General features: G+C 59.5%; 48 protein-coding genes and 1 pseudogene (1 of these 49 running past the window's edge). 33 read left to right on the top strand and 16 right to left on the bottom strand.

Going from position 1 to position 57,671, the window contains the following annotated elements; all coding sequences use genetic code 11:
- The 14 genes from Q8K08_RS09945 to Q8K08_RS09880 all read left to right on the top strand — a co-directional run.
- A protein-coding gene (locus Q8K08_RS09945; protein WP_305249966.1) for a xanthine dehydrogenase family protein subunit M crosses the window boundary here: on the top strand, positions 1–371 show its end. Its footprint begins 457 nt before the window's first position; the window shows 371 of its 828 coding nt (coding positions 458–828); its start codon lies off the left edge, out of view; the stop codon is at positions 369–371.
- Positions 368–3,031, top strand: coding sequence for a molybdopterin cofactor-binding domain-containing protein (locus tag Q8K08_RS09940; protein ID WP_305249965.1), 2,664 nt, complete (start codon positions 368–370; stop codon positions 3,029–3,031). The genes Q8K08_RS09945 and Q8K08_RS09940 overlap by 4 nt, the downstream gene beginning before the upstream one ends.
- The gene (locus Q8K08_RS09935; protein WP_305249964.1) at positions 3,028–3,165 is read left to right on the top strand and encodes a hypothetical protein; all 138 of its coding nucleotides are present in this window, start codon (positions 3,028–3,030) and stop codon (positions 3,163–3,165) included. Before Q8K08_RS09940 ends, Q8K08_RS09935 begins: the two co-directional genes overlap by 4 nt.
- Positions 3,162–4,616, top strand: a complete 1,455-nt coding sequence (locus Q8K08_RS09930) for a 6-hydroxynicotinate reductase (RefSeq protein ID WP_304801353.1) — start codon at positions 3,162–3,164, stop codon at positions 4,614–4,616. The genes Q8K08_RS09935 and Q8K08_RS09930 overlap by 4 nt, the downstream gene beginning before the upstream one ends.
- A complete protein-coding gene (locus Q8K08_RS09925; protein WP_304801351.1) occupies positions 4,613–5,449 on the top strand; it encodes a UPF0280 family protein in 837 nt (278 codons plus the stop codon). Before Q8K08_RS09930 ends, Q8K08_RS09925 begins: the two co-directional genes overlap by 4 nt.
- Positions 5,442–6,023 carry an amino acid synthesis family protein gene (locus Q8K08_RS09920; RefSeq protein WP_304801349.1) on the top strand — a complete coding sequence of 194 codons (582 nt, stop codon included), beginning with the start codon at positions 5,442–5,444 and terminating at the stop codon, positions 6,021–6,023. Before Q8K08_RS09925 ends, Q8K08_RS09920 begins: the two co-directional genes overlap by 8 nt.
- Positions 6,020–7,366, top strand: coding sequence for a hypothetical protein (locus tag Q8K08_RS09915; protein ID WP_305249963.1), 1,347 nt, complete (start codon positions 6,020–6,022; stop codon positions 7,364–7,366). Before Q8K08_RS09920 ends, Q8K08_RS09915 begins: the two co-directional genes overlap by 4 nt.
- A gap of 87 nt (positions 7,367–7,453) precedes the next feature.
- Positions 7,454–8,734 (top strand): ABC transporter substrate-binding protein, encoded by a 1,281-nt coding sequence (locus Q8K08_RS09910; protein WP_305249962.1) that lies wholly within the window; start codon positions 7,454–7,456, stop codon positions 8,732–8,734.
- Positions 8,735–8,777: 43 nt separating this feature from the next.
- Positions 8,778–9,656: a branched-chain amino acid ABC transporter permease gene (locus tag Q8K08_RS09905; protein WP_304801342.1), complete on the top strand. Its 879-nt coding sequence runs from the start codon at positions 8,778–8,780 to the stop codon at positions 9,654–9,656.
- Positions 9,653–10,597 carry a branched-chain amino acid ABC transporter permease gene (locus Q8K08_RS09900; RefSeq protein ID WP_305249961.1) on the top strand — a complete coding sequence of 315 codons (945 nt, stop codon included), beginning with the start codon at positions 9,653–9,655 and terminating at the stop codon, positions 10,595–10,597. Before Q8K08_RS09905 ends, Q8K08_RS09900 begins: the two co-directional genes overlap by 4 nt.
- On the top strand, positions 10,585–11,304 hold the full coding sequence (locus Q8K08_RS09895; protein WP_304800419.1) for an ABC transporter ATP-binding protein: 720 nt from the start codon (positions 10,585–10,587) through the stop codon (positions 11,302–11,304). The genes Q8K08_RS09900 and Q8K08_RS09895 overlap by 13 nt, the downstream gene beginning before the upstream one ends.
- Entirely contained in the window at positions 11,291–11,986 is a 696-nt protein-coding gene (locus Q8K08_RS09890) for an ABC transporter ATP-binding protein (RefSeq protein WP_304800421.1), read from the top strand. The genes Q8K08_RS09895 and Q8K08_RS09890 overlap by 14 nt, the downstream gene beginning before the upstream one ends.
- Positions 11,986–14,007: a hydantoinase/oxoprolinase family protein gene (locus tag Q8K08_RS09885; RefSeq protein ID WP_305249960.1), complete on the top strand. Its 2,022-nt coding sequence runs from the start codon at positions 11,986–11,988 to the stop codon at positions 14,005–14,007. Before Q8K08_RS09890 ends, Q8K08_RS09885 begins: the two co-directional genes overlap by 1 nt.
- Entirely contained in the window at positions 14,000–15,682 is a 1,683-nt protein-coding gene (locus tag Q8K08_RS09880) for a hydantoinase B/oxoprolinase family protein (protein ID WP_304802038.1), read from the top strand. The genes Q8K08_RS09885 and Q8K08_RS09880 overlap by 8 nt, the downstream gene beginning before the upstream one ends.
- Here Q8K08_RS09880 and nagA read toward each other — a convergent pair.
- Genes nagA through Q8K08_RS09860 form a run of 4 tightly spaced genes read right to left on the bottom strand, consistent with a single transcriptional unit; the run spans position 15,679 to position 19,449 of the window.
- The gene (nagA, locus tag Q8K08_RS09875) at positions 15,679–16,803 is read right to left on the bottom strand and encodes an N-acetylglucosamine-6-phosphate deacetylase (protein ID WP_304802036.1); all 1,125 of its coding nucleotides are present in this window, start codon (positions 16,801–16,803) and stop codon (positions 15,679–15,681) included. The genes Q8K08_RS09880 and nagA overlap by 4 nt on opposite strands.
- Positions 16,803–17,828 (bottom strand): SIS domain-containing protein, encoded by a 1,026-nt coding sequence (locus tag Q8K08_RS09870; protein WP_305249959.1) that lies wholly within the window; start codon positions 17,826–17,828, stop codon positions 16,803–16,805. Before Q8K08_RS09870 ends, nagA begins: the two co-directional genes overlap by 1 nt.
- Entirely contained in the window at positions 17,825–18,604 is a 780-nt protein-coding gene (locus Q8K08_RS09865) for a GntR family transcriptional regulator (protein WP_305250035.1), read from the bottom strand. Before Q8K08_RS09865 ends, Q8K08_RS09870 begins: the two co-directional genes overlap by 4 nt.
- Positions 18,604–19,449: a BadF/BadG/BcrA/BcrD ATPase family protein gene (locus tag Q8K08_RS09860; RefSeq protein WP_305249958.1), complete on the bottom strand. Its 846-nt coding sequence runs from the start codon at positions 19,447–19,449 to the stop codon at positions 18,604–18,606. The genes Q8K08_RS09865 and Q8K08_RS09860 overlap by 1 nt, the downstream gene beginning before the upstream one ends.
- A gap of 162 nt (positions 19,450–19,611) precedes the next feature.
- Here Q8K08_RS09860 and Q8K08_RS09855 point away from each other — a divergent pair, with 162 nt between their 5' ends.
- The 10 genes from Q8K08_RS09855 to Q8K08_RS09810 all read left to right on the top strand — a co-directional run bounded on the left by Q8K08_RS09855 (position 19,612) and on the right by Q8K08_RS09810 (position 34,261).
- A complete protein-coding gene (locus Q8K08_RS09855; protein WP_305249956.1) occupies positions 19,612–20,493 on the top strand; it encodes an N-acetylmuramic acid 6-phosphate etherase in 882 nt (293 codons plus the stop codon).
- 41 nt (positions 20,494–20,534) lie between these two features.
- Positions 20,535–21,782: an ABC transporter substrate-binding protein gene (locus Q8K08_RS09850; protein ID WP_304802028.1), complete on the top strand. Its 1,248-nt coding sequence runs from the start codon at positions 20,535–20,537 to the stop codon at positions 21,780–21,782.
- Between the two features lie 81 nt (positions 21,783–21,863).
- The gene (locus Q8K08_RS09845; RefSeq protein WP_305249955.1) at positions 21,864–22,781 is read left to right on the top strand and encodes a carbohydrate ABC transporter permease; all 918 of its coding nucleotides are present in this window, start codon (positions 21,864–21,866) and stop codon (positions 22,779–22,781) included.
- Positions 22,781–23,620 (top strand): carbohydrate ABC transporter permease, encoded by an 840-nt coding sequence (locus Q8K08_RS09840; RefSeq protein WP_304800740.1) that lies wholly within the window; start codon positions 22,781–22,783, stop codon positions 23,618–23,620. Before Q8K08_RS09845 ends, Q8K08_RS09840 begins: the two co-directional genes overlap by 1 nt.
- Positions 23,617–24,639 (top strand): Gfo/Idh/MocA family protein, encoded by a 1,023-nt coding sequence (locus Q8K08_RS09835; protein ID WP_305249954.1) that lies wholly within the window; start codon positions 23,617–23,619, stop codon positions 24,637–24,639. The genes Q8K08_RS09840 and Q8K08_RS09835 overlap by 4 nt, the downstream gene beginning before the upstream one ends.
- A gap of 7 nt (positions 24,640–24,646) precedes the next feature.
- On the top strand, positions 24,647–25,642 hold the full coding sequence (locus Q8K08_RS09830) for an ABC transporter ATP-binding protein (protein ID WP_304800744.1): 996 nt from the start codon (positions 24,647–24,649) through the stop codon (positions 25,640–25,642).
- 213 nt (positions 25,643–25,855) lie between these two features.
- Positions 25,856–29,500, top strand: coding sequence for an Ig-like domain-containing protein (locus Q8K08_RS09825; protein WP_305249953.1), 3,645 nt, complete (start codon positions 25,856–25,858; stop codon positions 29,498–29,500).
- 14 nt (positions 29,501–29,514) lie between these two features.
- Complete coding sequence (locus tag Q8K08_RS09820) at positions 29,515–30,852, top strand: TolC family protein (protein WP_305249952.1); 1,338 nt, start codon at positions 29,515–29,517, stop codon at positions 30,850–30,852.
- 119 nt (positions 30,853–30,971) lie between these two features.
- Entirely contained in the window at positions 30,972–33,089 is a 2,118-nt protein-coding gene (locus Q8K08_RS09815) for an ATP-binding cassette domain-containing protein (RefSeq protein ID WP_322573530.1), read from the top strand.
- Positions 33,086–34,261 (top strand): HlyD family efflux transporter periplasmic adaptor subunit, encoded by a 1,176-nt coding sequence (locus Q8K08_RS09810; RefSeq protein WP_304797510.1) that lies wholly within the window; start codon positions 33,086–33,088, stop codon positions 34,259–34,261. The genes Q8K08_RS09815 and Q8K08_RS09810 overlap by 4 nt, the downstream gene beginning before the upstream one ends.
- Before the next feature lie 468 nt (positions 34,262–34,729).
- On the opposite strand, the pseudogene Q8K08_RS21985 reads toward Q8K08_RS09810, so the two are convergent.
- From Q8K08_RS21985 to denD, 3 genes and pseudogenes are all read right to left on the bottom strand, one after another.
- A pseudogene (locus Q8K08_RS21985) lies at positions 34,730–34,914 on the bottom strand (IS5/IS1182 family transposase); the annotation flags it as partial.
- A gap of 48 nt (positions 34,915–34,962) precedes the next feature.
- Complete coding sequence (locus tag Q8K08_RS09805; protein WP_305249951.1) at positions 34,963–36,741, bottom strand: IlvD/Edd family dehydratase; 1,779 nt, start codon at positions 36,739–36,741, stop codon at positions 34,963–34,965.
- 105 nt (positions 36,742–36,846) lie between these two features.
- The gene (denD, locus tag Q8K08_RS09800) at positions 36,847–37,827 is read right to left on the bottom strand and encodes a D-erythronate dehydrogenase (RefSeq protein ID WP_304802303.1); all 981 of its coding nucleotides are present in this window, start codon (positions 37,825–37,827) and stop codon (positions 36,847–36,849) included.
- A gap of 153 nt (positions 37,828–37,980) precedes the next feature.
- On the opposite strand from denD, the gene Q8K08_RS09795 reads away from it, so the two are divergent.
- The 7 genes from Q8K08_RS09795 to Q8K08_RS09765 all read left to right on the top strand — a co-directional run bounded on the left by Q8K08_RS09795 (position 37,981) and on the right by Q8K08_RS09765 (position 45,127).
- The gene (locus tag Q8K08_RS09795) at positions 37,981–38,697 is read left to right on the top strand and encodes a FadR/GntR family transcriptional regulator (protein ID WP_304802305.1); all 717 of its coding nucleotides are present in this window, start codon (positions 37,981–37,983) and stop codon (positions 38,695–38,697) included.
- 136 nt (positions 38,698–38,833) lie between these two features.
- The gene (locus Q8K08_RS09790; protein WP_370870539.1) at positions 38,834–40,000 is read left to right on the top strand and encodes a fumarylacetoacetate hydrolase family protein; all 1,167 of its coding nucleotides are present in this window, start codon (positions 38,834–38,836) and stop codon (positions 39,998–40,000) included.
- A gap of 1 nt (position 40,001) precedes the next feature.
- Positions 40,002–40,556, top strand: coding sequence for a TRAP transporter small permease (locus Q8K08_RS09785; protein WP_305249950.1), 555 nt, complete (start codon positions 40,002–40,004; stop codon positions 40,554–40,556).
- Positions 40,553–41,830: a TRAP transporter large permease gene (locus Q8K08_RS09780; protein WP_304802310.1), complete on the top strand. Its 1,278-nt coding sequence runs from the start codon at positions 40,553–40,555 to the stop codon at positions 41,828–41,830. Before Q8K08_RS09785 ends, Q8K08_RS09780 begins: the two co-directional genes overlap by 4 nt.
- Positions 41,831–41,853: 23 nt before the next feature.
- A complete protein-coding gene (locus Q8K08_RS09775; protein WP_305249949.1) occupies positions 41,854–42,867 on the top strand; it encodes a TRAP transporter substrate-binding protein in 1,014 nt (337 codons plus the stop codon).
- A gap of 87 nt (positions 42,868–42,954) precedes the next feature.
- Positions 42,955–43,812 (top strand): DMT family transporter, encoded by an 858-nt coding sequence (locus Q8K08_RS09770; RefSeq protein ID WP_304802314.1) that lies wholly within the window; start codon positions 42,955–42,957, stop codon positions 43,810–43,812.
- A gap of 343 nt (positions 43,813–44,155) precedes the next feature.
- Positions 44,156–45,127 carry a PleD family two-component system response regulator gene (locus Q8K08_RS09765; protein WP_305249948.1) on the top strand — a complete coding sequence of 324 codons (972 nt, stop codon included), beginning with the start codon at positions 44,156–44,158 and terminating at the stop codon, positions 45,125–45,127.
- 39 nt (positions 45,128–45,166) lie between these two features.
- Here the strand turns inward: Q8K08_RS09765 and Q8K08_RS09760 are convergent, their stop codons facing one another.
- Both Q8K08_RS09760 and Q8K08_RS09755 read right to left on the bottom strand, forming a co-directional pair.
- Complete coding sequence (locus Q8K08_RS09760) at positions 45,167–47,014, bottom strand: PAS domain S-box protein (protein ID WP_305249947.1); 1,848 nt, start codon at positions 47,012–47,014, stop codon at positions 45,167–45,169.
- Between the two features lie 540 nt (positions 47,015–47,554).
- Positions 47,555–48,838: a two-component system response regulator gene (locus Q8K08_RS09755; RefSeq protein WP_304802320.1), complete on the bottom strand. Its 1,284-nt coding sequence runs from the start codon at positions 48,836–48,838 to the stop codon at positions 47,555–47,557.
- A 266-nt stretch (positions 48,839–49,104) separates the two neighbouring features.
- Between Q8K08_RS09755 and Q8K08_RS09750 the strand changes: the two genes are divergently transcribed.
- A complete protein-coding gene (locus Q8K08_RS09750; RefSeq protein ID WP_305249946.1) occupies positions 49,105–49,311 on the top strand; it encodes a hypothetical protein in 207 nt (68 codons plus the stop codon).
- Positions 49,312–49,426: 115 nt separating this feature from the next.
- Here the strand turns inward: Q8K08_RS09750 and Q8K08_RS09745 are convergent, their stop codons facing one another.
- The 5 genes from Q8K08_RS09745 to dctP all read right to left on the bottom strand — a co-directional run bounded on the left by Q8K08_RS09745 (position 49,427) and on the right by dctP (position 53,868).
- Positions 49,427–50,194 (bottom strand): ATP-binding cassette domain-containing protein, encoded by a 768-nt coding sequence (locus tag Q8K08_RS09745; protein ID WP_305249945.1) that lies wholly within the window; start codon positions 50,192–50,194, stop codon positions 49,427–49,429.
- Between the two features lie 354 nt (positions 50,195–50,548).
- On the bottom strand, positions 50,549–50,995 hold the full coding sequence (locus tag Q8K08_RS09740) for a type II 3-dehydroquinate dehydratase (RefSeq protein ID WP_305249944.1): 447 nt from the start codon (positions 50,993–50,995) through the stop codon (positions 50,549–50,551).
- Between the two features lie 19 nt (positions 50,996–51,014).
- Positions 51,015–52,307, bottom strand: a complete 1,293-nt coding sequence (locus tag Q8K08_RS09735) for a TRAP transporter large permease (protein ID WP_370870538.1) — start codon at positions 52,305–52,307, stop codon at positions 51,015–51,017.
- 1 nt (position 52,308) lies between these two features.
- Positions 52,309–52,818: a TRAP transporter small permease gene (locus tag Q8K08_RS09730; protein ID WP_304802329.1), complete on the bottom strand. Its 510-nt coding sequence runs from the start codon at positions 52,816–52,818 to the stop codon at positions 52,309–52,311.
- Between the two features lie 54 nt (positions 52,819–52,872).
- The gene (dctP, locus tag Q8K08_RS09725) at positions 52,873–53,868 is read right to left on the bottom strand and encodes a TRAP transporter substrate-binding protein DctP (RefSeq protein ID WP_305249942.1); all 996 of its coding nucleotides are present in this window, start codon (positions 53,866–53,868) and stop codon (positions 52,873–52,875) included.
- A 181-nt stretch (positions 53,869–54,049) separates the two neighbouring features.
- On the opposite strand from dctP, the gene Q8K08_RS21980 reads away from it, so the two are divergent.
- Complete coding sequence (locus Q8K08_RS21980; protein ID WP_322573435.1) at positions 54,050–55,423, top strand: FCD domain-containing protein; 1,374 nt, start codon at positions 54,050–54,052, stop codon at positions 55,421–55,423.
- On the opposite strand, the gene Q8K08_RS09710 is transcribed toward Q8K08_RS21980, so the two are convergent.
- Together Q8K08_RS09710 and Q8K08_RS09705 are read right to left on the bottom strand one after the other, a co-directional pair.
- The gene (locus Q8K08_RS09710; protein WP_305249941.1) at positions 55,424–56,752 is read right to left on the bottom strand and encodes a lyase family protein; all 1,329 of its coding nucleotides are present in this window, start codon (positions 56,750–56,752) and stop codon (positions 55,424–55,426) included.
- Between the two features lie 77 nt (positions 56,753–56,829).
- Positions 56,830–57,669, bottom strand: a complete 840-nt coding sequence (locus Q8K08_RS09705; RefSeq protein WP_304802336.1) for a 3-keto-5-aminohexanoate cleavage protein — start codon at positions 57,667–57,669, stop codon at positions 56,830–56,832.
- Positions 57,670–57,671: the final 2 nt, after the last annotated feature.

Below are 57,671 nucleotides of genomic sequence, written 5' to 3'. Positions count from 1 at the left end.
CAGATGAAATCCTGACCGCCGTGATCCTGCCCGCATCAGCACTGACCGGGCGATCAGCTTTCGTCAAACTGGGCGCACGGGCCTATCTGGTGATCTCGATTGCGATGGCAGCAGCGCGGATTCAGGTTGAAAATGGCCGGATCACCGGCGCTGCACTTGCTGTAGGGGCGTGCTCTGGCGTGGCGCAACGTCTGCCCGTCGCAGAGGCCGCGCTGATCGGGGCCAAACCGGTTGATGCGCCGCAGCTTGTGACACCACATGATCTTGCCGGGGCCTTGTCGCCTATCGACGATATCCGGGCCACAGCACTCTATCGCCGGACAGCCGCCGCAGAGTTGCTGCGCCGCGCCATTGCTGAGGCTGTGGCATGATCCGCTTTACGCTGAATGGCCAGCCCGTCACCTGCGACGCCGACCCGACCGCGCGCCTGACCACCGTTTTGCGCGATCACCTTGGGCTGATGGGCACAAAGGTTGGCTGCGACGCGGGCGATTGCGGGGCCTGCACGGTGCTTTTGAACGGCGCACAGGTCTGCGCCTGCATGGTGCCTGCCGCGCGGACGGCGGGTGGAGAGGTTGAAACCATAGAATCGCAAGCCCTGGATCTGGACCGGCTGCGGCAGGCCTTTTTGCGCCACGGTGCGGCGCAATGCGGCATCTGCACCCCCGGCATGCTGATGGCCGGGATGGATCTTTTGCGTCGCGTGCCGGCACCATCAGAAAGTCAGGTGCAGGATGCGCTAGGCGGTGTGCTGTGCCGCTGCACTGGATATCGCAAGATCATCGCGGCGATCTGCGACACGGGGCTGCCTGAACCGATCTTTACGGGGGGTATTGGCACCCCTGTGCAACGACTGGACGGTGAGGCCAAGGTGCGCGGCGACAATTTCGGCGCTGACCATATACCGGATGGTGCGCTGACGGTGGTGGCGGTCCGCTCTCCGCACGCCCATGCATCGTTTCGGTTTGGCGATCTGGCAGACTATGCCCAGCGCCCCGGCGTGGCAGGCGTGTTCACCGCTGCCGACATTCCGGGCCGAAACGCCTTTGGTGTCATTCCCGCCTTTGCCGACCAGCCCGCAATTGCCGAAACCCCAGCCCGGTTTCGCGGCGAATGTGTGGCATTGGTGGCGTTTAAGGCCGGAACAGAGCCTGATCTGACCGATTTCCCAATTGACTGGCAACCCTTGGCGGCCCTTTCCACCCCGGCCGAGGCCGAGTCACTCGGGGCTGCGCAAATTCATCCTGACCGGCCCGACAACCGCCTGATCGAGGGCCGTGTCGTCAAGGGCGATGCCGCGCAGGCGCTTGCAAACTCGGCCCATGTTGTCAGCGGTGCGATTCAGACCGGCTATGTCGAACACGCCTATATCGAACCCGAGGCAGGCACCGCTTGGATGGACGCGGATACGCTGACCATCCGCGCCTGCACCCAAGCCCCGGTCATGGACCGCGACGACACCGCCCTGATCCTTGGCTTGCCGCCGGAACGGGTCAGGATCATTCCGTCGGCTGTGGGGGGTGGGTTCGGGTCAAAACTCGATGTCAGTCTGCAACCGCTGATTGGTCTTGTTGCGCTGAAAACTGGCCTCCCCTGCCGGATGGTCTATTCCCGCACCGAGAGCATGACATCGACCACGAAACGTCATCCAGCCGAAATGCAGGGCCAGATCGGCTGCGATGCAGACGGTCGGATCACGGCCCTTGCATTTGAAGGGCGGTTCAACACCGGCGCCTATGCCAGTTGGGGTCCAACGGTCGCAAATCGGGTGCCGGTGCACGTGACCGGTCCCTACCTGACCCCGAATGTCACCGCCCGCGCCCGTGCCATTCACACCCACGGCCCGGTTTCGGGCGCGTTTCGCGGCTTTGGCGTGCCACAAGCGGCGCTATGGCAGGAAACACTGTTTGATCAGTTGGCAGACAAAGCCGGACTGGACCGGCTGGAGTTCCGCATTCTGAACGCAATTTGCGATGGCGATGCAACGGCCACCGGGCAGGTGTTGCAGGCGACGGGTATAAAACCATGCCTCACCGCCCTGCGCCCTCATTGGAAAAGGGCCTTGTCAGAGAAGGTTCCGGGCCGTGGTGTCGGCATTGCGTCTTGTTGGTATGGCTGTGGCAACACGTCCTTGCCTAACCCGTCCACCATCCGTATCGGCCTGTCGCAGAAGGGTCGCGTGGTGCTGCATCAAGGCGCGACGGATATCGGCCAAGGGTCGAATACCGTCATCGCCCAAATCGCAGCACAGGCCCTTGGCCTTCCGCTTGACCAGATAACCCTGATCGGCCCTGACACCATGCTGACGCCTGATGCGGGCAAAACATCGGCCAGCCGACAGACCTTCGTATCAGGGCGCGCAGCCAAAGCGGCGGCAGAGGCGCTGCGCAGTCAAATCTTGCGCCTGACGAATGCTGGCACCAGCGCATCCCTATCGCTTGAAGGCGCGGTTCTGACGATCACTGAAGCCGGCGCACGCCGCCAGATCCCATTGGCCAGCCTGCCCCCGGACACCCACGGATATGCGCTTAGTGCAGACGCAACCTACGACCCGCCCACCTCGGCACTCGATGCGAACGGGCAGGGCACGCCCTATGCGCTGTATGGCTACGGGGCGCAAATGGTGGAACTAGAGGTGGACCGGGCGCTTGGCACCGTGCGCTTGCTGAAAATCACCGCCGCGCATGATGTGGGTTGCGCCATCAATCCTCAGCTTGCCACCGGCCAGATCGAGGGTGGCATCGCACAAGGCATTGGTCTTGCGCTGATGGAGGAGTACCTGCCCGGCCGAACCGAAAACCTGCACGACTATCTGATCCCCACCATCGGCGATGTGCCCAGAATCGACAGCCTTTTGATCGAGGTGCCAGATCCCGAGGGCCCCTTCGGCGCCAAAGGTCTGGGAGAACATGTGCTGATCCCCACCGCACCCGCGATCCTGAACGCAATCCGCCATGCCACAGGCGCAACCCTTACGTGCGTACCCGCCCTTCCCCACCGCATTCTTGCCGCACTTGAGGCCAATCGATGACCTTTCCCGCCCATGCGTTTCATCTTGGCCCGAAATACTCCGCGGGCAGCCATTGGTCCGAGAAACCACTGGCTGGGCGGGGTAAAACCTTTGGTGCTCCACTGGCCACCAAGCCCCTCGCAGGCCAGCAATGACCGGGCAGCCCACCAGCAGCACGGAAAAAATCCGCTGCGACGCTTGTCCGGTGATGTGCTACATCGCCCCCGGCCAGACCGGGGCCTGCGACCGCTATGCCAATCAAGATGGGCGCATCCTGCGCACCGATCCGGTGGTGATGCTGACACGCAGCCTTGATACCGGTGGCCGCATTGTGCCCTTTGCCACCCGCGACTGGGATGGTGACGCCTTCCCCGCAGATACGGTCGTGACCGGAATCGGCTCTGGCACCACCTATCCCGATTACAAGCCCGCTCCTTTCATCGTCGCTTCCGATGTTGATGGGGCCGATATGGTCACGGTTGTTACAGAGGCGATCTTTTCCTATTGCGGCGTCAAGGTGAAGATCGACACCGACCGTCATCTGGGAGCCGAAGGCGCGATCATCCGGGCGGAGGGTGAGCCTGTGGGCCATGTCACAACCGCCGAATACGGCAGCCAGATGCTGTCCTTGGGCGGCGTGCATCACCTGACCGGCGGCAGCAAACCCGAGGGGCGTATCACCTGCGCCACGCTTCTGGCTCTTTGTAATGGCGCGGCTGTCACCCTGAGTATCGACGGCGGGTCCAGCGTCACCGTGCAGGCAGGTCACCCCCCCATTGTGGACGGCACTCCGGAGCGCCGGATGCGGGTCGGCTGCGGCTCAGCCACCATCGGCATGTTCGCCAGCCAATGGGTCGGGCTGGTGGATGAGGTGGTGGTGGTTGACGACCACATCACCGGCGTTGTCAGCGAACATCAGGCCGGCAAAGTGCTGGGCTGGCAACCCACCGGCATCCGGGTAAAAGGCCACCGCTCCACCCCCGGACGCTATTTCCGGGTGTCAGAGCCGGGGCTTGGCTGGGGCGGCACACGTCTGACCGACCCGCTGGAAATTCTTGGCCCGTGGGAAGCGCGGCGCGGTGCGCGGGCGGGATTACGGCTTTTGATGGTTTCCACCACGGGCGAGGAGTTCGGCTATTATGAGCTGGATGAGTCTCTGACACCGCAAAAAAAGGATCTTCCGCCAGCTTTGCGCGCCACCGTCGGGATGATAGACGAAAACTGCGAGCCGTCTCTGTGCACGGTGCTGTTCATGGGCGGCGCGGGCGGGTCATTGCGCGCGGGCGTCACGCAAAACCCGGTGCGGCTGACCCGGTCGGTGCAGGCGGGGCAAACCCGGCTGACCAGCGGCGGCGCGCCCTGCTATATCTGGCCGGGCGGTGGGATCACCTTTATGGTCGATGTTACCCGCCTGCCCGAAGGCGCGTTCGGCTATGTGCCGACCCCGGCCCTTGTGGCACCGCTGGAATTCACCCTGCCGCGCGCCGATTATCTGGCCATGGGCGGGCACGACACGGCCATCCGCACGCTGGGTGAGGTACGCGCAGAGGGTGGCGAGTATCAGACCCACGCCCACCTGACCGCACCGCCAGAGGTGCCATCGTGACCAGTGCCACCTGTGCGCGTCTGCCAGATGGGCGGTTGCACCTGCACCACGGCCCCATCGACATCATCGCACAAGCATGGGGCAGCCCCGCCTCCGTCGCTTCCGGCGAGGCGCGGATGGTGGCACGATTCGGCTCTGTGTTGGCGGAATTAGCCTCTGAACTGCCCGAACTTCGGCGCGAGAGCGGGCAACCCACCGGCCCGATTGCGCAGCTGATGGTGCGCGCAACGACCGTCTTTACCCCCGCCTTCATCACACCGATGGCCGCGGTGGCCGGGGCCGTGGCAGATGTGCTTCTGGCCGAACTCGCCGTGCCCGGCGTGCGGCGTGCCTACGTGAACAACGGTGGCGACATAGCGCTGCACCTGGACCCCGGCGAGAGCCTGAGCTGCGCCATCGCCGCGCGACCCGGCATGCCCGACCGGGTAACGCTTCGCGCCGAAGACACCGTGCGCGGCATTGCTACAAGCGGCTGGCGCGGGCGCAGCTGGTCGTGTGGTATTGCCGATTCCGTCTCTGTGCTGGCGAAAACGTCCGCAATGGCCGATGCGGCAGCAACGATGATCGCCAACGCGGTCAACCTGCCCGACCACCCCGGCATCACCCGGCGCCCGGCGCACCAGATGCAGACTGACAGCGACCTTGGCGCGCGCTTGGTCACCGTGGCGGTGTCGGGCCTAACCGAAGCCGACCGCTTCCGCGCCTTGAACGCGGGTGAAGCAGCAGCGGAGGCGTTCCGGTCGCAGGGACTTATTGAAGCCGCAGCTCTTTTCCTGCACCCTGAGGTGCGGACACTTGGCCCGCTTGCCCTAAAGGAACTTACCTGTGTCTGACTTTGCCATCCGCAAGATCACCATCCAGATCGAAGATATCCTGCATGAAGGCGGCCCCGTGACGGCCACGCCCGTTATCCGGGGCGCGATCTTTGCCGTTTGCGCCAACCCCTTTGCCGGACGCTATGTTGAAAATCTGGCCCCGGCGATGGATGCGCTCAAGCCCCTTGCGCTTTTGCTGACCGACCGTCTGGTCGCGGCGATGGGCGGGCGCGACGGGATTGACGCCTATGGCAAAGGCGCCATCGTGGGCGAAGCAGGCGAGGCCGAGCATGGCGCGATCTGGCATGTGGCAGGCGGCTACGGCATGCGCGAACGCTTGGGCGAATGTCGCGCCATCGTGCCCTCAACAATGAAGGTGGGCGGCATGGGTGCCACGCTGGATATTCCGCTGGGCCACCTGAATGCCGCTTATGTGCGGTCGCGGTTCGATGTGATCACGGTCGCCTGCGAGGATGGACCGCGGTCGGGCGAGGTGTTGTTTGCACTTGCCATGGCGCGCGGGGGGCGGGTTCACAGCCGGATGGGCGGGCTTGAGGTTGATCAGGTCAAGGGTGAGGATGGCTTGCGATGAGGGCGCTTGCAGGGGCACTCACGCTCCTGCCCGGCGCGGCGTTTGCCTGCGCCTTGCCGCCTTCGGTAATCCTGACGCTGCCAACAGGCCATTACATTGCAGGCGCAGCAGCGACCGTCGCCGTGACTGCCGCGATGGGGGCGATGGCGCGGTCCTTGCCGCAGTTGCAGGCGGTGCCGGTGCTGACCCGGCGGGTCTGGGTGCCGGTGTCGGTGTCGTCATACCTGTCGTTCCTGTGCTTTCTAGGGCTGGTCTTGGTGGGCCTGTTCGGGGCGCGCGACCCGATGCACAATCTGATGACGCTGGTGTTCTGGACCGGCATCTGGATCGCGGTGCCGCTTGGGTCGATGCTCTTGGGGAATCTGTGGCGGCCTATAAACCCATGGACCGCGCCGGTGCGGATCACGCGCACACTGCTTGGGAGGACCGGGTCTGTCGGGCTGTCACGGCTGGGCCATTGGCCGGCGGTGGCGGGCTACGCGGGGTTTACATGGTTTCAGCTTGTGTCGATGGCGCCCGATGACCCGACGGTGCTGGCATGGGTCGCACTGACCTATTGGCTGGTGATCTTTGCGCTGGCCGTGGCCGAGGGCGAGGAGTGGTTGGCGCAGGGCGAGTTCCTGACTGTTCTGATGGGCTATCTGGCCAAGGTGGCACCGTTCTGGCTTGACTTGGACGACGGTCGCGCGACGCTTATGCGCGGCTGGCCGGGGGCGCAAGTGATGCGGATGCCGGGGCTTTCGTTCTCGGCCATGGGCTTCATAACGCTGGCGCTGTCTGCGCTGACCTTCGACGGGCTGATGGAAACATTCTGGTGGCACAGCGTAATCGGGGAAAACCCACTGGAGCCGACCGGGCGGTCAGCGGTGATGGGGGTCAATACTATTGGGCTGCTGGCGGTCTGGGGGCTGACCAGTCTGGCGCTTTGGGGCGTGATCCGGCTGGGGAAAGCCCTGTCCGGTGCGCGTTTTGCGACGGGGCCAGTGATGTTGTCGTTTCTGGCCATCGCGGCGGGGTACCATGCCGCGCATTATCTGGTGGTCCTGTTGACCGCCGGGCAATACACGCTCGCAGCGCTGAACGACCCGCTTTTTCGCGGTGATGCCTTGCTGGGCCTGCCGCCGTTTTATGTGTCATTCGGCTTTCTTACCGACCGGACCGTCATGCCGATAATCTACGCAGTGCAGTTTGCCGCAATCCTTGGCGCGCATCTGCTGGCCGTGCTGTTGACCCTGCGGCTGGCGGGTCCGACGCGGGCGGTGGCACATCTGCCGATGACCGCGCTCATGGTGGGATATACCGTTCTGGGGCTGTGGCTGCTTTCTACCGCACGGACCGGGTGAAAAAACCATGGACAAACCAATCGTTCCAGCAAAGTGTTAAACTAGAGGCCCCATCAGAGGTGTGCCGCAACAGTGGAGATTTTGGAAATGACACAGAAACTCATTGGCCTTGCGCCATCGCGGCGCGCCGTTCTGAAGGGTGCGGGCGCCGGGCTGTTGGCGGCAGGCTTTGCGGCACCCGTCTGGTCACAGGCGGCGCCCGTAAAGCTGGGGTTCCAGTTGCACCGCACCGGGATCGGCGCCGCCTATGGGCGCTGGTATGAGCGCACGGCGCAAGCAGCCCTGAAGGAGGTGAACGATGCAGGTGGCATCAACGGCCGCCCGGTCGAGATTGTGTTTGAAGATGACGGCACAGACCCGAAACGCGGGTCCGAGGTCGTGGAAAAGCTGGTCAGCCAGCACAACTGCGACATGATTTTCGGACCGCTTTTCAGCCATGTGGTCATCGGATCGGCCTCGCGTGCAGGTGAGTTGAAGGTGCCTTACCTTGTTTGCTCTGAAGGATTCCATGTGGCCAGCGGCATGCTGAACCGCTGGACCATGCAGCCCGGCATTACCGATGTCCGCGCACAGGTCAGCTCGATGGCGCCTTGGGTTCTGGAAAACCTTGGCAAGAAGGTAACCATGGTGTTCCCCGATTATGCCTTTGGTCACGATCACCGCGATTACTTTACTGCCGCGGTCGAGGCGGGCGGCGGGCAGGTCATCGCCCAGATTGCAGTGCCACCGACCGAAACCAGCTTCACCCGGTATCTGCCGCAGATCCCCAATGATACCGAAGTTCTGTATCATGTGATGGTTGGCCCGGCAGTTCTGACCTTCGTCAAGGAATTGGGCGAGTTCTACGGCACCGGGGCCAAGCCGCAGATCTTTGGCTTTATCGACTCGCTTGAAGCGGTCGATACCGCCTCTCCCGGATTGGAGTTCCTTGAAGGCACCCATTTCTGGGAAGGTCATTGCCGGGTCAAGCAGCCTGACGCGTCGGAACACGAGGTCGCCTATCGCGCCGCTGTTGGCGTCGATGACAATGGCGCGTCAGTGTCCGATGCCAAGGACGTGTCCACCTATGCCCACATGTTTTCTGTGTGGGAAACGTTGCACATCATCAAGGCGGGGATGGAGGCCTCTGGCTATCAAAGCCCGGCGGATCGGCAAAAGTTTGTCGAAGCGGTCGAGGCCATGAGTGACATGCCAGAAAGTCTTGCGCATGTGCAGGGAAACAAGGTTTTCAATGGCAAGACGCATCAGGTGTTTGGCCATCAGTTCATCAGCAGGGTCGAAGGTGGCAAGCTGATGAAGGTGCATACGACCAGCATCGAAGACGGCATGTATCCCGATGCAGTGGATTACACGACGCAATCGTTCTGACGAAACGGGCCGGGGAAACCGGCCCAAATAACAGGCGGGCGCTGTGGCCTTCGGACCTTTTCTTCTTCTTGCGCTACTGGAAGGCACTGTCATGGCTGCGGTGCTGGCACTGACAGCCGTAGGGCTGTCGCTGGTGTTCGGCGTGATGCGCGTGGTGAACGTGGCGCATGGCGAGTTTTACATGATCGGCGCGGTGGTCGCATGGTTTGTGACCTATTATCTGCCGTTTCCGCCTGCGCTTGCCTGGCTGGCAGCACTGATCATTGCGCCTTTGGCCGTTGCGCTGATTGCAGCGCTTGCCGATACGCTGGTTCTGAAGCGCCTGAACTATGACCCCGAAGCCACGATCGTGGCCACCATCGGTCTGCTTTACATGCTGCAACAGGCAGCGCTGACGTTTTACGGATCAGACGCGCGCCCGGTTGTCGCCCCGTTTCAGTGGCGTATCCAACTGCCATGGTTCGGGTATTCAGGGTACAAGCTGTTTGTCGTGCTGGCGGCGGCGATCATTCTGGTGGCGGTCTGGGTGTTCATGACGCGCACCAAGGCGGGCCTTGTGATGCGGGCAACGCAGGTGGACCGTGAAACGGCGCAGGCCTTTGGTATCAACGTAGATCGGGTCTATGCGGGCACTTTCGCCCTTGGTGGGGCGCTTGCGGCAGCAGCGGCGGTGCTGATCGTGCCGATACAGCAGGCGCATTACCTGATGGGGCATGACCCGCTTTTGCTGTCCTTTATCGTGGTCATTATCGGAGGACTTGGGTCGATCCGGGGCACACTGGTAGCGGCGCTGGTGATCGGGCTTTCAGATGGGGTGATCAGCATGTTCTTTTCCCCCACGCTGGCAAAAATCATCGCAACGCTGCTGGTTGCAATGGTGCTTGTGTTCCGCCCGCAGGGCCTGTTCGGAGCCCGCGCATGACCCAGGGGGCGAAGATCTGGGGCCTGCACCTCCTGATCCTGGTGGTGGTGTTTGCGGCGCAATTCGTGCTGCCGTCCTATCACATGACCAATCTGGCGCGGATCATGGTGCTGGCAGTGTTCGCGATGGGCTATAACATTGCCTTTGGCTACACCGGCCTTTTGTCGCTGGGGCATGCGCTGTTCTTTGCGGCGGGGTTCTATGCAATGGGCCTGCCGATCTGGCATCTGGGCTGGCTGCCCCTGCCCGCGCTGATTGCGGGACTGATGGTTGGGGGCTTGCTTGCCGGCGCGGTCGGGCTTTTGGCGCTGCGCACGGCGGGGGTCAGTTTTATGATTGTCACGCTGATGTTTGCCCAAGCGGGTTATCTGACGCTTTTGTATCTAAACACATGGACCGGCGGCGACGAAGGCTTTGTCGTTGCGCGCACAGCGCGTGTTCTGGGCGGACTGGATCTGGCCACCGACACGCCGCGCTTTATGGCCGCGTTTGCGCTGTTTGCCTGCGCTATGCTGGTGTGTTTGTGGCTGGTCCGGTCGCCGCTTGGCCGGGTGATGGTAGCAATGCGCGAGAATGAGGAACGCAGTCGGATGCTGGGATACGACCCGTTCCGGATCAAACTCATCGCGCTGATTGTGTCGGGCGTATATGCTGGGGCGGCGGGGGCGGCTTATGGGATGCTGTTTGGCTATGTCGGGGCGACCTTTGCAACGATCCAATATTCGATCCTGCCAATGCTTTATGTGCTGCTTGGCGGGGCGGGCACGGTGTTGGGACCGTTTCTTGGGGCGCTTTTGATGTTCTATCTGATCGACATCACCAGCGGCTATACCGACGCCTATTTGTTCGTTGTGGGTGCGGCCCTTGTGGGCTTGGTGCTGTTCGCGCCCAAGGGCATACTGGGCACGTTGCGCGAAAGGATCGCCCCATGGCTGCCGTGATCGAAGCGCGCGGGCTGACCCGGTATTTCGGTGGGTTGCGGGCCGTGGACGGTGTGGATTTTAGGCTCCAACAAGGCGAGATTCATGGTTTAATCGGGCCGAATGGCGCGGGCAAAACTACTTTTGTCAGCCTGTTGTCTGGCCGGGTGCCGGTGCAATCGGGCTCCATCATGCTGAACGGGACCGACATCACCCACATGCCTGCCCATCTTCGTGTGCGGGCGGGCGTGGCCTATACGTTCCAGATCACCTCGGTTTATCCACGGCTAAGCGTCTTCGACAATGTTGCGCTGGCCGCACAAAGCCGGGGCGCTGGCGATGTTGTGGCCGAGGTGGCGGACGCGTTGAACCGTGTCGGCATGGCTGGTCTGGAACAGGCCTTGGCAGGCACGCTGTCTTATGGCCATCAGCGCTTGCTTGAGGTGGCGATGGGCCTTGCCCTGCAACCTTCGGTTCTGATCCTGGATGAGCCGACGCAGGGTCTTGCTTCGGGCGAAATCGCGGGCTTCAAGGCGTTGATCCGGTCCCTTGTGCCGCAGACCACAATACTGCTGATCGAGCACAATATGGATGTGGTGATGGACCTTGCCGACCGGATCACCGTTTTGAACTTCGGGCAGGTTCTGGCGGTGGGCACACCTGAAGAAATCCGTATGAACAGGGTCGTTCAGGACGCCTACCTGGGGGTTGATCATGCTGCGGGTTGACGGGATCACGGCGGGCTATGGCCCGGTCACCATCCTGCGCGATCTGTCATTTCAGGCTGCGCCGGGGCAGGTCACCTGTATCATGGGTCGCAACGGGGCGGGCAAATCCACGCTGATGAAAGCTATTATGGGGCTGGTCCCGGTGCAGTCGGGCCAGATCAGCCTCTCGGGCGTACCCGTCCACAGCTTGCCCGCGCATAAAGTGCCGCTGCAAGGCATCGCCTATGTGCCACAGGGACGGCGGTTGTTTGGCCCGCTGACCGTGGCCGAGAACATCGAGATTGGACTTTTCACGCGGAAAAAGGGTCTGCAAACGCGGAATTTTGTGCTGGATCTGTTCCCGCGGCTTGCCGAACGACTGGATCAGGTGGCCAGCACACTGTCGGGGGGCGAGCAGCAGATGCTGGCGATCGCCCGCGCGCTGTGTCTTGAACCGTCGGTCCTGCTGCTGGACGAACCGACAGAGGGCTTGCAGCCATCAATGATCGCGCTGATCCGCGATACCGTGCTGCGCCTGCGGGAAACCGGACTGGCCACGGTTCTGGTAGAACAGCGCATGGATACGGTAATGCGCATGGCTGACCGCGTTGCCTTCATGGCGCATGGCCGGGTAGAGGCGGACGTGGCTCGAGACCAGCTTACGCCAGATTCGAGCCTGTTTCAGCAGTTTGTGGGGGTTTGATGGCGGGACTTGTGGCCGGAGTTGATGTCGGTGGAACGTTCACCGATCTGGTGATCGTCGATCCTGCGACCGGGGCGGTAAAGCTGGCAAAGGTATCAACCACCCTGCCCAATCAGGCACCCGGCGTGCTGAATGCTCTGGCAGAGGCCGGTGCGGACTTGTCGCAGATTGACCTGATCGTTCACGGAACGACCACGACCACCAATGCAGTGCTGGAACGGACGCTTGCGAAGACCGGGCTGATAACAACCATGGGCTTTCGTGACATTCTGGAACTGGGGCGGCGTACCCGGCCAAATGCCTATGGCATGCACGGACGCTTCACGCCGATCATCCCGCGCGATCTGCGCCTTGAAGTGCCGGAACGGATGGATGCGCGCGGGTCCGTTCTGGTTCCGCTTGATGCGGATGCCATGCGCAAAGCGGCTCTGACACTGCGGGAAATGGGGTGCGAAAGTCTTGTGATCCACTTTTTGCACGCCTATGCGAACCCGGCTCATGAGCGGCGTGCAGCAGAGATTGCCGCCGAAGTCTGGCCCAACAGCTATATCACCATGGGCCATTCCCTGCTGTCAGAAAGCCGTGAATACGAACGTGGAGTCACTGCGGCGGTGAATGCCAGCGTGCAACCTTTGCTGGAGCGCTATGTCTCGCGCCTTGCGGATCAATTGACAGCCAAAGGTTACCGGCACGATTTACTGGTGATGAATGGCAATGGCGGGATGGTTTCGGCAAAATTAGTGTCGAAAGAGGCTGTAAAGACCGTAATGTCCGGCCCTGCCTCTGGCGTGATGGCAGCCGTGGCGACGGGGCGGCGGGCGGGGATAAACAACCTGTTGACCTATGACATGGGTGGCACCTCGACCGATGTGGCGATGATCCGCGACGGGCGGGCGCCGGTGTCAAACGAGATCGAGGTGGAATATGCCATGCCGATCCATGTGCCGATGGTTGATGTGCGAACCGTGGGCGCAGGGGGCGGGTCCATCGCACGTATTGATGCGGGCGGAATGCTGCGGGTGGGACCGGACAGTGCGGGATCGACCCCCGGCCCGGTCTGCTACGGGCGCGGCGGGACAAAGGTGACGATCTCTGACGCCAATCTGCTGCTCGGGCGTTTGCCTGCCAGTCGGTTCGGGCAGGCGGCCGATGCGGCACGGCAGGCGATGGCAGACCAGATTGCGGCGCCGCTGGGTCTTTCGGTGGAGCAAGCAGCCGAAGCCGTTGTGCAGATCGCCAATGTTCACATGGCCGGGGCAATCCGCATGGTGTCCATCAGCATGGGGGCCGATCCCCGCGATTTCGCGCTGTTTGCTTTTGGTGGCGCCGGACCGCTGCACGCCGTCGCTTTGGCGCGCGAACTGGCAGTGCCAAAAGTGCTGATCCCGGCGCGGCCAGGTATCACCAATGCGTTGGGTTGTGTGGTCGCCGATCTGCGGCAAGATTTTGTGCGCACTTTAAACCAGCCACTTGATCACATTGAAATCGACACTGTGCATGGCGTATTGGCTGATCAGGAGGCCGAAGGCCGGCGTTTGATCGGGGCTGAAAACATTCGATTGACCAACGTGCGCGCCGAGTATTCTGCCGATATGCAGTTTGTCGGCCAAACCCACCTGCTGCGCGTGGCCTTGCCAAACGGCTCGCCTTCTCGCGCTGAATTGCAGCGCTTGTTTGAAGCCGCTTATCACCTGCGGTTCAGGGTGGAACTGCCGACGATCAAGGCCAATCTGGTCAACCTGAACGTCTCGGTCATTGGCGAGCGCCCGGAAATGGACCTGTCGGCTTTGATTGACCGGGCTGGGCGGCGAAACGAGGCAGTGCCGGCATCTGTTCGTGCTGTCTGGTTCAACGGCTGGGTTGAGGCGCCGGTGTATTGGCGCGACCATCTGCCGTTGCAACTGTCACTTCAAGGCCCTGCAATTATAGAGCAAATGGATACAACGATCGTGATTGAACCGGGGTGTCTGGTAACTTCGGACAGTGATGGAAACCTGATTGTGCAGGTGAGCCATGCTTGATCCTGTCACGCTTGCCGTCATTCAGGCCAACTTGCAGCAGGTCTGCGACGAGATGGACTTGACCTTCAGCCGCGCCGCTTTCTCGCCCGTGATCGCCGAGGCGGATGACAGGTCAGACGGGATTTACAGCGCCGAAGACGGCAGCCTTATCGCCCAAGGGTCAAAGGGCCTGCCAGTGTTTGTTGGCGTGATGCAGTTTTCGACCCGTACAATCATAGAACGGATCCGCGACGGCCTGACCGCAGCGCCGGAACCGGGTGACATCTATATGGTGAACGACCCCTATCTGGGCGGCACACACCTTATGGATGTGCGTTTTGCCATGCCCGTCTGGCGTGAGGGCGTGATTTACTGCTGGCTGTCTAACACAGGGCATTGGCCTGATACCGGGGGTGCAGTTCCGGGTGGATTCAGTGCCAGCGCCATCAGCGCCGAGCAGGAGGGGTTGCGGATTCCCCCGGTAAAACTGTTCAAAAAAGGCATGTTAGACCCTGAAATCTGGCAAATTATCTGTTCGAACATTCGCGTGTCAGAGCAGCGGATCGGGGATGTACAGGCACAAGCCAGTGCGCTGTTGATCGGGGCGGAACGGTTGGTGCGCCTGCTTGACCGCTATGGCGATGCGACCGTAAGTCAGGCAATTGCGGAAATGCGAACCCGCGCAGCGCAACAAATGCGCGCGATGATTGGACTGATCGCAGACGGCAACTATCAAGCTACTGCGGTTGTCGATTCTGATGGCGTGGTCAATGAACCGCTGAAAATCGCTGTTACAGTGTCGAAAGCCGCGGGTGAGTTGACCTTTGATTTCGCACAAAGCTCGCCACCCTGCACGGGGCCGATGAACTCGGTTCGGGCCACAACGCTGTCTTCGGTTTATCTGGCGATGCGCCATATTTTCCCCGATGTGCCGATCAGCGCCGGGGCGTTTGAACCGCTGCACGTCACCGGGATTGAGGGCACCTTTCTGGATGCCCACTATCCGCGTCCAGTGTCAGGCTGTGCGGCAGAGGTCAGCCAGCGCATTGCCGAGGCGGTATTTGCGGCCTTGGTGCAGGCCATTCCTGATCGGGTGACGGCGGCTCCGGCAGGCACCAGTGGCAATTTCGGCTTGGGTGGTTTCGACCCAAATACCGGGCAAAGCTTTGTCATGTATCAGATTTCCGGTGGTGGCTATGGTGGAAACGCCGATCATGACGGTCTGTCGAACGGATGTTCCACGATTGGAATCTCAAAGGCGCCGCCGGTTGAAATCATGGAGCAAAAGTTCCCGGTGCTGTATCGGCGCTATGCTTTGCACGAAGGCAGCGGCGGGGCGGGCATGCATCGGGGCGGGTTTGGCCTTGATTACGAGATAGAGTTGTTGCGCGGCGAGGCGCGGGCCAGTTTCGTAATGGACCACGGCCTGACCGGGCCATTGGGGGCACAAGGAGGACAAGACGGAGAGGTGAACCGGGTCGAGGTAATCCGGGACGGGGCGGTTTTTGTCCCGCCCCACTTATCAAAGGCACAGGATATCGTTTTGTCGCCCGGCGACAGTGTACGCGTGCGCACGCCTGGTGGGGGTGGGTTTGGCGACCCGTCACAGCGCGATCCGGCCTTGGTCGCTGAAGATGTACGGTTGGGCCGCTATACCGCCAACCAAGCGCGCGCTTTGTGGAACTGGCAAGGTTAGAGCCGTTTTTGACCACTCTGCCAGACGGATTGCACCTGAAACTCATCGCTCAGATGCACCAGATCGGCGCATGAGCCTGCGTTCAGATGGCCCAGATCGTCGCGCCCAATCACTTGCGCAGGTGCGCGGGTTGCCATGGCAAGTGCGCGTTCAGGCGGCAGGCCGATGGTATGTACCATGATCGCAATGGCCTGTGGCAAAGTCAGATCAGCACCCGCAAGCGTGCCATCTTCCAGTGTTAGACGCCCGTTGCGACGCAAGATCTTGCGGCCGCCAAGGTTGAATTCGGTTTGATCGGTGCCAGCAGCGGCCATGCAATCTGATACAAGAAACAGCCCCTCAGGCCGGGCGGCCAACGCAATACGCAAAGTTGCGGGTGCCACATGAATTGTGTCTGCAATGATCCCGGCGGCAATGTCATGGGCCAGCACGGCCCCTACAAGGCCGGGTTCGCGATTGCCAAGCTGGCTCATCGCGTTGAACAGATGGGTCGCACAGCGCGCACCAGCTGCAAAGGCGGCTTCGGCCTCGGCAAATGTGCATTCGGTGTGGCCAAGGCTGACGATCGCACCAGCCTGCGTAAGGGCCATGATCTGATCAAGACGTACAGCAGAGGGCGCGACCGTAATCATCACGGCAGGGAGGCGACGCGCGGCACTGATCAGCACGTCAAGATCCTGGTCTCCCATCGGCCGGATCAGGCGCGGATCATGCGCACCCTTGCGACGCGGGTCCAGATGCGGCCCTTCCAGATGCAGGCCAAGAAAGCCCGGCGCGCCGATGCAGTCGATCGCCGTCTCGATCAGATGCGCCGTGGCGGCGGCGGTATCGGTGATCAGGGTCGGCAAAATCCCCGTTGTTCCCATTTGCGCATGCGTTGCACAGATCGCGCGAAGGGTCTCGGCGCTGCACTGGCCATCGACCATCAGCCCGCCACCGCCATTCACCTGAAGGTCGATCAGACCGGGCGACAGAATACCGCCCCCCAGTGCGATCACATCGGCATCCGCCGGCACTGATGACGCAAGGCCGATAACCCGCGCGCCATCGGCAAGCAGAACAGCATCGTCGTGCAGCGTCAGACCATCAAAGACCCGTGCACCAGTGAATGCGGTTGTCATCAGACGGTCTCCGTGACCTTGCGCAGATGGGGCGGTGTATCGGGGTCAAACCCACGGCGGCGGGCAAGTTCTTCGACAAAGCTGTAAAACGCGGTTCCCAAAACCAAGGGTGCGACAAGCGGGTGCAGATTCGGAACCGATGGCAGTAAAGTAGCACCCTTTGCCGGGGCCCCTGTCAGGAACACATCGGCACCTTGGGCAGCCAGACGCTCTGCCGTCGAAACAACATGCGACAGGGCGGCGTCTTCGACGCCCAGCGCAAACACCGGAAACTGCGCCTGCACTATGGCCGCAGGGCCGTGAAGCACCTCTGCGGCGGAATAGGCTTCCGCATGCAGACCGCAGGTTTCCTTAAGCTTCAGCGCCGATTCATTTGCAATGGCAAAGGCAGGGCCGCGCCCCAGAACATAGGCCGAATTTGCCCGAGAAAGGCGCGCCGCCAGCGGTGACCAGTCCAGATGCAGGGCCTTTCCAAGCGCGTCGGGCAGGTCTGCTATCGCTCGGCGCAAGTCATCATCCTGTTGCCATTCCGCCAAAAGCGAAAGACCCGCCAGTACCGACACAACAAAGGTTTTAGTGGCCGCAACGCTGTGTTCCACCCCGGCCTGCAAGGCAAGGCAATGGTTGGAAGCAGCCCCCATCGGGCTGTCGGCAAAGTTGGTGATCGCTACCGAAAGCGCGCCGCCACTCCGGCCAGCGCGCATCATCTCTACGATGTCCGGGCTTTGACCAGATTGCGAGATGCCAATACATACCGCGCCCGCCAGACGAAGGGGGCGGCCATATATCGACGCCACCGATGGCCCGACCGAGGCCACGGGCACGCCTGCCAGCAACTCGACCGCATACTTCAGATAGGTTGCCGCATGATCGGACGATCCGCGTGCAACCGTCACGATCAGGCTTGGGTCCAGTTTGCGCATTACCGCGGCGGCCTCTGTCACCTCAGGACGGGTTTGCGCCAAGAACCGTTCAGCTGCGGCGGGGATCTCTGCCACTTCGCGCGCCATATGCGTTTGGGTCATGTCGGTGTCCTTTCCAAAGCGCCAGTCTGAGGCGGCAACGTCAATTCCACAGCGAAATCATACGCATCGCCGCGATAGAGAGAGCGGGTAAATTCCACGACCCGGCCAGATGGCAAATAGCCGATCCGCTCGATCCGAAGGCCAGCGGCACCGATGGGCACGCCCAGCAGTTCGGCATCCCGCGCACCAAGATTTGCGGCCGAAATCCGTTGCACTGCCCGCACGGGTCGCAATCCGCGGGATTCAAGCACTGCATACAGGCTGGTTTGCACAAGTCCCGGGTCTGGCAGCGTTGCGGTGGAAAGCGAGGCGCGCTCAATCGCCAAGGGCACATCATCGGACCTGCGCACGCGTTCCAGCCGGGCCACGCGATCCCCGATGCCAAGTCCCAAAGCCATCACCTCCTCAGGTGAGGGGGACGTGATCTGACGCGATATCCAGACCGATTCCACCGATTTGCCGCGCCGCGCCATATCTTCGGTAAACGATGTCAGCAGCGACAGTGCCTGCTCCAGCCGTTCGACCTTTGGTGCGACAAAAGTGCCTGAGCCCCGGCGCTGAACCAACTGACCGTTGGCAACCAGCGCCTGCACTGCCTTGCGCACGGTAACACGCGAAAGCCCGGTCATGGTGGCCATGTCGCGCTCTGCAGGCAGGCTGTCGCCAGCGGCAAGTCGGCCAGCGCTGATCGCTTCGACCAGACGCTTTTGCAGCTGAAGATACAACGGGCCAGACCCCGCGTCGTCAAAACCAATGGGAGAGAAAATCATGTCCATCATCCCACCTCACGCGCAAGAAGCATGGCTCCATCCAAGGTGGTGCCCTTTGCCTTAACCTGCGGAATCTGGCGCAGTGCTTCGGCATAGAACGGCCCCAGACCGCCAATAAACGTCACGGGCAAATCAGTGCCTTTGCGCAGGTCGGCAATGACGGCTGAGACACCGTCGGTGCAAGCAGACCAAAGGGATTGTGCCGCCGGATCGGCGCTTTGAACAACGCGCGGGGCCAGTTGTGCAAAATCAGCAGCACGCGCGGATTGAGCAAAGCTTACCACCGAAGCGGCACCGCCGTGTTCATCGAGCAGGCCTTGAAGAAAGGGTGTCATCGTCGCGAATCCATCCACTGCGCGCAGGGCAAGCGATAGAGCGGCGCGGCCAAGGTAAGCACCGCCGCCTTCATCCCCCAGCACCAGCCCCCATCCGCCAAAAGTCCGGATTGAGCCCTGATACTGAACGGCAAAGACAGACCCGGTGCCCAATGCAGCGACAATGCCATCGGCGTCGGCCAAGGCACCCTTTGCCGCTGCGATCGCATCGGTTTCAATCCGGGTGCGCGCAAATGGCAAGGCAAGGCGCAAGCGGCCCGCAACACCCGCCGCGTTGGCCCCCGCCAGGCCAAGACCAGCGACAAGCTGCGGCAGCGCCTGGCGTACCTCGGTCGGACCCAAGGCGGCTGCGAGCGCCATTTCAGTAGCCGCAAGAATATTACTGCGGGCTGCCTCATGGTCAGATGCGATGTTGGCAGGCCCCCCATGGCCATGGCCAAGCACACAGCCAGAATCGTCCGCTACCGCTGCCCGGCATCCGGTGCCACCGCCATCAATTGCCAGAAAAAACGTCATTCGATTCCCCCAAGCACCAAGATACCAAAACAATACCATTTAGAAAGTGGTATCTTTTTACTAGCAAGATACAGCCAAAATACAAGGAAAAATGCGAATGTGAAACTTAATTCTTTACAATTGGTATTATTTTGGCATTGTCATCAAGACAGGGGGAATCACATGGCAGAGCGCAGCACAGAACGCAGACACACGTTGTCCAATGGTCTTCATGCCGTTGCCGCCGAAGAGGTTCTTTCGCGCATTCTGGTGGGACAGACCCATGCGCTTGCCGCGCTTCCCGCCGCTTTCGATGCTATTACCCTGGCCGCCAGCGCTGGTGCGCAGGCTTTGCGGCATGGTGGAAAAATGGCCTATGCGGGGGCCGGGTCTTCGGGGTTGATGGCGCTTGCCGATTGTCTTGAATTGCCGGGCACTTTTGGCATTGCGCCGGATCGCGTGCCGATGCTGTTTGCCGGGGGTGTCGAGGCGCTGCTGCATATGCAGGGTGCGCCCGAAGATGACCCGAACCTTGCGCAGGCCGATCTGGACCGCGCGCAGTTGTCCAAGGGGGATGTGGTGCTGTGTCTGGCCGCTTCTGGCGCGACGCCCTACACACTGACAGTCGCCAAACTGGCGCAGGCGCGCGGGGTAACGGTTGTTGGCTTTTCCAACGTGGCATCCTCTCCGCTTTTGCAACTGGCTGATATGCCTGTGCTTCTGGATACCGGGCCCGAGATTGTCTCTGGGTCTACCCGCATGGGAGCGGGAACGGTGCAGAAAGTTGCGCTGAACATGCTGTCGGTTCTGGTCGCGATTGATCTGGGTCATGTGCATGATGGCTATATGGTCAACGTGACGGCAGATAACGCAAAGCTGGTTGATCGCGCTTCACGGATCGTGGCTGACGTATCAGGCACCGGGATTGACGGCGCGCGCGCGGCCCTGATCCTGACCGATGGTGCCGTGAAGTCCGCCATTCTGGTCGCCCGCGGCCTGACACCCCAACAGGCACAGGACGCATTGGCCGAAAGCGGCGGCCACTTGGCACCTTTGCTGACCTAAATAATCAACCGGGCAAAAAGCCCACCAACCGGGAGACGACGATGAAAAAGACCTATCTGACAGCCCTGCTGACCAGCACATTGCTGGCCGGGCCTGCCCTTGCGCAGACGACCCTGACAATCGAAAGCTGGCGCAACGACGATCTGGTGATCTGGCAAGACAGCATCATCCCGGCATTCAATGCGCAACACCCTGATATCACCGTAGTTTTTTCGCCTTCGGCACCCGCTGAATACAACGCTGTGCTGAACTCCAAACTGTCTGCGGGCAGCGCGGGGGATCTGATCACCTGCCGCCCGTTTGATGCATCGCTGGAGCTGTTCAATCAGGGCCATCTTGCGGATCTGACCGATCTGGCAGGCATGTCCAACTTCTCGGACGTGGCGAAGTCGGCTTGGCAGACAGATGATGGAGCGGCCAGTTTCTGCGTGCCGATGGCATCGGTGATCCATGGCTTCATCTACAACGCCGATGCGTTTGAAGCGCTGGGAATTGACGTTCCGGCCACCGAGGCTGAATTCTATGCCGCGCTGGACAAGATCAAGGCAGACGGCACCTATATTCCGCTGGCAATGGGCACCAACGACCAGTGGGAAGCTGCGACGATGGGCTATAACAACATTGGCCCGACCTATTGGAAGGGCGAAGAAGGCCGCCGTGCGCTGATCGCGGGCGAGCAAAAGCTGACCGATCCGCAATGGGTTGCCCCGTTTGAGCAACTGGCCAAGTGGAAAGACTATCTGGGCGACGGCTTTGAAGCGCAGACCTACCCGGACAGCCAGAACCTGTTCACGCTCGGCCGGGCCGCCGTTTATCCGGCTGGATCTTGGGAAATCAGCGGCTTCAACACCCAGGCTGATTTCAAGATGGGCGCTTTTGCACCGCCTGTCGCCGCAGCGGGGGACACCTGCTATATCAGCGACCATACTGACATCGCCATCGGCCTGAACGCGGCTTCGCCCAATGCCGAAGCGGCACGGGTGTTTCTGGATTGGGTTGGCAGCCCAGCGTTTGCCACGCTTTATGCCAACGCCCTGCCCGGTTTCTTCAGCCTGAATTCGACCCCGGTCGAAATGGAAGACCCGCTGGCGCAGGAGTTCGTATCATGGCGCGGCAAGTGCGAGCCGACAATCCGGTCCACCTATCAGATCCTGTCGCGGGGCACGCCGAACCTGGAGAACGAGACCTGGAACGCGAGCGCCAATGTGATCCGCGGATCAGAAACGCCGGCAGATGCTGCCAAGCGTCTGCAGGATGGGCTGGCAAGCTGGTACGACCCTCAGAAGTAAGCGCAAGCTGAAGCACCGGGGGGCTGTCTGCCCCCCGGACCCCCCGAGGATATTTTTCAACAGAAAATGGCAGGAGGCGACATGGCGGCCCGGAGACCCTTCCGATGGCATATTCTGGTATTTCTAGCGCCTGCTGTGCTGGTCTATACCGCTATTATGATCATTCCGCTGTTTGGCACACTGAACCTGTCTTTGTTCAACAAAGGGCCGGGGGGTGTTGAGTTTGTCGGACTGTCGAATTTTGCCACGCTGTTTGGCGATCCGCGCTGGTCGGCATCGTTCTGGAACGCACTTGGCAACAACGCGTGGTTCTTCCTGATCCACATGCTGGTGCAAAACCCGATTGGTATTGCATTGGCGGCCATCCTGTCCACGCCGCGTTTACGGATGGCGGCATTTTACCGCACCGCAATTTTCATACCGACGATCCTGAGTTTCGTGATTGTTGGCTTTGTCTGGAAGCTGATCCTGTCACCAATCTGGGGAATTGCACCGGGCTTGCTGGACATGGTGGGCCTGAAAAGCCTGTTTGCGCCATGGCTGGGGCGCGAGGAATATGCGTTGACCACGCTGGCGCTGATCTCTGTCTGGCAGTTCGTAGGCATTCCGATGATGCTGATTTATGCAGCCATGCTGTCTATTCCTGACGAGATTCTGGAAGCCGCTGAGATGGATGGCATCACCGGCACAAGCCAGTTCTGGAAGATCAAGTTGCCGCTGATCCTGCCCAGCATCGGGATCATCTCGATCCTTACCTTTGTTGGAAACTTCAACGCGTTTGATTTGATCTATGTGGCACAAGGGGCGCTGGCGGGGCCGGATTTCAGCACGGACATTCTGGGGACGTTCCTGTACCGCACCTTCTTTGGTTTTCAGTTGCAGCTTGGCGATCCCTATATGGGATCGGCGATTGCGGGGGCGATGTTTGGCATCATCCTGCTGGGGGTTTGTATATATCTGTTCGGCATTCAGACCCGTTTGCGGAGGTATCAGTTCTGATGGCACGCGCTCGTACCTCGCTTGGCCGCACCTTTGCTGCCCATGCCATTCTGATAACATGGACCGTGATCGCCTTGTTTCCGGTGTTTGTGACCGTGATCAACAGTTTCAAATCACGCCGGGCGATCTTTGCCGATCCGCTGGCCCTGCCATGGCCCGAGCATTTTGATCTTGTGGGCTATACCACGGTTCTGAAACAGGGCGATTTCTTTGGCTACTTTCAGAACTCGATGATCGTCACAGTATTCAGTCTGTTCTTTGTGCTGTTGTTCGGGGCGATGGCGGCTTTTGCGCTGTCGGAATACCGGTTCAAAGGCAACTTGCTGTGGGGTCTGTATCTGGCGCTGGGGATCATGATTCCGATCCGGTTGGGAACGGTAGCGATTTTGCAAATCATGGTTGCGGGGGGGCTGGTCAACACGCTGACGGCGTTGATCCTTGTGTATACGGCGCAGGGCCTGCCCTTGGCGGTATTCATCCTGTCAGAGTTCATGAAGACCGTATCGGATGATCTCAAGAATGCCGGAAGAATCGACGGACTGTCAGAATATGCGATTTTTTTCACGCTGGTTCTGCCCTTGGTTCGACCTGCCATGGCCACTGTCGCAGTGTTCACCATGATCCCGATCTGGAATGACCTGTGGTTCCCGCTGATCCTTGCCCCGGCAGAGGGGGTGAAGACCATCACTTTGGGATCACAGATCTTTATCGGGCAATTCGTGACCAACTGGAATGCAGTTCTGGCAGCCCTGTCGCTCGCGATCCTTCCGGTTCTGGTTCTGTATCTTATCTTTTCGCGGCAACTGATCCGCGGCATTACGGCGGGGGCTGTGAAATGATCCGGACACTTGTAGCTGGGCTTGGCACGATGGGTCGCAGTCATGCGCTGGCCTATCATCGCAACCAATACTTTGATCTGGTAGGGCTGGTAAACCGGTCCACCCCGCGGCTGGATGCCGCGTTGGAGGGTTACGCAGTGACCCCCGATTTCCATGAGGCATTGGCGAGGCTGAAGCCAGATCTGGTCAACATCTCGACCTATTCCGACAGCCACGCCGAATATGCGTGCGCGGCGATGGAAGCCGGGGCGCATGTCTTTGTTGAAAAGCCGCTGGCCAGCACAGTGGCCGATGCGCAGCGGGTGGTGGATTGCGCGATTGCCAACGGGCGCAAGCTGGTAGTGGGGTATATCTTGCGCCATCATCCAAGCTGGCAACGACTGATTGCCGAGGCGCGCGCGCTTGGCGGACCCTATGTGTTTAGGCTTAATCTGAACCAGCAAAGCAATGGCCCGACATGGGAGGTGCACAAGACTCTGATGCAAAGCACCAGTCCGTTGGTCGATTGCGGTGTGCATTATGTTGATGTGATGTGCCAGATCACCGATGCAAAGCCGGTCGAGGTGCGGGGCATGGGTCTGCGCCTCTCCGACGAAATTGCGCCCGATATGTATAACTACGGCCATTTTCAGGTGCTGTTCGATGATGGCAGCCTTGGCTGGTATGAGGCAGGTTGGGGCCCGATGATGTCGGATACCGCGTTTTTTGTGAAAGATGTGGTCAGCCCGAACGGGGCCGTGTCGATCCGCATGCCGGAAAATGCGCGGTCAGACGACCATGACACGCATACTAAAACATCCGTGATCCGGGTGCATCGGAATGGCCAGCCGAATGAAGATCTGAGCATGGCAGACGAGCCGGGGCATCAGGATTTGTGCGAACGTGAACAAGCGTTCATGGCCCGTGCCATTGCCGAAAATCTGGACCTGTCGCGCCATATGCAAGACGCGGTTCAGTCACTTGCGATCTGCCTTGCCGCCGACCAGTCGGTGCGCTCTGGCCAACCTGTCAAATTGTGAGGCCGCTATGGGTGCGCTGGAACTGAAATCTGTCACCAAATCCTTTGGCTCTACCGATGTGATCAAAGGCGTCAATCTCGAGGTTGCCGAGGGTGAGTTTTGTGTTTTTGTCGGCCCGTCCGGCTGTGGCAAATCTACTCTGCTTCGGATTATTGCCGGGCTGGAGGATGCGTCAGGCGGCGATATCTTGCTGGATGGCAAGCGGGTCAATGACGTGGCCCCGGCCAAGCGCGAACTGGCGATGGTTTTCCAGTCTTACGCGCTTTATCCGCATCTGACAGTGCGCGACAATATGGGGCTGGCCCTGAAGCAGGCAGGCGTGGTGAAGGCTGATATCATCAAGGCCACGGATAAAGCGGCTGGCATGCTGTCGCTGGAAAAGTTGCTGGACCGCCGCCCGGCGGAACTATCAGGCGGACAGCGACAGCGGGTGGCTATCGGGCGTGCCATCGTGCGGACACCAAAGCTGTTCTTGTTTGATGAGCCGCTTTCTAATCTGGATGCGGCACTACGGGTCGCGACCCGGATCGAAATTGCGCGCCTGCATCGCGAGTTGGGTGCGACCATGATCTATGTCACCCATGATCAGGTCGAAGCGATGACGCTGGCCGACAAGATCGTGGTCCTGCGTGACGGGCGCGTGGAACAGGTTGGCAGTCCGATGCACCTTTATAATGATCCGGATAACACGTTTGTTGCCGGGTTTATCGGCAGCCCGCAGATGAATTTCCTTAAATCAGCAGCGCTTGGTTTATCGGGTGAAACCACTGGCATTCGCCCCGAGCATCTGCAGATCACCGCTGAGGGGCCGATAAAAGGCACAGTTAGTCATGTGGAAAAGCTGGGAGGGGAGACGCTTGTTTATGTCCGGGCAGAGCCGCATGGACTCTTGACGGTGCGACTTTTTGGCGAACATGACTATAACGTCGACAGTGACGTGCGCTTGTGTGTCGAGCCTGCACGCGCGTTTCATTTTGACACCACCGGTAAAAGATTACGCTGATCATCTGCACAACCTGCGGTTTTCAAAATATGGTAGCAATTGTCTTGCGGGACACACCAATTGGAAAAACGTCCCCAATCTATGGTGTAGCAAGACATAGGCTCTAGAAATGGTATGCGAATACCTGTATGGATCAGGCAATTGCACCTCGAAACTGAGGGCAAATAATCACATCGGGTCACTAAAGATCCGGGCTTGAGGCGGAGTGGTAGAATGGTAAATGCGATTAGTTTCGCTGTCCGCAGTTCTGTGGGCGGTCGTCAGCACGGAACTGTAGCTGGCGAAGGGCAAGGAAACTTCATTCAGGTCGGGGTCGGGGACAGCATTTCGCTGAACATTTCCCCATCAAGCGTGGTCGCCTATGAGCAACAGGGCCGCGATCTGGTTATCAAACTCGCCGATGGACGTGTCATCGTCCTGTCAGGCTATTTTGATGCCGCAGGCGGTGCAAACCATCTTTATCTAAGCTCAGATGATCAAATCACCGAAGTTGTCTTGTCGGGCGATGGAAGTGGCGTGTTGATGGCCAGCTACGGCCCCGCGCAACCCATGGAAAAATGGAGCCCGCTAGACGACCTGCGCTTCTCGGCTGCGGACGGTGTGGTCGACGGATCTCCGATCACGGATGAACCCGCCGGAATGGGCCTGTTCGCTCCGGCTATGCTAGGCGGCCTTGGGGGCATTGGCGCCGCAGGTGCGGGCCTGATTGGCCTTGGCTTGTTGGGCGGCGGCGGCACGCCCGGTGGCGGCGGCACGGACACCACGCCCGGTGGTGGCGGCACGGACACCACGCCCGGTGGCGGCGGTACGGACACTACACCCGGCGACGGCGGTACGGACACCACGCCCGGTGGCGGCGGCACGGACACTGCACCCGGCGACGGCGGTACGGATCGTATTTCACCTGCTGTCGATGATCCGAACGCAGAGGATGTTCTTACAACGAACACAACCAACCCGATTATCGTGATTACTGGCACAGGTGAACCCGGCGATACCGTTGTGGTCACCGTGGGCGACCGGACCCAAGAGACTGTGATCGGATCTGATAGCACTTGGGGTGTTGATTTTGAGGGCGACGAGTTGCCTGCCGATGGCAGCTATTCTTCGGTCGTGGTTGTGACGGAACCGGGCGGCACCCAGCATGTGCTGGACGGACCGGACTATATCATCGACATGACGCCCCCGGCTGTTGCGATCAATGAAGGCACGGACAGCGTCGGCCACATCGAAAACCTCGCCGACTATGCCGATGGCATTACAATCGCAGGTGAAGGCGAAGTGGGCGCTTCAATCCGTATTGAGGTTGGCGGCCTGACGCGCGAGACCGTTGTTGACGGTCAGGGCAACTGGGCATTCACCTTCACACAGGATGAGATTGCAGGCGGTGAGCGCACGCTTGATGTAACGGTCACGGCGACCGATCCGCTGGGCAACACGACAGTTATCACTGACCGGCTGGTGATTGACACCATCCCGCATCCGGTTTCGATTGACCCGGTGACAGACAACAATCTGGTTAATGAAGCCGAATTCAATGCCGGCTTTACCATGACCGGCAGCACCAGCCCGAATACCGCAGTTACACTGGTGGTCGAAGGCGGCGGGCGTGTCGTCACGCGCACCATCACGTCGGATGCCTCCGGCAACTGGCAGCAGTCTTTCCCGGAAGGCACCCTGCCCTCTGGCACCTATGATGCCACGGCAACACTGACGACAGTCGATGGCGCAGGCAACCCGTCTTCGACGACGCGCACCTTTGCGGTCGATACCGAGGTTGATGTGGCCTTTGCCCCATCGGCCATCGCAGGCGACAACATTGTTAACGCTGTTGAGGCTGCGGGCGCGATCACCATGACCGGAACGACGGCTCCGGGATCCGCAATTTCGGTTGAATGGTCAGGTTCAAGACGCCCCGGCACGGTTGATGCCGACGGCAACTGGACTGTCACCTTCCCGGCGGGCTCGGTTGCGGGCGGCACTTACGCGACCACGGCAGTTGTGACGGCCACCGACAGTGCTGGCAACACCTCGACAGATCGCCGGGATATTCTGGTTGATACCGAAATCGCCGTAAGCCTTGATGAGACCCAGGTTGGCGACAACCGGGTTTCTGGCTCGGAACGGGATACTGGGTTCAGCCTGAATGGCACCGGTGAAGCCGGGGCCGTCTTGACGGTAAGTGTCACCACGCCAGGCGGAACTGTCACCCATCCGGCCACTGTGGGCGCAAACGGCCAATGGTCCATCGCTTACGGACCCGGCGAACTTCCCGCTGGCACCTATCAGGCCACGGTATCGGTGTCGGCACGCGATGCGGCGGGCAACGTTGCCACCGACACGCAGACAATCGCGGTTGATACTGAAACCAGCGTAAGCATCGGCGCACAGCAAGCGGGCGACAACATCATCTCGGGTGCTGAACGTCTGGCAGGAATCACTCTGACCGGAACCGCCGAACCCGGCGCAATGCTGAGCGTGACCTTCAACAACGTCACCTATGAAAATGTGCGCGCAAATGGTGCCGGCAGCTGGTCTTTGCCTGTCAGCACATCGGGCATTCCGTCAGGAACCAGCACGGCCACAGTGTCGGTGCGGGCCACCGACAGCTTTGGCAACACCGCCACCGCCAGCCATGTCGTCAACATCGACACCGAAGTTGTGCCCCTGACCCGTGGCACGATGTCGACGGGCAGCGACAACATTCTGAACGATGCCGAAGCAAGCCGCGGCCTGACCGTGACCGGAACCGTCGAGGCAGGCTCGACCGTTATGGTCAGCTTTGACGGACATGCAGCGCGCCCCGCCACTGTTTCTGGCGGAACATGGTCGATCACCATTCCAGCGTCCCTGATCCCTGGCGGCACAACCTCGGGCGAATTGGTCGTCACCGCAACTGACCGCGTTGGCAACGTCGGAGTGCATCGCGAGATGGTTGCGATCGACCGTGAGGTCACACCGCTACGGCCCGGACAGGCTGTTCTGGCTGGCGATGGTTATCTGAATGCACAAGAGGCGTCAGAAGGACTGACCGTTGTCGGAACATCTGAACCAAACTCGACCGTGACTGTTCAGATCATGGTCGGTGATCAGGTTCTAGGCACCCCCATCCGCATCGTGACTGACGCGACAGGGAACTGGTCAGCAACGTTCAGCGGCAGCAATCTTCCGCGAGGAGAGCTGGAGACGCAAGTTGTTGTGACGGCACGCGATTTGGCGGGCAACGTCGACAGCTACAGTCAGCCGCTGATCATCGATACGGTCGCTCCCGGTGCGCCAAATGTGGTGAAGTTTGAACGCGTCAGCGCCGGGTTGACCCGGATTGTCACCCAGGATTCTGATGGCAGCTATGAATTCACCCGCATCGACGCCAATGGCAACGCATCTCAGATCAACGCGGTTCGCTCTGTTGATGAAGTGACGGGTGACGAAAACATCACCTTTGGCTCGCGTACATCTACCGGGTTTAGTCCGACCCCAGTTCCGGACGGCAGTTATCTGGTGGTGGATACGACCGATGTGGCGGGCAACCAAAGCTCGACCCTGCTGATCGTGAACAACACCAATGCTCCGAATGTTGATTTGTCGAGACCGGGACTGACCGAGTTTGATTTCTCTGCGATCGATCTGACCTTTGCTCCGGATGCTGATCTGACGATCACCGAAGCCCAGATCCTGAGCATCACGGGCGCAGACAAGACCGTCGTGATCAAGGGCGGCGATGATGACCGTGTCGAGATCATCGGTGGCGTCAATACCGGCCAGACGCGGGACATCGACGGCGAAACCTACCACATCTACACCGTCGGTTCCTCTGGCGCGACAATTCTGCTCGACGAAGACATCCAAACGGTCTGACGGGGGGCCCTGTCATGCCGAGAATGGATACGGCACGGATCAGGTTTGGGGTCAAGCGCCCCGCCCTGATGCTTGCCGCGCTTTGTCTGCTGTCGGCCTGTGTCACCGATGGCTTGTCAAACGTATCAAAAATGGGTTTTGGCGCGGGCAAGGCCCCCGCCGATCCTGCCGCGCCCGCCCTGACCTCTCAGGGCGAGGTGCGGTCTGCATTGATCACCGACCTTCAATCGAGACGGTCGGTTTTACCGCCCGATGGCCCATTTGCTGCGGTATCTTTGGCAGTGACAGAAGCCGGAGCAGGTGTTGCCGCAGCCGAGATGCGCGTGGCCCGATTGCGCGCCGAGGCAAAGGCAAAGAACTGGCTGCCTCGTATCGGCCCTACGGCGAACCTGACGTCACTCGGGGCACTGGTGGCGTCTATACTGGTAGAGCAGACACTGTTCGACAACGGAAAGCGCAAAGCAGAGCGTGCCTATGCGGCGGCAGATGTCGAAGTTGCTGCGGTTACGTTGGCCAGCGAAGGCAATAAAAGGGTCTATGATGGCCTGAAACACTATCTTCAGGCAGAGCGCGCCCGCGATCAGGCAGCCGTGGCCGAACGCGCCGTAGAGCGCCTGACCGAATTTGAGCGGATCATGTCGCTGCGGGTTGATGGCGGGTTGTCTGACCGATCCGAACAGCGGGTCTTGTCGCAGAAACTGGCCGAAATGCACGCCAATCTTGCGGCGGACAGGCAGGCAGAGGTCACGGCCATGGCCGAGCTTGGCGCAATGACAACCCGTGACCTGACCCGCCTACGCGGACTGCAAAGCCTGCCGCCAGACCAACCCACACCAGAACCGCTTGCAGTAACGCGCGTCCGTGGCGAAGGGGCCCGCACTCTGGCCGAGGCAGATATGGCAAAGGCTGACATGTTGCCCGGACTGACCGCCAGCGCAGCGATCGGTAAAGGCGGAGTTGACGGTGGTATCGGGCTGGGCGGCGGTGCGTTTGGCGTTGGCACTGGCGCCACGCGTGAGGCGCTGGATGCCACAGGCGATCTGGTGGATCGGCGCACAGCGCAGGCGGCCGAAGATGCCAACCGCCGCATCGTGACGTTGCAGCGCGAAATGCAAAGCGTGCAGAGCCGCGAGTCAGAGGGCGCAGAGGTTCTGCGCCAGACTGGTGGAAACCTGACCATGTTCACTGAACAGTATAAGGTCGGACGCCGCTCGCTTCTTGAACTGGTGCAGCAATACGAAAGCTTTGCCCGCATCGAGCGGGATCAGGTTGCCCTAAAATACATTGCCACGGATTTGCGGTTGCAGATTGCGCTTGAGCGCGGCGTGCTGGTGGATGGGGCGCGCATGTGACAACAGACCGGGTCGTTTCCTTTGACATGAATGCCGGCAAGGGCGCTTCGGCGACCCTTGCTTCGGCACGTCCGGCCCCAAGTGCCCGGAAGTCACGGCCCCGCCACACCAATCGCGCGATGCACCGCGCCCAACTTGCAAGTGTCTATGCAGCCATTCTGGGCGCAGAAGTTGCCGCAGCTGATTTGCTGGAGCACATCCAGATTGCGGCGGGCGCCGGTAAACTTGGGCTGGGTGAAATCTGCACCGCATTGCGCGGCTGCGGCCTGATAGCAAAGGTTGAGCGGACCCTCAAGCCTGGTCCAAGCCACTGGCCCGCCCTGGCCGAGATGTCATCGGGGCAGATTGTTCTGGTGCTGGCCGAGAGTGACGATGGCATCGAGATCTATGATCCCAGCGTTCCCGATGGCAGGGCCGAGGTTTCAAAGGCTGATTTTTCAAGTGTATATGCGGGATCTATCCTGCGCGCGCAGACCACGATGGCAGAGCTTGAGGCCCGGCACACACCCAAAAGCGGTGTGCATTGGTTTTGGGGCGAGTTCAGAAAGTACAAACGCCAATTGCTGGAGGTCGCGGCCGGTTCGTTGTTCGCCAACCTTCTGGCCGTGTCGGTCGCGCTGTTCTCGTTGCAGGTCTACGACCGTGTTATTCCCCACCAGTCAGAGCCGACCCTGTGGGTTCTTGCACTTGGTGCAATGCTGGCAATTGTGCTGGAAGGCATGCTCAAGGGCGCGCGCTCTGGTCTGATGGACATGACCGGGCGGCGCATCGAGCTTGTGGTGCAAGATCGCCTGATGGCGCGGCTGTTGGGCATGAAAACCAATCCGCACGAACGCCGCCCAAGCCAGACCTTTAACGCGATGCGCGAATTCGGGTCAGTCCGCGAGTTCTTCACTGCGTCAACCATCGGCACCATCGCTGACTTGCCGTTTATCCTGATCTTTCTGGCGCTTGTTGCAACCATTGGCGGCAATCTGGTCTGGGTTTTGATTGCGGGCGGCATCTTGATGGTTCTGCCCGGCTTTTTGTTGCGCGGCAAAATGGTCGAGATGACAAAAGCAACCCAAGGAGCCAGCACTCGGCAGGCGAAATTGCTGTATGAAGCTGTGTTCGAGACAGAAACCGTATCCATCACCCGTGGCGAAGACCGCATCAAGCGGCTTTGGTCAGAGTTGGTGACGCTGAATGCCGTCAAGTCCTCCGAACAGCGCAAGCTGACCTCACTGCTGACCTATTGGGCGCAGGGCGTTCAACAGGCCACCTATGTCGGCGCGGTGATGGTCGGCACGTTCATGGTGTTTTCGGGTGATTTCACAGTCGGCACTATCATCGCCATCGGCATTCTGACCGGGCGCACGCTTGGCCCTTTGGCGCAGCTTTCGGGAACAATGGCGCGGTGGTCGAATGTGAAGGGCGCACTCGAGGCGCTGTCGGCCATCGCAGATGCGGCGCAGGCCGAAGACGCGGGGCGCAAATATCTGCGCCGGGAGAAACTGACCGGCGCGTTCGAGTTGCGCAATCTGGAATTCCGCTACGACCCGGCGTCGGCGCCCATGGTCGACATTGCGGCTCTGGCCATTCCCGCAGGTCAGCACATAGCCGTTCTTGGCACCAACGGATCGGGAAAATCGACCCTGTTACGGCTTTTGGCCGGACTTTATGACGCCACGTCGGGCCGGGTGCTGATCGACGGGGTCGATCTGGGGCAGGTGCATCCGCGGGATCTGCGCCGCGGGATCGGGTATCTGGGGCAAGAAGTGCGGCTGTTTGCAGGCAGCCTTCGGGATAACCTGAACACCACCCAGCTGGAACGCGATGACGACCGTTTGCTGGACGCACTTGATTTTGCAGGGCTTGGCCAGTTCGTGCGCAACCACCCGCGCGGGCTGGATCTGGAAATTAAGGAAATGGGTGAAGGTCTTTCGGTTGGCCAGCGCCAATCCCTTGGCTGGGCGCGGATCTGGCTGCAAGACCCGGCAGTTGCCATTCTGGATGAACCGACAGCAGCCCTTGACCAGACGCTGGAAAGCACACTGGTCAGTCGTCTGCGGATCTGGCTGGAAGGCCGGACCGCGATCATCGCCACACACCGGGTGCCGATTTTGCAACTGACAACCCGCACGTTGATTTTGCAAAATGGCAAATTGGCGGTTGATGGGCCACGCGATGCGGTTCTGGCCCATCTGATGAAATCGCAACCGCAAGCGGCGGCAATGGTCGGGGGAACACCAGTATGACCACCTTTGACCACGGGCTGGATCAGCGCATGCGGGGGCCGTCGCTGACGATCTGGACAATCGGGCTTGCGGTTCTTGTGTTCATCCTCTGGGCCTCATTTGCGTGGCTGGCCGAAATTGTGCGGGCCGAGGGGCAGATCGTCTCATCCTCACGCCCGCAGATCATTCAGAACCTTGAAGGCGGCATTCTGGCCGAACTGAACGTCGCAGAGGGCGATACGGTAGAACCGGGGCAAACGCTGGCGCGGCTGTATGGCACACAATATCAATCTGCTGTCGACGATCTGAGCGATCAGATTGCGACGCTGGAAGTCCGCAAGCTGCGGCTTGAAGCGGAGCTGGCGGGGGAGAATGATTTCCCCGTCGCAGACGACATTGCGATGCGGGTACCAGATGTCGTTGCATCGGAACGCACCCTGCTTAACGCGCGCATGTCGGAACAAAGCGCGCGGGTTACGGGGGCCAGGGCCATTCTCAAGCAGGCGGAAACCGAACGCGAGCTGCTGGAACGGATGTATAAGCAAGAAATCGCGCCATTGATTGAGGTAACCCGCGCCCGCAAAGCGGCGTCGGATGCCGAGGCCCAACTGTCAGAGGCCCGCACAATGGCGGAACTGGACCGCGCCAACACCTATTCCGAAACGCAGGGCCAGCTTGCGTCGCTGCGGCAACGTCTGAAACAGGCGCAGGATCAGCTGTCGCGAACCGAGCTTGTGGCGCCGATGCGTGGCGTGGTGAACAAGCTGTCGCTTACAACCATCGGCGGCGTCGTGCGCCCCGGCGAGGAGATCATGCAGATCATCCCGCTGGATGAAGAGCTGTTCGTCGAAGCCCGCGTCAAGCCGCGTGACATTGCACAAGTGCAGTTGGGTCAGGCGGCGACGGTCAAACTGTCGGCGTATGATTACACTATCTTTGGCAGTTTGCAGGCGCATGTGTCTTTCGTCTCTGCCGACACCTTCAAGGATGAGCGCGCGCGCACCCCAGATGGTGATCCGCATTACAAGGTAACGCTGCGCGTAGACCGCTCGCACCTGACAGAGCGCCAGAAATCGCTCGAGATCCGTCCCGGCATGCAGGCTACGGTGGAACTGCAGACCGGCGGAAAGACATTGCTCACCTACATGACAAAGCCGCTCTACAAAGCCAACGAGGCTTTGCGGGAGCGATAGGTCTATCGGACACTTGGTCTGGAAGTTGGCCCCTGACCCGAACATCCGGCTGAAGGCTTTCGACGACGATCCGAGCCTTCATCCCATTCGACCAGCGCCGCTTGCCGCGCCGCCGAGGCTCAACGACCTCGCACCGGCCAACAAATCCATCGCCACCATCCGGCATGCCAAACCTCCATCTGCTCACGCAGATCTTCGCGCAGGCACATCACGCGTCAGGAACACGTCAATTCAATGGGTTGGAGCCGCCTCTTACGGTCCAACGACATAGTCCACGACAAGAACCCGAAGGTGAGCGCCCCTTTCTGCCGCAGAAAGAAGACCTTGCCAAGGTCAGGGCAACCCGCGTGAATTGCTAAACCCCTCGGCGCAAGAGACGCGCCTGCACAGATTTGGATTTCGGACACCACTGCCCGACATTGGCCCTCTGGCCGGTGATCAGCCGGGTTTCGGGAGCCTCGGTCAGCAAGCAGCCAAGCTGCCTGGCAAGGCTGCCGCACCCATGTAATCACGTACTTGGACTGCGGCCATGAAAAGCCAGTTCACACCGACTTTGGTCCAAGCGATCAAACGGCACCGCTGGCCCTCGGGCAACCCTTTTTCGGCCACAGGCTGCTCGCCGTAGGATGTGCCTTCAAATAGGTCGCGTCCATTGCCTGGCAGTTGATTGCTCTGCAATCAACGATAAGGGGGCACTACATCTAGTGATTGTGCCGTGGCAGAGAGCTACTGATACGCACAAACTTTTCGGCCCCCTCAATGGTCGCTCCTTCGACAAGCTGGGTGACTGTGGCTCTGTACATTTCCTGCCACGGAGTTGCAGAGGCGGGGACGGCGGGAACACCCTTTTTCATTCGGGCGGAGATTTCATCAGGTGCCACCAGCATGTCACAGCGTCCTTCATTCAGGTCAATCCTGATCCGGTCGCCAGTGTGCAGCCAGGCCAGGCCGCCGCCCGCAGCACTTTCCGGAGAGGCGTTCAGGATCGACGGGCTGTCAGCTGTGCCCGATTGCCGCCCGTCGCCAATGGTTGGCAGGCTGGATATCCCCCGCTGAATCAGCCGGTCTGGTGGCTGCATGTTCACCACTTCGGCGGATCCTGGCCAGCCAAGCGGCCCGGCCCCACGGATCACCAGTATCGAATGCTCGTCTATATCGAGCGCAGGGTCGTTGATGCGGGCGTGATAGTCGGTTGATCCGTCAAAGACAAAGGCAGTGCCTTCAAACACTCCTTCCTGCCCCGCTTCGGACAGATAGCGGGCGCGGAAGTCGTCTGAGATGACGCTGGTTTTCATGATGGCGAAATCAAACAGATTGCCACGCAGAACCAGAAATCCTGCCCGCTGCATCATCGGGGTCTGATAGGGCCGGATCACCTCGCGGTCAGTCGCTTTGCGCCCTTCCAGATTGATGGCCATGCTTTTCCCGGTCACGGTGGGGCAAGCGCCGTCCAGCTGACCAGCGTGCAGCAATTCCCACATCACCGCAGGGACACCACCCGCACGGTGGAACCGCTCCCCAAGATAGGCACCGGCTGGCTGGACGTTGGCCAGAAGCGGCACGTCATATCCATGGGTCTGCCAGTCTTCCGGGTGCAACTCGACACCTGCGTGACGGGCCATCGCCATCAGATGCGGCTGCGCATTGGTCGATCCGCCAATGGCAGAATTGACCCTAATCGCATTCAGAAACGCTGCCCGCGTCAGGATCTGCGAGGGGCGCAGATCTTCGCGCACCAGTTGTACGGCCCGCACTCCGGTGCGATATGCGATCTGGCCCCGCTCCCGATATGCCGCCGGTATGGCCGCGCAGCCGGTCAGTGACATGCCAAGTGCCTCGGCAATGGCATTCATGGTAGATGCTGTGCCCATCGTGTTGCAGTGCCCGATCGAGGGGGCTGAATCGAGCGCCGTCTGCAGGAACTCATCGCGCGTGATCTCCCCTGCGGCGTATTTTCGGCGTGACTGCCAGATGACGGTGCCAGACCCAACCAGCCGCCCATCGTGCCAGCCATCCAGCATCGGCCCGCCCGACAAAACGATGGCCGGAATATCCACTGTCGCGGCTGCCATGATAGCCGAAGGGGTGGTCTTATCGCAGCCGGTGGTCAGCACAACTCCGTCAAACGGGTAGCCGTACAGAAGCTCTACCAAACCCAAATAGGCCAGGTTTCGGTCCAACGCAGCGGTCGGGCGCTTGCAATTCTCAAACAGCGGATGCGACGGAAATTCGATGGCGATACCACCTGCATCACGAATGCCGTCGCGCACGCGTTTGGCCAGATCGAGATGGTGGCGGTTACAAGGGTTCAGATCGCTGCCCGACTGAGCAATGCCGATGATGGGTCGACCGGAGCGAAGCTCTTCGGGCGTTGTGCCATAGTTCATGAACCGCTCCAGATACAGCGCGGTCATGTCTGCATGATCGGGGTTATCGAACCAGTCCTGTGAACGGAGGCGGCGAGGCGACGGGTCGGTCATGGAATGTCCTTGTGTTCATGCTGGGGCCATTTATTTGCGCCCACGATCAGCGAAAGCCTTACTATGAGCATGATCATATTTGCTGCCTCCGGCAGCAGTTCGTCGTCATCTATCCCCCCCAAGTTCATCTTCGATATGGGCGCGGATAATCTGGTCAAAGCTGTCCTCGGCGGTGAAGCCCAAAGCGCGAGCGCGGGCAGCCTCAAAGCCCGGCGCCCAGCCTTCACACATGCGGGTAATGTTTGCATCAGGTTCGCGGCGGATCAAGGCCACGGCACTTTCCCCCGCAACGCGGCGCAGAGCATCGATCTGCTCACCTACCGTAGCGCTGAGGCCCGGCATCGACAGGTTTCGTTGCGGGCCCACGGTTTTCAGATCCATCGTCGCCGCATGGATCATAAATCCCACGGCAGAGCGCGGCGAGGTGTGCCAGTGCCGGATGCTGTCGGGCACTGGCAGGATGGCAGGCTTGCCCACCAAGGGTTCGCGCAGGATGTTGGAAAAGAACCCCGACGCCGCCTTGTTCGGTGTGCCGGGACGAATGCAGATTGTGGGCAGACGGATGCCGATGCCATCAAAGAACCCGTGGCGGGAATAGTCAGCCAGCAAAAGCTCGCAGATCGCCTTCTGCGTGCCATAACTGGTCAGCGGGGCGGTGTGGAACGTGTCCGGGATTGGAAACGGCAGCGGCGCGCCCATCACTGCGATGGACGACGCAAAAACAACGCGCGGGCAATAACCATCAGCCAGATGCGCGCGGCGGATGGCTTCGAACAGATCGCGCGTGCTGTCCAGATTGATGCGGTACCCCTTGTCAAAGTCCGCCTCGGCCTCTCCGGAGACGATGGCCGCCAGATGAAAAATCACGTCAGGCCGTCCGTCGATCAGCTGTTGGGCCGTGCCGGGGTCCGCCAGGTCTGCGCAGAGGCAGTCTGTACGCCCGGCGAACCCGTCAGGCGTCTGAGGCACGACAACATCAACCAATGTCAGCGCGGTAATCTTGCGGCCTGCCAGACCGTTGGCCATCAGACGGGGAACAATCTTACGGCCCAGCATGCCTGCGGCGCCGGTGATCATGATGTGCATGGTAGCGTCTCCTCGTGGTCTTGAGCGGCAAACCACCCTCTTGAGATAGTATGATTGTCTGATAACCTGAAAACTTCAAGCAAAGAGAAAACCAACGATGACCAGCGCAAAGAATGGGGTACAGTCCAGACTGGTGACACAAGGAGCAGAGAAATGACTGGTTCGCTTACTCAGATCAGCCGCACGGAACATCTGCCCGCCCGAATTGCGGCTCAGTTTGCACGGCAGATCCAGGAAGGTGACCTGAAGCCAGGCGACAAGCTGCCAACCGAAAACGCAATGTCCAAGAGCTTTGGTGTCAGTCGCACCGTAATTCGTGAGGCGATCGCGCAATTGCGCAATGAGGGTATGATCGAGACACGCCAAGGTGTCGGTGCTTTCGTCATTGATCGCCCCACTCGCCATATCCGTCTGGATGATCGCCGTCAGATGGATCCCCACGGGTTCCGTGACTTGTTCCAACTGCGCGTGCCACTGGAAATTGAGGCAGCAGGACTGGCAGCAACCTATCACCGCGCCGAGCATCTGCGGCAGTTGGATGAGGCGTTGCAGCGCATGAATGTCACGGATGACGGCGCTGGCGACGGCATTGTTGCAGACCTTGATTTTCACCGGACCATCGCCTCGGCGACGGGAAATGACTATTTCGTGCAGTTTCTGGGCGCTGTGTCGGATCGCATCCTGCAAACCATCGTTGAGTCGCGCGAACGGATTCGTCTTGACGAAATCGTCGCCATCGTGAACCGGGAACACACTGAATTGCGCGATGCCATTGCTGCTCGCGATCCGGTCCGGGCGCGCGCCGCGATGCGGGCCCACATGGTTGGATCGGCCGAGCGCATCGCGCTTCGGCTGGAGTTTTACCTCTGATCACAGCAGGCCGCCGTTCGATAAATAATTCGGTAGACAGGCCAGAGCGCTCCAAAGTAAGGTCATGTCATCATGTTGTCTGACATTATCAGACTGCACGGTGCTGGAGGCGCCGACGCAAACGGGAGAGACAGAATTGACTTCACTGCAAGCTTTGGCAGCCTCTGGGCTGTTGCCCGACGATGCCGCAAGCGCAACCCTCGTTGGGCGGGTCTGGTCCGATCAGCAAGGTGGACCCTGCCCTTTCGTCCTGCGCGACGGGCATGTGTTCGACCTTAGCAATGTGTCGGCTACGATGTCAGGTCTTCTGGAGCGAGATGATCTGCATGCTGCCCTTGGCGCCACAGATCTGACGGATCTTGGGCCACTGGACAGATTTCTGAACGGAGGGGCTGGTCGTCTGCTGGCGCCGGTCGATCTGCAGGCGATCAAGGCTGCCGGCGTCACCTTTGCGGACAGCATGCTGGAACGCGTAATCGAAGAACAGGCGCGCGGTGACAGTGCGCGCGCATCAGAAGTGCGGGCACGGCTTGCTCCGGTCATCGGCGACAGTCTGCGTGGCGTTCAGGCTGGGTCCGAAAAGGCAAAGCAGGTTAAGGCGCTGCTGCAGGACATGGGCCTGTGGTCGCAGTATCTGGAGGTCGGCATCGGCCCGGATGCCGAGATTTTCACCAAGGCACAGCCGATGTCTTCGATGGGCTGTGGCGATCTGGTCGGCATTCATCCGATGTCGGAATGGAACAACCCCGAACCAGAGGTCGTGCTGGCCATACGCTCGGATGGCACAATTCTGGGCGCGACGCTTGGCAATGATGTGAACCTGCGTGACGTCGAGGGGAGATCGGCCCTGTTGCTGGGCAAGGCCAAGGACAACAACGCGTCCTGCGCCATCGGCCCGTTCATCCGATTGTTTGACGCAGGGTTTACTCAGGATGATCTGGACCGGACAACGGTATCGCTGCACGTTGAGGGGCAAGACGGGTTCGTGATGACAGGCGAAAGCCCAATGCAGGCGATCAGCCGCAGCCCGGTTGATCTGGCGGGCCAGCTTCTGAACCGCTCGCACCAATATCCTGACGGGGCAGTGCTGTTTTTGGGCACAATGTTCGCGCCTGTAAAGGATCGTCGCGGCGTAGGACAGGGCTTTACGCATGAGGTCGGTGACCGGGTCGAGATCGCCTCGCCCCGTCTTGGACGACTGGTCAACTGGGTCGACCGGACTGACCGCTGCCCCGAATGGACCTTTGGAACCCGCGCTCTGATGCAGAACCTGATTGCGCGCGGCCTGGGCGACAGGGTTTGACATGAAGCGGGTGTCGCGGTTCTTTTTTCAGTTCCTGGACATCCTCCTTGCCCTGTTGTTGGCAAGCATGGCGCTTATGGTCTTCGTGAACGTTGTCATGCGCTACACCATGAATTCAGGCATTCCGCTTTCGGACGAGCTATCGCGTTTTGCCTTTGTCTGGCTGACCTTTATCGGAGCGGTTGTCGTCTATCACCATCGCCAGCACATGGGGATGGAAACCGTTGTGGCGCAATTCGGGCGTCAGGGCCGGTTGGTGTTGATGGGAATGTCAGATCTGCTGATTTTGGGCTGTGCGGTTGTGTTGACGCATGGCACCTGGAAACAGCTGCCCATCAATGCCTCGATGAATGCGCCCGTCTCTGGCCTGTCTATGGCCTGGGTCTACGGGATTGGGCTGTTCACCGGAGCTGGCATCATCCTGATCACGCTGGAGCGTCTTTTACGCTTGGCCACAGGCCGCATCACCGAAGCTGAAATTCGGGGATTTGGCGGCGAAATAGAAGATCTTTACGGCACGGCCGACAAGGTCAAGGCGGGGGACCGCGGCGAATGACCCTGCTCGTTTTCATTGTGTCGCTTCTGGGGTCTATGGCGCTTGGTGTGCCAGTAGCCTTTGCGCTGATTTTCTGCGGCGTGATGCTCATGTCTTTCATGGGCATGTTCAACACCCAGATCATCGCCCAAAACATGCTGATCGGTGCAGACACTTTTACGCTGCTGGCCATTCCTTTCTTCATCCTTGCGGGTGAGCTGATGAATGCCGGTGGTCTGTCCAAACGCATCATCGAGTTTGCAATCACCTGCGTCGGCCATATCCGGGGTGGGCTTGGTCTGGTTGCGATTATTGCGGCTGTCATCATGGCATCTATCTCGGGGTCAGCGGCAGCGGATACAGCGGCACTGGCCGCGATCCTGATTCCTATGATGGCAAAGGCGGGCTATAACGTGCCGCGGTCGGCGGGGCTGATCGCTGCGGGCGGGGTCATCGCGCCTGTGATCCCGCCGTCAATGGCGTTCATTATCTTCGGTGTAGCCGCCAACGTCTCGATCTCGCAGCTCTTCATGGCAGGCATCGTGCCGGGTATGATGATGGGGTTGGCCTTGGTTGTGACCTGGCTGATCGTGGCCCGCAACGACAATGTGGAAACACTGCCGCGGACCGGGTGGGCGGAACGAGGCCGGGCGTCAGGTCGGGCGGTTTGGGCGCTTGGCATGCCGGTGATCATCCTGGGTGGCATCAAGATGGGCGTGGTTACCCCGACCGAGGCGGCGGTCATTGCTGCCTTCTACGCGCTGTTCGTTGGTGTGTTTGTTTACCGCGAACTCAAGATTTCAGACCTGCCGCGCGTGTTGATCGCAGCCGGGCGCACCACGTCGGCGATCATGTTTCTGGTCTGCGCGGCGCTGGTTTCGGCCTGGCTGATCACGGCGGCCAATATTCCGAATGAAATCATCGGATATATCGAGCCGCTGATCGATAGCCCGCGCGTGTTGATGTTGGTCATCATGCTGCTGATCATGGTGGTGGGCACCGCGCTCGATCTGACACCGACGATATTGATCCTGACACCTGTGCTGATGCCAATCGTCGCCAAGGCCGGGATCGACCCAGTCTATTTCGGCGTCATGTTCATCATGAACTGTTGCATCGGTTTGCTGACGCCGCCGGTCGGCGTCGTGCTGAACGTGGTCAGCGGTGTGGGACGGGTGCCGCTTGGCAAGGTCATACGCGGCGTTTGGCCGTTCCTGATCGCCCAAGTTCTGGTGATCCTGCTGCTGGTCGCGTTTCCCAGCCTCGTGATCGTCCCGGCAAAATGGTTCTACTGACGACAAATCCAAGGGAGGAAACTATGAAACACTCTGTACTTAGAACGGCACTTTGCCTGACAACGGTGATTGCAGCTGCAAGCCCCGCATTCGCGCAGTTCAAAGAGCGGACATTCCGCGTCTCGAACGGCATCAACGAGGATCATCCCGTCGCTGTTGGCATGCAAGCCATGCAGACCTGTCTGGACGAGAAGACCGGCGGCATGATGAAGATGCAAGGCTTCTGGGGCGGTGCGCTTGGGGGTGACCTGCAGGCAACGCAAGCCGTGCGCAGCGGTCTGCAAGAGGCAGTTGTCACGTCGTCATCACCGCTGGTCGGCATGGAATCCGCGCTTGGCGTCTTTGACCTGCCCTTCCTGTTCCGCACCCCGGAAGAGGCCTACGCCGTGATGGACGGGCCTTTTGGCGAAAGTCTGAACGAAAAGCTGGACGCGGTCGGGCTGGTCAACCTGGGCTACTGGGAAAACGGCTTCCGCAACATGTCCAACTCGCAGCGGCCCATCGAGACATGGGAAGATTTCGAGGGAATGAAAGTGAGGGTGATGCAGAACAACATTTTCCTCGACACCTTCTCGAACTTTGGGGCCAATGCGACGCCCATGTCCTTTGGCGAGGTCTTCTCGGCGCTGGAAACCAAAGCGATTGATGCACAGGAAAACCCATATGTGACCATCGACACGTCAAAGTTCTACGAGGTGCAATCGTACATCAGCGAAACCCGGCACGCCTATACGCCATTCCTGTTCCTGTTCTCAAAGGCGATCTTCAACACCTATTCGCCCGAAGAACAGCAGGCCCTGCGCGACTGCACCATCGTCGGGCGCGACGTGGAACGCGCAGCAATTCAGGAGCTTAACCTGAAGTCCCTGGCCAAGATGGAAGAGGCCGGATTGAAGTTCAACACCATTTCGCCCGAAGACCAGGCGGCCATGCTGGAGAAATCACAGGTCGTCTATGAAAAGCACAAAGCGACCATCGGGGAAGATGTCGTCGATCAGGTTCAGCAGATCCTGACCGAACTGCGCGCTGCCCAATAACCTGCGCGTCGTGAGCATCTTTCACTGACAAGGCACCCGGAGGCCGATACCGGCTTCCGGGTGCCTGAATGATAACGGGGCCTTATAATGAAACCGGGACTGACGGGCAATATGGCCGGCGCGCTTCTGATGCTGCTGGGAATGGCGGCTTTTGCCGGCAATGATGCGATTGGCAAATGGCTGGTCGCCGATTACGGGGTGGCGCAGGTAATTTTGCTGCGTTCGCTGGCGGCCGGATTGATTATGGCACCACTTCTCATGCGAGGCGGTCGCGTCTTGGATCGTATCCGGTCGGCGCCCCGCCCGCGCCTGCAAGCCCTGCGAGCATTTTGTGCCACGGCCGAGGTCTTTTGTTTTTATCTTGCCGTGTCTTCCATGCCTTTGGCCGATGTCATGGCGTTCTGGATGGCCGCGCCGATCTATGTTGTTGCGATCTCGCCCTTTCTGTTGGGTGAACACGTTGGCAAACGCACTTGGGTTGCGGTTGCTGTTGGCTTTACCGGAGTGTTGATCCTGCTTGCCCCGTCATTGCAAATATCTGGCACGGGCGCGTTCTTTGCCTTGCTGGGCACCGCAGCCTTTGCGGCGATCATGGTTTTGGGTCGGTCGCTTCGTGAAACCGCCGACCGTGATCTGGTCTTTTTCCAGCTTGCGGCGGCAACGCTTGCCGGTCTGGCACTCGCGCCGTTTGACTGGCAGCCGGTCCAGTCGGGAAGCGATCTGGCACTGCTGTTTTTGCTGGGGGTGGTGGCGACGGCAGCACACATGCTGGTGACACGCGCGCTGAAACTGGCGGATGCCTCTGTGGTCGCCCCGCTGCAATATTCCTTGCTGGTTTGGGGCGCGGCTTTCGGCTTTCTTGTCTTTGGCGATGTGCCTGCTCCGGCAATGCTGATCGGGGCGTTTCTTATTGTTGTGTCAGGGTTGATCGTCCTGCGTCGATGAACTTGCGCAGTGCGGCCCACCTTCGCCTTGCCCACACATCCAAATAAGATGCGTTTTTGTGGTTCGGTTTTCAGGCCTTGCCACGACGGCTATCCGCGTTCCATGGTGGTTTCAGAAACAAGAAAACCACCGCGCTACCTGATGACCCCCAAGACTTGCTCACCCCCCCGAAAAACCGATGCGCCAACCGCATCCACTCCGAATTTTGGCCAGCTCCTCACAAAAAAGTATCCAACGGCATTCTGTGCATGATACAACGCGAAGGTGAAAGTTCGCCATTGTCAGTAGATCATCCATGTTTTTGGATCACAGTTGGCCTCCAGGCGGTGATAAGAAGACAATGATGAAAATCCTTGCGGTGGACGATACGCCCTTCATCCTTGAGCTGATCCCGATGCTTGCCGCGAAGGCCGGATTTCCCGAGGTTACGACTTGCTCGTCAGCAAGCGATGCGCTGAAAATTCTCGCTCAGGACGGTCTTGAATTCGACTGTCTACTCCTCGACGTGAACATGCCTGGCATGGACGGGATCGAGCTTTGTAGCCGTATCCGACAGCTTGAGAAACATCAAAAAACACCCATCATTATGCTGACAGCGATGCACGAAAGCGAGTTCCTTGATCGCGCCTTCAAAGCAGGCGCGACTGATTATGCGACCAAGCCTTTTGATATTAAAGAGCTAGGTGCGCGACTTCGTATGGCGCAGGAACTTGTTGTCGCGCGCAGAGAGGCTCTTACGGCCATTGCTTCGGCGACTGAAAAGCAACAGGACAGTGCAACGAAGGACATGCTTGACCTTGGCCACCCCACCAGTTTTCAAGGGGTAGAGAACTTCATCGACATCAACGCGCTTAAGAACTACTTGACGCAAAGCTCGCGTGCCGGACTCGCCGCATCTCAGGTCATTGGAGTAAAGATTGACTGGGTGGAGAGGATCCAATCCAAGGCCCTCCCCGAAGAGATGGGCCATGCGCTCCGCGATATCGCGGATGCGATAAATGAAGTCCTGAGGACAAATCTGAGCTTCCTGTCCTACGCAGGAAACGGAACATTCATTGCTCTTTCGAACAGCGCTGCCTTGCTTTCGTCATCAGAGATCGAAGCAGAAGTTCAGTATGTGCTCGACGAAAAGAACACCGAATATGATAATGGTGATCCTATGGATATCGAGATCTCCATCGGCAACCCGATCAGGCCTGATTGCAATGATATCGCCGAAGTACCACGGTCAATCATAAGAGCAGTAGCCCGCGCAGAGAGCAGATCGATTGCCAAGCGAGACGCAAAGCCTACGATAAACATTCGGCACGGCTAGTTTTTTAGACTTTGCGTGAAGCGCAGGTCTCTTTGGTTCTCACTTACTTTCAGATCCTAACGTCCCGGAACTTGTAGCCTGAAAGGTGAACCAGAATGTCGTTAGGGCACCTGGGGCGCTTTCAAAGCCGATTGTGCCACCCATCTGCTCAACAATCTGCTTGGTTATGCTAAGCCCCAATCCCGTCCCTCCGGATTTGCGGTCGGAAGGATTCTCTGCCTGAGAAAAGGGTTTGAATACCAGATTGTGAAACGAGTCAGGAATTCCCGGACCTATGTTACTGATTGAGACGCGAATAGTGGATCCCAACCCGTTTGCAGTTACTTCAATTTCAGTTTCAGGGTGTGCAAATTTTGCGGCGTTGGTCAGAAGATTGGCCATGATCTGGTGAAACCGTTTCGGATCGATCAGACCCACCAAGGATCGGTCAGGAAGGGTAGGTTTGAAGCGCACTGTATATTTGTCAACCAAAGCCAGGTTGGCAAGCAGGGTTTCTTCAACCAGCGACGCGACCGGGCATGGCACAATTGTAAATCGCATTTGATGGGCAGAAAACTTTTGAAAGTCGAGAATATCATTAATCAGATTGCGAAGTCGTTCGCCATTTGTCTTTGCGATAAACAATAGCCGCTGCACTTCATCAGAAAAACCTTCATCCTCAAACGTCTCAAGCAAAGAGACTGCGCCGAGAACTGATGTCAGCGGTGTGCGCAATTCATGGCTTACAACTGCAATAAAATCACTTTTCAGCTGATCTAGACGTCGCTGTTCTGTGATGTCAACGACCTGTGCCACGCCGTGATCTGGCCGACCCTGTCCATCCCGGACCAGACCGACGCTCAAGAGACACCACATGACTGCGCCGTTTGACCGAATATAGCGCTTTTCCATCTGATAGGAGTTAATCTCGCCTTTAATCAAGGGGGCGGCATTGGCGAGATCAGCTTCAAGATCATCAGGATGGGTCAAAGACTGAAAATCGGTTTGAAGCAATTCTTCTTCTGTGTAGCCGAACAGATTGCACAGGGCGGAGTTTACTTTCAACCAACGTCCGTCCAGCCGTACGATAGCCTTGCCGATTGGCGCATGCTCGAATGAAGAGCGAAATTGCTCAAGGCTGCGTTGCAGATCTTCTTCGGTTTGTTTCCGCTCGGAGACATCAATTTGCGCACCCACGATCCGCGTTGCTGATCCTGATGAATCGCGATGCAGAACCGCGATGTTGGTTTGCATCCATCGCCAGTGCGTCCGATCTCGCGACTGAAGCCGGTATTCGCAGCTTGCGCGCTCAACGAGGCCCTCCAGACAAAGTTGAACGGGTCTGATTGCTATGGCCAGATCATCTGGATGGACGCGGCTCCGCCATTCCTCCTGCATGTCAAGCTGCTCGTCTGGCGCTATCTCCAATAGTTCCCGCCACACGGCTGACACAGTAACGGTGTCCGTTGCCGGGTCGTACTCAAAGACGCCGATCTTGGCCCTCTGGATGGCATGTGCGGATAGCGCCAGTTCCTTTTGGGCAATGTCCAGATCCCTGCGTTCTGCAGATACGTCACGCATCAGAACCGTTGACCGAACCTGACCCAAGGCATCGGTACAGCTTGAAACGCTTACGGAAAGAAAAAGGGGGCTTTCCGTAGGGGCCCGGACGACCAGTTCCTGTGCCATAATCAGCTTTGGGGCCTTTGGGCACGTGGCTTCCCGTTCGTGCAAAACAGTTAGTGGCAAAAGGGAAAGAACTGATTTGCCGATCACCTCATCCGGCTCTCGGCCCAGAAGTTGGAATGCAGAGACATTGCCATCAATAATTTGGTTCTGCTCATCGAGAACCAGCACTGCAAGCCCAACGGCAGTGAGCGCATCCGTGTTCATCGTGATCGTATCCATCGGGCACCTGTTGTTGGCGAAGTGTAGGAGTTGAACATCCCAAGCCAAACTCGTTCATCCACCGTTGGGGCGGAACAGGCAATCCTCTCATTCGAAATACACTAACCCGGCTGATCGAAATAGTCTCGGGCAAGCGCTAGGTTCGCCCAAGGTTTCGGTGTGGTGACGTTTGAGGCATGCCGGTCTGCAACCCGAGTTTGCAGGGGGATTGCGGTTACGCACCAACTCGAAAACCGGACGGATCAGGTGGATCGAAGGCCGTCCGGGTAAAGGTCATTGATGGCCCAGAGGAAAAGGATGCCAACCGTGTCGAAAACACAATTAGACCTGTAAAAAGGGCTGCGCTCGTTGCTGGTTATGACGAATGCGACATCGCTTCTCTGATCAAGACCCTGACCGCTATCGCCAAATGCCAGCCCGCGTCACGCAGCGGCGCCCTTGTGCCATGGGCATTCCAAAAGCCGTCAACCTGAAAGCCTTACGGGGGTCAGTACCGCTTGCGGCCTTAACGCCAATACCGGGCCTGCGCAGGCATCACTATCACGCACGGATCGCGGGGATGGGTGGGGCAATACCGATTTTCTGCAATTGCCGCGCTTCGGCGAGATGGACGGCTGAATTCACTGCCATCCGAGCCCGCTGGGAGCTGCGCCCGCCCGGCCGCACCGCGTTGCCAACGGAAACCTGCGGAGGGTCTCTGCGCTCTGCCCCAGTTTCCATTTGCTCTTTGTCAAGACGATCCTGAATGGCAGCTTCGATCACCTGCGCAGCAGGAAGGTTGTGCGCACGCGACACAACGATAAACCTGCCCTCGTCAGCAAATGCCATGACATAGCCATCAACCTTGAAAACATCATCAATCGCAACCGCGACGCGCGCAAGCCCAGTCAGAACTTCTGCAGAAGGCTGGGCATCAGCAAGCTCGGCAACCTCGTCAAGGGCGATTGCCATAACATAGGCACTTACCTGATCCGAACTTGGCAATCGCGCGAGATAATTTTGGAGCGCGTCTTCGTTGATCAGCAAGTGCGCTTTTACAACACCGGGAAGCAGTTTAGAGGCCCGCAGGCTGTCGCGGGAGGGATCGTTGCCGACCATCCCCCGGCCATCTTCGCCACGCAAGTCGGCGCGCCTGACGGCTGTCCATGCCTGCGCGATTTGCATACGCTCACCGAATTCGGTGATGTCAAACGGCTTGGAGGTGTAGTCATTAGCGCCAGCAATAAAAGCCCGCTCAAGATAATCCGTGTCGGTCATAGCCGTCAGCATGATGATCGAAGCCTCATCATAGCCGGGCGTTGCGCGGATGCGGGCGCACAGCTCGATCCCGTCCATACCCGGCATGTTGATATCCAGAAGAAGGCAATCGAACGGTTTGTCCGCCTGTGCGATCATGGCCAGTGCATCTGCGCCGGAATTGACTGTCGTGATGTCCGGGCACCCAACCTTTGCTGCAATCTTCGGAACGAGCTCCAGAATGAAGGGATCGTCGTCAACAGCAAGGATTCTCATTTTCACATCGGTCGCAGGCAGGGGGGCAGCTTCCGCGCCATTCGGTACTACATGGTCAACCTGCCCTGCGACCGGCGTGACACTTGTCGCAGTATCCGCATTTGTAGGCGTCACGTGCTGTGCGCTGTCCGAAGCGAGGCGTGCAATGGGAAGGATCAGCGTCGAAATCGACCCAACCAGGCCGTAAGTCAGAATGGCTGACCAAAAGGATGCCCCTAGTGTCAAGGATGCCACAAAGCCGACAGCTCCGCCCACCATCCCAACAACAACGTAGCCTAGCACCATCACGCAATCTCCCGCGACAGTCGCCATGACTGCCTACAAATAGACGTTCTTCAATCAACTTTGAGCAGAGACTTTGTCAAAAGTGTGTCGAAAGCCGAAGGAGCTTCCAATGTTGCTGGCTAGAAATTTCCGTCTGAATCTCGCACAATCAAAGACACAGCTTAGTGTTTGTGGAAGCCGATTGCTGTTCGAATGGCCTGCAAATGATGAACGATAGGTTTGCGCGATACCTTGCTCGTACTGCAGCAGTCAAAACGAGGCCTCTTTCTGAAACCAGCAGGTCATGAAGGGGGTTGGTCCTGCCACTGCAGTCGATGCGTCTGGCGTTTCCCACAGGAGGGCTCTATCAGCAGGCCGCGCCACGCGGTTCTGGGGGAGAGGTGACGATCACGTGCGGGCTGGCCCTTGCAACGGTGCTGACGATGGTTGTGGTGCAGGTGCTGTATGCGCTGTTGTTCGGCTTCCGCCCGGACCCCGACCGGGTGCCGCTGCCCACATGACCGGCCAACATTCGCTGCTGCCATAAGCCAAGGGGAAGGTGCCACATGGTTGACGTGTCACTGAAAACGCCCCTCACGGGACCAGATCTGGGTAGAGTCTGCAGCCCTCTTACGTTCAGTTTGCCACCGCACCGTTTAGCATATCGTCCAAAGTGGCGTCATCGAAGGCGGCACGAGGGCCTGACGCGTTGATGCGGCTCTCGTTCATCCGAATGTAGCTGTCGCACAAACGGATCGACGACAAGTGATGGCTGATCAAGATAGTGGTGCGCGTTCCATTTCGATCTGCAAGGATCTTGAGAGCGGTCGCTTCAGACAGAATGTCCATGCCATTTGTTGCTTCATCGAGGATCAGCAAACGTGGTTCTCGCAGCAAGGCGCCAGCAAGGGCAACCCGCTGCCGCTGCCGCTGACCAGCGGAAAGGTTCAGGCCAAGATCGCCGACAAGCGTGTCGTAACTATCTGGCAGATTGCGGATGAACCCATCCGGGTCGGCAGCAGTTGCCGCGGCAAAAACCTGTTCAAAGCCAGGGTCAGAGTCACCACAAAGAATATTTTCGGTGATCGTGCCGTCAAACAGGTCCGGTTCCTGACTGGCCATCGCAACCCTTGAAAGCCACGACGTTCGTTCGACTTGGACAAGAGGAACGCCGTCGACAAGTATTTCGCCTTCGATATGGGCAATGAACCCACAGATCAGATTCGCTATGGTCGTTTTGCCAGACCCCGACCGCCCGCTTGCTGCGACCGAAGTACCTGACGGAATATTGAACGAAACATCCTCAAGTGCGGCTTTGTCCTGCCCTTGGGCAACGTCGCTGAAGCTGATACTGTGGTCGAGGTTGGGGGCGGGCAGCGCATCTTCGAGACGCTTTCGCCTCACCTGCTGAATGCGCCACAAAAGTACGCACGCCCACTGACCTGTAATTTCATGCCAAAAAAGTGCCAGCCCGCTGAAATTAAATGCGGATCAAGGCCAATGATGACGGCGGATGTCAGCAAGGCTGTCTCAGGCGGACCGTAATCTGTTTTGACAAGCATGAAGTGAAGCAAAAATCCCGCCAGATGGCACATGTTCCGCGACATCAGGCACATTGCAGGCGAAGAACTTAAACCCACCGTTCTGGGGCTGGGCGGCAAGGCCCCGGTGGTGGTGCTTGAACGCTCTCCGTACCACCAACAGCGCCCGACAAATCAGGCAGGTTCGACCGAAGAAGCCGGATTTATCTGTCCATCGTCAAGACTTTATAGCGCCCAGAATCCGACGAGCGCCGTCAACGGCGCTGCGGTAGCCGTCTGGCCCCAGACCAGCGATAACGGCAGTGGCAACCTTTGAGACAAGTGACTGGTGATACACCGCCTCACGCCGATGGATGTTCGATATGTGCAGCTCGATCACCACACCGGGGAACATCTTCAGCGCGTCCATAATCGGAACCGAAGTAAACGTCAGCCCGGCCGGGTTGATCACGATTGCCCCAGCCCCAGCATCGATCGCTTCGTGAATCCAGTCGATGATCTGATGCTCGGCATTTGATTGCAGGAACACCATCGGATGCGCGCCTGCGGCGTCTTCGCAGATCGCCTTTACCTCGGCCAGCGTCGTGTGGCCGTAGATTTCAGGCTCTCGCGAGCCAAGACGATTGAGGTTTGGGCCGTTCAGAACGTGAATCGCAGCAGGCATGTCGCCCTCTCTTTTATTGTCATCCTTGGTATCCGAACTGCCGAGGCAGCCAGAGAACGAAGTCGGGAAAGACTGTGATGATCATCAGCGCCACCAGAAGCGCGATGATAAACGGGATCAGATCCCGGATCAGATGGCGCAAGGGCGCGCCCGTGATGCTTTGCATGATGAAAATCAGCAGGCCATAGGGCGGAGTGATCAGGCCAATCATGATGTTGACCACTGCCACGACGCCGAAGTGCACGGGGTCAATGCCCAACGCGGTTGCTGTTGGAATAAACACCGGCACGATGATCAGCAGAATTGCGGTGCCTTCCAGCAGCGCGCCGATCAATAACAGCACAACATTCACCAACAGCAGGAATTGCAGCGGCGTCAGATCCCATCCGGTCAGATAAATGCTAAGTTTTTGCGGGATGTTCTCTGCCGTGACAACATAGTTGAACACCAGTGCCCCGGCGATCAACATGCCAATCGACGCCGAGGACCGCGCGCCCGAGGTCAAGGCCCGGTAAAGCTGGCCAAGCGAGATTGACCGATACAGCAGCGACGACACCAGCAGCGCATAGGCGGCAGCGACAGCGGCTGCTTCGGTCGGGGTCATCGCTCCGGAATAGATCCCACCCAAAAGCACCACAGGCATCAGAAGCGCAGGAAACGCACCCAGCGTGATGCCCGGCAACTCGCGAATGGGAACAGGGGTTTCGACCGGAAAGTTCAGGCGACGCGATTGCACGACAACCAGTGTCATCAGCATCAAGGCCATCAGAAGCCCCGGCAGAATTCCGGCCAGAAACAGGAACCCGATCGAGGCATTCGACACCAGCGCGTAAAGCACCATCGGAATGGACGGCGGGATAATCGGGCCGATCACGGCAGAACTGGCAGTCAGAGCCGCCGCAAAGCTGCGCGTATAGCGGCCATTGCGGGTCATCATGTTCGCAATGATTCGGCCGGTGCCCGCCGCATCGGCAAAGGCAGAGCCGGACATGCCCGAAAAGATAACCGATTGAACGATATTGACCTGTGCCAGCCCGCCTCGGAACCGTCCCACAAAGGCATTGCAGAACCTGAGCAGGCGGTCGGTCATCGACCCGCTGTTCATCAGTTCTGCCGCCAGAATGAACAGTGGCACGGCCAGAATTACATAGCCAGTGAACATCGAATTCAGCAGGCGCTCCGCCACCAGACCCATATCCTGCCCGCGCATCCACAGATACAGGATCGAGCCGGTGATCATCGAAAGCCCGATCGGCAGGCCCAGAAGGGCCAGAAAGCAAATCAGAACAAGGCCAGCGGTAAAGGGGTCCAACTCAATCGTCCTTTCCGGGCAAAACCGGCGGCATGGGGTCATGGCCACGAAGGGCGCGAAGGGCAAGCCAAGAATAGCGCAGGATGACGCCGCCAGCGAACAGCACATAGACCGAGAACAACCAGTCGAACCGGATGCGCAGATAGGCCGTGCGCTGCACCTTCATAAAGGTCACGTAATCCCAGACCGCAGGCAGTGACAGCAGGAACAGCCCCACAACGACACTTGCGATCACCACCATGAACAGCCGGCGGATCGCAGGCGACACGGCGCTGTAAAGGATATCAAACCGGATCTCCTCACGCTCGCGCAGCACAAAGCCCGCACCGAACAACACCAGCCACAGCCACATCACCGAGCTGAGTTCAGAGGCACTGCCAGAGGGCCGGTTCAGCACATAGCGAAACAGAATGGTGATCAGAAACGAGCAAAACATGACGCCCAGCATCAGTGCAGCGACCGCCTCGGCGGCACGCGACAGCAGGTTTGCCACCTTTCGCAGAGTGTCCATCATCCCCTCCCCCCGGTGGACGGGCGGCCATTTTATGGCCGCCCGTACTGTACATTACATCGCGTTGATGCGGTCCAGCATACCTTCGGGCCAATCGGCCGAAATCGGGGATGACAGATACTTCGCTTGCGCAGCCTGACGGAAGGCATCGACATCAGGGGCATATATATCCAGACCCTCTGCCTTGAAGAATTCGGCCAGTTCAACTTCACGCTTCAGATGCTCTGCCGCACTCCATGCCATGGCCTCATCTGCTGCGGCCTGAAACGCCGCCTGCTGTTCCGCAGACATCGCCTCCCACGCCGAGGTCGAGATGGTAAGCAGATCGAATGCAACCAGATGGCTGGTCAGTGCAATCTGGCTCATCACTTCGTAGAACTTCATGTTCTGCACGTTGGGAAGCGGGTTGTCCTGACCATCAATCGCACCGGTTTGCAGGCCGGTATAAACCTCGGCATAGGCCATGGCGGTCGGGTTTGCGCCCAAGGCTTCGCCCAGTAACTGCCACGCTTCGCCAGGCGGCATCCGCAGCCGAACACCGGCCATATCCGCGGGAGTGCTGATCTTTTTATCCGATTTCAGCCCCACATGGCGCGTGCCAAAGAACGTTGGCCCAAGGATGTGAATACCAAGCTGGTCTTCGGCCAGTTTCTTCATCTCTGCCCCGGCATCCGACGCAAAGAAGGCCATCAGATGATCCGGGTCGCGGAACAGATAGGCAGAGGTCAGCAAAGACCATGCCGGGATCTGGTTGGCGATGTCTTGCGGGGCGATGTTGCCCATTTCAAGATTGCCCCGCTGAAGCGCGACGAGTTCGGTGCCTTGGGTGAAAAGTGTGCCGCCATAGTGCAGTTCCAGCGAGGCTTTATCTGCCACCGCCCTGCCAAGCTGTTGCACCATCTGGGCGCGAATATCCTGATCGGAAAATACCGCCGAGAACCGCAGCACCGGCTTGTCCTGCGCCATCGCAGCGCCCGAAAACAGTTGCCCCATTGTCAGGGCCACGACTGCGGCCCCCCCAAGCAACACTCTGCGCGTAAATCCTGCCATCGTCTCATCCTCCCATGGAATCTTATGTGTGTTGGCCCCGTCCCGACCAATATCAAAGCACATTATCTATGATGCTTTATATTTCAACCGCTTTTTATCTTTTTAACATATGATAAGCATTTTATACGATAATAAGATTGCCTGTTGCCGGAGGAGTATCGGTCGTGACAAGTCTTCAGCTATGAAAGACGAACGCCAAACTTTGCTGGATACGACCGGGGAAAGCACATACCGCGCCCTGCGTGCAGATATTATTGCCGGGCGTGAACCCCCACGCGCACGGCTGCGCCTTGACCGTCTGCGCCAAAGCTATGGCGCATCTGTCACCACCTTGCGCGAATGCCTGAACCGTCTGGCCGGTGAAGGGTTTGTGCTGGCCGAAGGTCAGCGCGGCTTTGCCGTGGCACCCGTAACCCAAGACGAGTTCCGCGAACTGGCAAGCCTGCGCGATGTGCTCGAAGGTCACGCTCTGCGCCAGTCCTTTGCGCGGGGCGATCTGGAATGGGAAGGCCGCATCGTGGGTGCCCATCATAAGCTGGAAATGATTGAACGTGAAATGCTGGCTGGCAACCGGAGCCGGTCAGAGCTTTGGAAACGCTATGACAAGGAATTTCACCACGCCCTGATTTCGGCCTGTGCGTCGGAGGAATTGCTGGCGGCGCACAGTGGGGTTTTTGACCGCTATCTGCGTTACCAGATCGTTGCTGTGATTTTCCGGGGAGAGGCGGCGGCGGACGAACACCGCGCACTGCTACAAGCCGCCCTGAACCGCGATGCCGAAACAGCAGCCGCAATCCTGACCCGCCACATCACCGCTTGCGTTGAACATACGCTGGCAGCTGGAACACTGGACCCCGCGCCGGCCACTCTGGCAATCGCACCCGAGGAAGACACGGTGGCTGCAACGGTCTTCCGGCAATTGCGGGGCGATATCCTTTCAGGTCGGCTGGCACCCGGACTGAAACTGCGGCTTGAATCGCTGCGCGTAACCTGTGGCGCATCCGTCAGCACCCTTCGTGAAGTTTTGAACCGTCTGGCGACCGAAGGTCTGGTGGTTGCCGAAGGCCAGCGCGGATTTGAGGTGGCCCCCGTTTCTGCCGCCAATCTTGAGGATCTGGCGCATCTGCGGCACTTGCTGGAAAGCCGCGCTTTGGCGGATTCCTTCCGCAATGGTGATGTCGAATGGGAAAGCCGGGTGCTGGCCGCATGGCACAAGCTTGCCACGATGGAAGCAAAGATGGAAACCGGCGACCGCAGCCATATCGACATCTGGAAACGATATGATCTGGAGTTTCATCAGGCGTTGATCTCTGCCTGCGGTTCCGGCTCACTCTCATGGCTGCACAGCGCTGTTCTCAACCGCTATTTGCGGTATCAGATGATTGCCCTGTCGTTTCGCAGCGCCGTATCCGCCCGCGAACATCGCGCGCTGATGGATGCCGCAATGTGCCGCGATGCCGCCGCCGCCGGTGCAATCTTGCAAGAGCACCTGACCGGCGGGGTGCGCCACGCGCTGGCCAGCGGTGCCATCACTGCCCGTGTCGGACGCGGCTGATCAACCCGCCCGCACCCGTGCTACGAAAGCCATCGCCTCAACAGGTGCCTGACCAAGGCCACCTGTGGCCAATTTCGCCGCCCAGTCGGTGCCGGGAAACCGCCGATTGGCAAGCTCTGGCAGGGGAGTTTGGGCCGTCTGGGCCGTTTGGCACATCTCTTTCACTGCCGCCACCGCGTCAGGACGCGGCATCTGCTCCGCCAAGGCAAAGGTCAGCGCTTCGGCATGGATCAGGCCAAGACCGCCATCCAGCAGCCGCGCCATGGCGACACCATCTGGTGCCAGACTGGGGGCAATTTCTTCTGCCAGCGACAGCATCCGGCTGGTACAGATGCACAGCTGCGGCAGGCTAAGCCATTCACTGAACCACGCTGCCCCATCGCGCTGCTGACGGTGAAGTGCGGCGCCCTGCACCAAACCTGCCAGCCCGATCACATGCCGCGCCAACGCCACCAGCGCCGAGGCCGCAACCGGATTTTGCTTCTGTGGCATGGTCGAAGACGCCCCCGATCCGCCGGCAAAGCTGACCTCGCCCAACCCGGATTGCGACAGGGCCAGCACATCCTCGCCCAGTTTGCCCAGGCTGCCCGCAAGACCTGCGGCAAAGCCGCCGAGCTGTCCGGGAGCGCTACGGTCACTATGCCAGCTGTGGCCGGGGTCGGTCAGACCAAGCTCGTGGGCAAGCGCCGCGCGCACCTGCGGCCCCGCGTCACCCATCGCGGACAACGTGCCCGCCGCCCCGGAAAGCGAGACTTTCAGAAGATCTGTGCGCAAAGGTGACATCCGCGCGCGCCACTCCAGCAGCGGCCAGCCCCACCCCGCAACCACGGCCCCAAAACTGGTAGGGGTGGCAAACTGGCCATAAGTCCGTGCGGCCATCGGCAACGTCGCCCCGGTTTCAGCCAAAGCGGCCAGAGCGCTCAACAGACCATCCAGCCGGGTTTCCCACAAGACCAGCATCGGGCGCAGGCGCAGCGCCAGCGCGGTGTCCATGATATCCTGACTGGTGGCCCCCCAATGCAGGTATTGCATCGGCTCGGGCGCCATGGCGGCCTTGCGAAATGCCGCCAGAAATGCCGGAACCGGAACCCCGTTGCGCGCCGTTTCGGTGGCGAGCGACGACGGATCGATCTGGATCTCATGACTGGCGCGGTCAATGAAAGCCGCGGCGTCGGCCGGGATAAGACCCAAAGCCCCCTGCACCCGTGCAAGCGCCCCTTCGACCATCAACATCGCACGGGTCTCGGCGCTGTCAGAAAACAGGCGGGCAACCTCAGCGTCACCAAACAGGCGACCATAAATGGCAGAATCGGCAAGGGCTGCGGGCATGGTGTTCCTTTTTGCAGTGCTGAGTGGACGTGTCCGCAGCGGTTATCGGTCGGCCCGTTTTGTCGGACAACCCTTTTTCATGCCGCAACGTCCTTCAATCCAAGGATCGCCCGCGCTTGCGCCCAGGTGGCGACGGGGCGTTCGTATTTGTCGCACAGATCCACCACGCGCCGCACCAGCGCTGCGTTTGAGGGCGCGAGCGTGGCCTTGTCCAGCCGCACGTTATCTTCCAGCCCCGTGCGCGCATGGCCACCCGATGACACCGCCCAATCGTTCAGCACGAACTGGTTTGGGCCGATCCCGGCCGCGCACCACGGCGCATCCGCCCCGAACAGGCGATGCACGGTTTTGATATAATACTCAAACACCTCACGGTCGGCGGGCATCGCGTTTTTCACGCCCATCACGAATTGCACATAGGGGCGGTCGGTGATCTGGCCCTTGTCCCACATATCGCGGGCCTTCAGGATATGGGACAGATCGAAGGCCTCAATTTCAGGCTTCACGCCATGGGCTTTCATCTCAGCCGCCAGCCAATCCACCAGATCGGGCGGGTTCTCATAGACGCGGGTCGGAAAGTTGTTGGACCCAACCGACAGGCTCGCCATATCGGGGCGCAAGGGCAGCATGCCGCCCCGCGTATGCCCCGCCCCCGACCGGCCCCCGGTCGACAGTTGCACGATCATGCCGGGGCAGTGCTTTTCCAGCCCCGCTTTGAGTGCCGCGAACTTCTCGGGGTCTGATGACGGCGTCTCATCATCGTTGCGCACATGGCAATGGGCGATGGTGGCCCCGACCTCAAACGCGGCATGGGTCGACTCGATCTGTTCGGTCACGGTGACCGGTACGGCGGGATTATCAGCCTTGCGTGGCAAGGATCCCGTGATGGCGACGCAGATGATGCAGGGATTTGTCATGG

The organism is Pseudotabrizicola sp. (assembly GCF_030684215.1).
In the GTDB taxonomy this organism is placed as follows: Bacteria; Pseudomonadota; Alphaproteobacteria; order Rhodobacterales; family Rhodobacteraceae; genus Pseudotabrizicola.
This window is presented reverse-complemented; position numbering and strand designations above follow the sequence as displayed.

Bases quoted from the DNA above. Each gene is read 5' to 3' on its own strand.
- Q8K08_RS09940 (WP_305249965.1), top strand. From the start codon at position 368: ATGATCCGCTTTACGCTGAATGGCCAGCCCGTCACCTGCGACGCCGAC.
- Q8K08_RS09935 (WP_305249964.1), top strand. From the start codon at position 3,028: ATGACCTTTCCCGCCCATGCGTTTCATCTTGGCCCGAAATACTCCGCG.
- Q8K08_RS09930 (WP_304801353.1), top strand. From the start codon at position 3,162: ATGACCGGGCAGCCCACCAGCAGCACGGAAAAAATCCGCTGCGACGCT.
- Q8K08_RS09915 (WP_305249963.1), top strand. From the start codon at position 6,020: ATGAGGGCGCTTGCAGGGGCACTCACGCTCCTGCCCGGCGCGGCGTTT.
- Q8K08_RS09910 (WP_305249962.1), top strand. From the start codon at position 7,454: ATGACACAGAAACTCATTGGCCTTGCGCCATCGCGGCGCGCCGTTCTG.
- Q8K08_RS09900 (WP_305249961.1), top strand. From the start codon at position 9,653: ATGACCCAGGGGGCGAAGATCTGGGGCCTGCACCTCCTGATCCTGGTG.
- Q8K08_RS09895 (WP_304800419.1), top strand. From the start codon at position 10,585: ATGGCTGCCGTGATCGAAGCGCGCGGGCTGACCCGGTATTTCGGTGGG.
- Q8K08_RS09890 (WP_304800421.1), top strand. From the start codon at position 11,291: ATGCTGCGGGTTGACGGGATCACGGCGGGCTATGGCCCGGTCACCATC.
- Q8K08_RS09885 (WP_305249960.1), top strand. From the start codon at position 11,986: ATGGCGGGACTTGTGGCCGGAGTTGATGTCGGTGGAACGTTCACCGAT.
- Q8K08_RS09880 (WP_304802038.1), top strand. From the start codon at position 14,000: ATGCTTGATCCTGTCACGCTTGCCGTCATTCAGGCCAACTTGCAGCAG.
- nagA (WP_304802036.1), bottom strand. From the start codon at position 16,803: ATGACAACCGCATTCACTGGTGCACGGGTCTTTGATGGTCTGACGCTG.
- Q8K08_RS09870 (WP_305249959.1), bottom strand. From the start codon at position 17,828: ATGACCCAAACGCATATGGCGCGCGAAGTGGCAGAGATCCCCGCCGCA.
- Q8K08_RS09865 (WP_305250035.1), bottom strand. From the start codon at position 18,604: ATGGACATGATTTTCTCTCCCATTGGTTTTGACGACGCGGGGTCTGGC.
- Q8K08_RS09860 (WP_305249958.1), bottom strand. From the start codon at position 19,449: ATGACGTTTTTTCTGGCAATTGATGGCGGTGGCACCGGATGCCGGGCA.
- Q8K08_RS09855 (WP_305249956.1), top strand. From the start codon at position 19,612: ATGGCAGAGCGCAGCACAGAACGCAGACACACGTTGTCCAATGGTCTT.
- Q8K08_RS09850 (WP_304802028.1), top strand. From the start codon at position 20,535: ATGAAAAAGACCTATCTGACAGCCCTGCTGACCAGCACATTGCTGGCC.
- Q8K08_RS09845 (WP_305249955.1), top strand. From the start codon at position 21,864: ATGGCGGCCCGGAGACCCTTCCGATGGCATATTCTGGTATTTCTAGCG.
- Q8K08_RS09840 (WP_304800740.1), top strand. From the start codon at position 22,781: ATGGCACGCGCTCGTACCTCGCTTGGCCGCACCTTTGCTGCCCATGCC.
- Q8K08_RS09835 (WP_305249954.1), top strand. From the start codon at position 23,617: ATGATCCGGACACTTGTAGCTGGGCTTGGCACGATGGGTCGCAGTCAT.
- Q8K08_RS09830 (WP_304800744.1), top strand. From the start codon at position 24,647: ATGGGTGCGCTGGAACTGAAATCTGTCACCAAATCCTTTGGCTCTACC.
- Q8K08_RS09825 (WP_305249953.1), top strand. From the start codon at position 25,856: ATGGTAAATGCGATTAGTTTCGCTGTCCGCAGTTCTGTGGGCGGTCGT.
- Q8K08_RS09820 (WP_305249952.1), top strand. From the start codon at position 29,515: ATGCCGAGAATGGATACGGCACGGATCAGGTTTGGGGTCAAGCGCCCC.
- Q8K08_RS09815 (WP_322573530.1), top strand. From the start codon at position 30,972: ATGCACCGCGCCCAACTTGCAAGTGTCTATGCAGCCATTCTGGGCGCA.
- Q8K08_RS09810 (WP_304797510.1), top strand. From the start codon at position 33,086: ATGACCACCTTTGACCACGGGCTGGATCAGCGCATGCGGGGGCCGTCG.
- Q8K08_RS09805 (WP_305249951.1), bottom strand. From the start codon at position 36,741: ATGACCGACCCGTCGCCTCGCCGCCTCCGTTCACAGGACTGGTTCGAT.
- denD (WP_304802303.1), bottom strand. From the start codon at position 37,827: ATGCACATCATGATCACCGGCGCCGCAGGCATGCTGGGCCGTAAGATT.
- Q8K08_RS09795 (WP_304802305.1), top strand. From the start codon at position 37,981: ATGACTGGTTCGCTTACTCAGATCAGCCGCACGGAACATCTGCCCGCC.
- Q8K08_RS09785 (WP_305249950.1), top strand. From the start codon at position 40,002: ATGAAGCGGGTGTCGCGGTTCTTTTTTCAGTTCCTGGACATCCTCCTT.
- Q8K08_RS09780 (WP_304802310.1), top strand. From the start codon at position 40,553: ATGACCCTGCTCGTTTTCATTGTGTCGCTTCTGGGGTCTATGGCGCTT.
- Q8K08_RS09775 (WP_305249949.1), top strand. From the start codon at position 41,854: ATGAAACACTCTGTACTTAGAACGGCACTTTGCCTGACAACGGTGATT.
- Q8K08_RS09770 (WP_304802314.1), top strand. From the start codon at position 42,955: ATGAAACCGGGACTGACGGGCAATATGGCCGGCGCGCTTCTGATGCTG.
- Q8K08_RS09765 (WP_305249948.1), top strand. From the start codon at position 44,156: ATGAAAATCCTTGCGGTGGACGATACGCCCTTCATCCTTGAGCTGATC.
- Q8K08_RS09760 (WP_305249947.1), bottom strand. From the start codon at position 47,014: ATGGATACGATCACGATGAACACGGATGCGCTCACTGCCGTTGGGCTT.
- Q8K08_RS09755 (WP_304802320.1), bottom strand. From the start codon at position 48,838: ATGGCGACTGTCGCGGGAGATTGCGTGATGGTGCTAGGCTACGTTGTT.
- Q8K08_RS09740 (WP_305249944.1), bottom strand. From the start codon at position 50,995: ATGCCTGCTGCGATTCACGTTCTGAACGGCCCAAACCTCAATCGTCTT.
- Q8K08_RS09730 (WP_304802329.1), bottom strand. From the start codon at position 52,818: ATGGACACTCTGCGAAAGGTGGCAAACCTGCTGTCGCGTGCCGCCGAG.
- dctP (WP_305249942.1), bottom strand. From the start codon at position 53,868: ATGGCAGGATTTACGCGCAGAGTGTTGCTTGGGGGGGCCGCAGTCGTG.
- Q8K08_RS21980 (WP_322573435.1), top strand. From the start codon at position 54,050: ATGAAAGACGAACGCCAAACTTTGCTGGATACGACCGGGGAAAGCACA.
- Q8K08_RS09710 (WP_305249941.1), bottom strand. From the start codon at position 56,752: ATGCCCGCAGCCCTTGCCGATTCTGCCATTTATGGTCGCCTGTTTGGT.
- Q8K08_RS09705 (WP_304802336.1), bottom strand. From the start codon at position 57,669: ATGACAAATCCCTGCATCATCTGCGTCGCCATCACGGGATCCTTGCCA.